Raw genomic sequence first — 57,671 nt, 5'->3', positions numbered from 1 at the left:
GATGTGCCAAGTATTATCGTTCATTTCCATTTGGATCAATACGTATCCTGGAAAGAACTTACGCTCACTCTTACGCTTTTTGCCGTCTTTCATTTCAACGACTTCTTCGGTAGGAACCAACACATCACCGAACGACTCAGCGAAGTCACTACGGTTAATACGATCAGTTAATGAACGTTGTACTTGTTTTTCATATCCTGAAAACGCTTGGACAATATACCAACGCATATCACGCTCCTGATCTTTATAAATAAGTCGTTATAAGTAAAATTTGAGTTAAATGCTAGCAATTGAGACAGCTTGCAATGTGCAACCTTGGACTCAATACTTGCTGTTTAACCAATAAATAAGCCAACAAACCAATTAAAAAAGTTATCCAATAACCAAATAAAAAACCCAGCAATAGCGATCACGACAAGTGTTTGCCATGTGTATTGAAAGGTTTCGTCTTTACCAGGCCATGTAACGCGGCGTAGTTCTACGGCAGCGTCTTTTAATAAGGTTTTAAATGCACGGCCCTGGTTAGTTAATGCAAGACATACCAGTGCAAATACAAAAAGGGCGACGATAATGCCAATCCGTACCCAGACATCATTGGCAGGCTGCCAGTAACCCGGTAAGTATTGATTGGCTAAAGTCGCACCGATTAAGACTGCGATGGCCAGTAGCCATAACATAGCATCTTTTGCTGAGCCAGTTTTAGCAACTTCAACCGCAGAGGTATTGGTCGCTGATATGTGCTTATTTTTAGTCAGCGTTCCACCATCGGCTGCCTTAGCATCAGATAACTTATTTTCGAGGTTATCTTGATCATTGCTCATAAAGGACTCACTTCGGAGATGGTGGTATGCAGCTAAAATATAATAAAAAGATGGCAGGCGATGTAGGACTCGAACCTACAACCCTCGGTTTTGGAGACCGATGCTCTACCAATTGAGCCAATCGCCTATGGGTGTTGAGGCTGACAATTATACAAGCTTTTAGTTAGAATGCAAGTTTTAAGGCAGTATTTAACCATATTAATCCATTCACCGCTTTATTAATAACAACCCTCAAAAATATGGAGTACCAAACCGAGCTCGCTATCAATTGGCTTTCGTAGTATTTTGCTTCGTTAAATATAGTCAATGAAAAGGAATATCGATACATAACCTACTGCTGGCATACGTTTTTCTTGCTTGCTGTGCCTACGCAGACCGAGGCTGCAAAAAGCTTATAGCAGCAGTACCGTCGCGTTTTTGAGGTATTTTAACTATACCTATTACGTCTACTTGTTCAAAGCCATAAAAAAAGCCGCCCTCAATAAAGAGAGCGACTTTTTGACTAATGGTTTAAATACTACATTCAGTCTTAAACGTTAACGTTAGCAACCACACCAGCGCCTACCGTACGGCCGCCTTCACGAATAGCGAAGCGTAGACCTTTGTCCATAGCGATTGGGTGGATAAGCTCTACGCCCATCTCAACGTTATCACCAGGCATCACCATTTCAGTACCGTCTTGTAACTGGATTGCGCCAGTGACGTCGGTGGTACGGAAGTAGAACTGGGGACGATAGCCGTTTAGGAATGGGGTGTGACGACCGCCTTCTTCTTTGCTTAGTACGTATACTTCGGCATCAAATTTGGTATGCGGGGTGATTGAGCCTGGTTTGGCCAATACTTGTCCGCGCTGTACGTCTTCACGCTTGGTACCACGTAGCAATACGCCACAGTTTTCGCCTGCACGACCTTCGTCAAGCAGTTTACGGAACATCTCTACACCGGTACAGGTGGTTTTTTGGGTGGCACGGATGCCGACGATTTCAATTTCGTCACCGATTTTGACGATGCCTGATTCGACACGGCCAGTAACGACGGTACCACGACCTGAGATTGAGAAGACGTCTTCGATTGGCATTAAGAATGCTTTGTCGACGTCACGCTCAGGCTCTGGGATGTAGGTGTCTAGGATACCTAGTAGTTCTACAATAGCAGGTTGACCGTACGGACCTTCGTCGCCTTTTAGGGCTTGGGTCGCAGACCCTTTAACGATTGGGGTGTCGTCACCTGGGAAGTCATAGTCGCTAAGTAATTCGCGAACTTCCATTTCTACTAGCTCAAGCAACTCTTCGTCGTCTACGAGGTCGCATTTGTTCATGAATACGATGATGTACGGTACGCCAACCTGACGTGATAGCAAGATATGCTCACGGGTTTGTGGCATAGGGCCGTCAGTTGCTGATACGACTAAGATTGCGCCGTCCATTTGAGCGGCACCAGTGATCATGTTTTTAACATAATCGGCGTGACCTGGGCAGTCGACGTGTGCGTAATGACGGGCTTCGGTGTCATATTCTACGTGGCTGGTGTTGATGGTAATACCACGGGCTTTTTCTTCAGGGGCTGAGTCAATAGACGCGTAGTCTTTGGCTTCGCCGCCTGAAGTGATAGCGGCTACGGTTGCGATAGCGGCGGTAAGGGTGGTTTTACCATGGTCAACGTGTCCAATGGTGCCGACGTTGACGTGTGGCTTTTTGCGTTCAAACTTGGCCTTTGCCATGAGTGTTTCCTCTTTATTTGGGGTCAATGCTTCATTAGTGTTGATACAATAATTAAGGCAATTGTGACCGCATTAAGATAATTGTTAAAGGGTTGCACATATAGTGTGCAGATATTATAAGAAAATCACGACCAATAACAAGTCTTTTAACAAGTTATTGGCTTAATCAAAACTGACAATACAGAGTTAGGCTCTATATTGCCATTATTAAAGGGTTATTAATTACTCGTCGCCATCTTTAGAGTTGAACTTAGCGATAATAGCAGCGGATACTGATTTTGGAATCTCAGCGTACTTTTGGAATTCCATCGAGTAAGTTGCACGGCCCTGTGACATTGAACGCATCTGTGTGGCATAACCAAACATTTCTGCTAATGGCACTTCTGCACGGATCTGCTTGGTACCACCAGGCAGATCTTCCATACCTTGAACCATACCACGACGACGGTTTAAATCGCCCATAATATCGCCCATGTAATCTTCAGGGGTTTCCACTTCAACTTTCATGACTGGCTCAAGTAGTGCCGGATTAGCAGCTAAGAAGCCTTTTCTGAAAGCAATAGAACCGGCCATCTTAAATGACAACTCATCCGAGTCAACGTCATGGTAAGAACCGTCATACAAGGTCGCTTTTACGCCAACGATTGGGTAACCAGCAAGTACGCCATTTTTCATGCGTTCTCTGATACCCTTATCAACCGCACCATGGAATTCTTTTGGCACCGTACCACCAACCACTTCTTCAGCAAACTCATATAAAACGTCGCCAGCTGGATCAAGTGGCTCAAGACGTAACCACACATGACCGAATTTACCACGGCCACCGGTTTGACGGACGAATTTGCCTTCTTGTTCAATCGTCTCACGAATCGTTTCGCGATAAGCAACCTGCGGCGCACCAATGTTAGCTTCAACGCCAAACTCACGCTTCATACGATCGACAAGAATTTCTAAATGCAGCTCACCCATACCACTGATGATAGTCTGGCCAGATTCTTCATCAGTATGTACACGGAATGAAGGGTCTTCTTTCGCCAAACGACCTAGAGCAATCGACATTCTTTCTTGGTCAGCTTTGGTCTTAGGTTCGACCGCTAAACTGATCACTGGATCTGGGAACTCCATACGCTCAAGAGTAATCACGTTGCTCTCGTCGCAAAGAGTATCACCAGTAGTCACATCTTTCATGCCCACTAAAGCGGCGATATCACCAGTACGAATTTCAGCAAGCTCTTCTTGCGTGTTCGCCATCATCTGAACGATACGACCAACGCGCTCACGCTTCATTTTAACTGGGTTATAAACGCTGCTGCCCTGCTTTAAGACACCTGAATAAACACGAACAAAGGTTAAGTTACCGACGAACTTATCATTCATGATTTTGAAAGCAAGTGCTGAGAAAGGAGTGTCATCTGACGCTTCGCGGAAGCCTTCGCTTTCGTCTTTATCGTTAAGAATACCTTTAATAGCCGGTACATCTATTGGTGCTGGTAAATAACGAATAACCGCATCCAACATTTTTTGTACGCCTTTGTTCTTAAAGGCAGTACCACAAAGTAATGGAATAATTTCGTTATCAATCGTACGTTGACGAATGGCAGCATGAATTTGATCTTGAGACAATTCGCCATTGTCTAAGTATAAATTCATTAACTCTTCAGACGCTTCAGCAGCAGTTTCGACTAAGATTTCACGAAATTCTTCCGCTTTTTCTTGTAGTTCAGCTGGGATTTCGCGCTCTTCATATTCCATACCTTGAGACGCTTCGTCCCAATAGATGGCTTTCATAGACACTAGGTCAACCACGCCTTCAAAGTCTTCTTCTTTACCAATTGGAATAACAACGGCTACTGGGTTACCACCTAAACGAGTCTTAACTTGCTCAATAACGCGGTAAAAATCAGCACCAACCCGATCCATTTTATTTACGAATGCAAGACGCGGTACTTTATATTTGTTTGCCTGACGCCATACGGTCTCAGACTGTGGTTGTACGCCGCCTACTGCACAGTAAACCATGCACGCGCCATCAAGTACCCGCATAGAACGTTCAACTTCAATCGTGAAGTCAACGTGACCTGGGGTGTCAATGATATTGATACGATGTTCAGGGAATTGCTTGGCCATACCTGACCAAAAGCAGGTAGTCGCCGCTGACGTAATAGTAATACCGCGCTCTTGTTCTTGCTCCATCCAGTCCATGGTAGCTGCGCCATCATGTACTTCGCCAATTTTGTGACTGACACCGGTATAGAACAAAACGCGCTCGGTAGTAGTTGTCTTACCAGCATCAATGTGCGCTGAGATACCAATATTACGATAGCGCTTTAGGGGAGTTATACGAGCCATAGTGTTTTCCTAGGGGAAGTCATGTATGTATTAATGTATTGTATGTCTCTACTTTATACTCTTAGCAAAAAAATCTAGCTTGGCTATTTTACTGGCCACTTGATAAACCTAATACGGTTTGACAGCGTCAGTGATAAGAATATAAAAGCATTGAATCTAGGACAAAATTGTCATAACAGATATCCGCCATCGCAGCCGTTCAAGAACTTAAATTGTGTAGCATAAGTTATGTAACAACTGAACAAGTGATAGCGGCAATCAATAGAATAAATAAGCGATAAGGTTATAGAATAACCATATACGCTGATAAATCAGTAGCGCAAATGGTTGCGTCTGATTTACCAGCACTTACAGCTTTAAGCGAACTTAGAAGCGGTAATGTGAGAATGCTTTGTTAGCATCTGCCATGCGGTGAACTTCGTCACGCTTTTTCATAGCATTACCCTTGCCTTCTGATGCATCGCCCAATTCGCCTGCAAGACGTAGAGCCATTGATTTTTCAGAACGCTTAGCAGCTGCTTCGGCTATCCAACGCATAGCCAATGCAGTACGACGGGAGGGGCGTACTTCCATTGGTACTTGATAGGTAGCACCACCAACGCGGCGAGCTTTTACTTCTACCATTGGGCGAACATTTTCGAGAACGTCTTCGAAAAAAGATACAGGATCTTCAATGTTACGTTTTTGAGCTACAGTCTCAAGAGCACCGTAAACGATACGCTCAGCAGTAGATTTTTTACCATGGCTCATCACGTGGTTGATGAATTTAGCGATGGTTTGGCTACCAAACTTAGGATCCGGTAGGATCTCACGGGTAGCTACGACGCGACGTCTTGGCATAATAAATTTCCTTGTCTTCAGGAGAGTCTGACATTCATAATCTCATACTGGCAGCAATATATTGTGAGCGCAGTGAAGAGTTATCAGTCAGCCTTACTGCATGAGGGAGTGTTGAGGCAGCAGTTTAGTTAAATAAAATGCTCAAACCGATAACACTAATCCCATGCACAGTTAATGGGTCGTACGAATACACACTACGTTAATATTATCGCTAATATTAAACTTTAGGTTTCTTCGCACCATATTTAGAGCGACCTTGCTTACGGTCTTTTACGCCAGCGCAATCTAGTGCACCGCGAACGGTATGATAACGTACACCCGGTAGATCTTTTACACGACCACCACGGATAAGAACCACACTGTGCTCTTGTAAGTTATGACCTTCGCCGCCGATGTAGCTTGATACTTCATAGCCTGAAGTCAAACGTACACGACATACTTTACGCATGGCCGAGTTAGGTTTTTTAGGCGTGGTAGTATATACACGAGTACATACACCGCGACGTTGTGGGCACGCTTGCAACGCAGGAACTTTTGACTTTTCCTTGATTGTTTTGCGACCCTTACGAATCAATTGGTTAGTTGTTGCCATAAGGCATGCTTCTCCCGTTTGGTATAAAACAAAAAAATGGGCCAATCCACCAGCCATCTCACGCTATACGCGGATTTTTGGGGTACCCATTTTTAGGACAATGTATTATAAAGATATGTTGTTGTAATTTCAACCACTTATAGGTAGTTTTACTTTACAACGTTCAGCAGATATGCATTAAGTATACGCTACTATTGGCTAGCAATACAGCTAAGCCGTACCCGTGAAAATAAACATTTGACAAGACAAGCTTATAAAATTGTCAATTGTTAGGCACTAAGTGGTGGTATTGTCTTAACTTTCAAGACTCTATTTAACATTATTTGACATTATCTTTGTCATGCAAAAAAGTCTTAAGACACTACCACCTGTTTTTATTTCTCAATGACCAATAACTATTTTTTTACCTCTGATTTTTGCTCGCTGGTTTCTGTTTGCTTCTCATCGGCAGATTTGTTGCTATCTGATGCTTCTTCTACACGCTTCCCTGTGTCTTTTTTCTGACTGTCTGTATTTTTACTAACCTCAGCTTCGCTACTGCTGTCATCAGTGATCGCGCGATTGGCAAGCTTGGGTTCTGGTGCAAAAGTCGCTTGTGCCACGCCAATGACTTGATCGATCAAGCGGCTATTGTAACGCATGCCTACAGCGACAGCGGTTACTGGTAAGAAGCGGCGGACCCATGACAAGTCAATTTGATCCAGATCGATACCTACCTGCCCAGCAATTTTATCGACTTGTTCTGCATAGAAATTCACATTCTGATTTTTAAGGCCTAAATTTTTGAGCTCACTATGCAGACCACGGCTTTGGGCATTATCAAGTAGGCCCTTACCTACCCCAATACCTGCCAACAGCGCTTGTTTTTCTTGCATCTTACTCAAGTCAGCGTTAGCGAGTAATTCGTAAGCTGCTTTTATACCTTGTTTACCAGTCAGTGGTTTATCATAGACAGCAGCCAATTGATAAACCGTACGTAATGACACTAATAATAGCCATAAGGTATCCGCTAACAACCCTGGCAAACCGGCTAAACCCGTCAATCCACCCAGGGTTGCAAGCGCACGGTTTTGATTGGCAATAGCAGTTGCCAATGCATAACGTTGTCCGTCATCCAATGTCGCGACATTAGCGAAACGATGCTCACTTGGTAAGTCGAGCTGACTCCAACTTGAGGCCAGTTTCGCCAGCTGAGCAAAAGCACTATCCAGCGTAGATTGGAATAGCTTATCAGGGACTACTTTTTTAGCATATTTGCCATAGGTAGCAAAGCGAGTACCAAGGAGCTGTTGAGTGGTTTTTAAGGTTTGCTCACGGAATAGATCTTGTTGATAATCGTCGTTGCCTAAATCTACCGCTTTATAGTGACTTGACTTACCTGTTTTGGTGTTAACACTATCAATTAGTGAACCCATACGCTCAAGATTACTCCGTGTAAAATAACCGATAGTCTTAATACCTTGAGAAAGAGTGCTCTGCTTTGCCATCGTTGTATCCTTAATATGATGATTGGTGTGATTAAAATAATATGCCTAAAAAGCGTAGGTTCGAATAATTTTTAACCTTTTGTTGGGGTCTGCTACTTATTAATGGTTTGCTAGGTTTAGCACAAACCATTAATAAGCTCAACATTAATTCGCTTTTGTACTGATATCTATTCTATTAGTGTAGCTAATTTTTGATATTTATGTCAGTGAGAACAATGTTATTACTACCACGACATTTGTATCTAAAGTTATGACTTGTTCGTAACTTTAGACTGAATAATTGCCACCTCTATACCATCTGCTTGTGATCTGTCTCTTATGTTTTTGAATGTTATGATCGCTAATGTTGCCCTTATCAAAATTACTTCAGCAAGGCCTGTCAGCTTGCCTTTTAGAGTTCATGGTATTTTTACTATTATTTTGCAATTGAGCAACGTTTTTGAATCGTCGATACGTTATCATACCGTGAATTAAGGTATGATTGACCTAGTGCTTAGACAATTTTCGGTATTATTATAAAACTAAAAGAATCAAAAAATACTTGAAGTAAAGAAATTAAGCTTTGAGAAACGCCTAACAGCAAACGTCGATACATAAGCATTAAATATAGAAAGACATTAAGCATAGAAAGGCATTAAACATAGAAAGGCATTAAATGTAGATAAGCATTAAATGTAAAGAGGCATCAAAGCCATCATTAAAGAATCGCTATTATAAGGAATACGGTATGCGCCGAGTTGTTATTACTGGAGCAGGGATTGTCTCTTGTATCGGAAATGATTTAGCCACTGTCACCACTGCTTTAAAACAAGGGCAGTCTGGCATTAGATTTAATGAATCTTACGCTGAGCACGGCTTTAAATCGCAAGTCAGCGGTAGTATTGATAAAGGGTTACTTGACACTTCTGGTATAGATCGCAAATTGAAGCGTTTTTTTAGTGATGCCAGCCTTTATGCTTATGTGAGCGCATTGGCCGCTATTGAGCAAGCAGGGTTAGCACTTGAAACCATTAATAATAACCCACGTGTGGGAGTTATAGCAGGATCGGGTGGCGCATCAACAGAGGGGGTGGTCATCGCAGTAGATGCTATGCGCGAAAAAGGTCTGCGCGGAGTCGGTGCTATGGCAGTGCCAAAGACTATGAGCAGTTCAGTGTCTGCGGCTCTAGCGACCGGTCTCAAAATTCAAGGGGTCTCCTATTCTATTTCCTCAGCTTGCGCGACTTCAACTCACTGTATCGGCCACGCCGCTGAACTGATTCAGCTGGGCAAAGCAGACGTGGTGTTAGCCGGTGGCAGTGAAGCGGAGGACTGGACCCAGTCTTGTATGTTTGATGCTATGGGCGCAATGAGCACGCAATATAATGACACGCCAAAACAATCCTCACGTGCTTATGATAAAGATCGCGACGGTTTTGTGATTGCCGGTGGTGGGGCGATGGTGGTGGTTGAAAGCTTGGAACATGCCCAAGCGCGCGGCGCCAATATTTTAGCCGAAATTGTCGGGTATGGCGCTAGCTCTGATGGTGCTGAGATGGTTGCCCCCAGTGGCGAGGGTGCGGTACGTTGTATGCAGCAAGCTTTAGATCAGGCTGGCTTACAGAGTGTGGATTATATTAATAGCCACGGTACCAGTACGCCATTAGGCGATATCACCGAACTGAAAGCTATTGTTGAAGTATTCGCTTCCGACAACGATGCTAAAAATACGGTCCCGCCTATTAGCTCAACCAAATCAATGACCGGTCATAGCTTAGGGGCGGTCGGTGCTCAAGAGTTGATTTACTGTTTACTTATGCTACAAGAAGAATTTATCGCCCCGAGTATCAATATTGAAAATCTTGATTCAGCTGCCGAAGGCTTTGATATCGTCACTGAAATGCGACCGGCTAAGCTTAAGACTCTTATGAGCAATAGCTTCGGCTTTGGTGGTACTAATGCCACCTTAATCATCAAAAAATTCGACGCCTAACGTATGGCGAACCCAATAGCCCGCCACGACAGCATCAATCCTGCTAACGTTAAAAGCAACCAGCCTGTTGACCAAGCCCCGCTAAAGCGCCCACTTCAGTGGGGCTTTGGTGGTTTGTCAGCCGCAGAACTATTACCGTTGTTGCAGCAGCATTTGGCAACTCAAGATCCTAGCGCGCAGTGGCAGCTAGTATGGCTAAATAATGATGGGCAGTCAGTGGTTGGCTTACTACCTAAAGTAAGCTGGGCTGTTTATTTTCATGGCAACAATCACCATACCTCTGACTTATCTTCTATGACTACCCAAAGATCTAACGATCAAATACCTAACTATAAAGTTATTAAAAATTGTCGTGATGATGGTAATGCTATAACGACAGCCTATATGAGTTACCTAGACTGGCAAAATGAGTTAATCAATTATAGCCAAGCTCATGAGATTGGTAACAGCGATGCAAATTTGATAAACGACCAGGATGAAAATCCCAGCTATCATCACGGTCTGATTGGCTTTATTGGTTATGATATTGCGGCTCATGAGCTCAGTCCTGCATCTCAGGTCCAACAAACATCACAACCTTGTGCCACTATGGGTCATTATGACCTTTACCTGACACCGATTAACGACCCTACTAATAGCACCACCCGTTGGATTTTAAAGGTTGAAACTGGCCATACTGACCTTAGAAATACAGCAGAAAATAAGTTTATAACAGCGCTTATATCATATTTAGATACTCTGGATAACACACTGTCTACTAGTGACAGTGACAGTGACAGTGACAATGCTAATCAAGCCGCACTCAAAATCAGATCAACACTTAGACCACTAGTATTGAGCGCGCAGTGGAGTAAGCTCGACTATCAGCAGGCCTTTGAGCAAACCCAAAACTATTTACAGCAAGGCGACTGTTATCAGATTAACCTGACGCAGGCATGGGGTGGCCAGTTTGTTAACTCGCGTAGCAGTAATCACGCAACAGTGACCTCCCTCATTGATTACTTACCTGCCCTCCACCACAACACCCAAGCCCCATTTGCGGGTTATTTAGGAGTTAATCGTTTAGAGAACAGCCTATCGAAACACAGCCCAGCAGAAAATAGTAATTTGGCAGCTGATCATGCAAGAATTCACAACCGCTCAGATCAACCGTCATTAGACTTTGAGTTATTGAGCTGTTCACCCGAGCTGTTCTTCACCTTTATCAAAGACGTTAAGACCGGTAGGCATCATATTCGTACCAAGCCGATCAAGGGTACTATACCGCGTGGTATCAATGCCGAACAGGACTTAGTACTCAAACAGCAACTGACTGATAGTGATAAAGATCGTGCTGAGAATGTCATGATTGTTGACTTACTACGTAATGATTTGGGTAAATACGCCAAGACGGGTAGCGTAAAAGTACCACAGCTATTCACCATTGAGAGCTTTAGTAATGTCCATCATATGGTTAGCACTATTACCGCTGAGTTAAAAGAAGACACTCATCCGCTAGCAGTATTGTTCGGTAGTTTACCAGCCGGCTCGATTACGGGTACACCCAAGAAGCGCGCGGTTGAGATTATCTCTGAATTAGAAGCCGCACCGCGGGGCGCCTATTGTGGCACGATGGGTTATATGAATTTTGATGGTAGCGGCCAATGGAATGTCCTGATTCGTACGCTGCAGGCCGATACTTCATCGAGCCCAACAGGACAAGTCAATTTATGGGCAGGTGGCGGTATCACTATTGCCTCTGATAGTGAGGCTGAATACCAAGAATGTCTCGATAAAGTAGGTAACTTACTTAACGTACTGACTCAAGATAATTGGGTCAAAAAAGTATAGTTAAGAAAAGACAGCTAAATAAGACGACCTATAAATATAATCCACCTAGCAGTTCAGGGCAGATGGACGCAACCCTGAACCTATCGCTATCTTAAGTCAACAAACTACTGTCTACCAGATACGTATGATTACTATTGTAGCGTGCCGGCTGACCTAGCTGACCAGCATTGACTAGGATAGTTTTATGTATTCGATAGACATTTTTCAGCTGCTAATTAGTAACAGCATCGTCCTGGGTTTGCAGTGCTTTTAGCGCACTAATGAGACGCTCATGTTGTGCGGCGGTACCAACAGTAATACGCAAATACTCCTGAGTACGTGGTCTATCAAAGTGGCGCACCATAATACCCTGCTCACGTAACACACGGGCTATTTCACTGGCATTACCATCCTTAGGACGCGCAAATATGAAATTGGCATGCGATGGCAATACCTTATAGTCCAGTGCGGTCAGCTGAGCGGTCAATGAGTCGCGTAACGCTATAACCTGCTGAAGAGTTTGCTCAAAGTACGCTGTATCTAACACACTAGCCGTGGCGCCTGCTTGTGCCAACTTATCTAATGGATAGCTATTAAAGCTATTTTTCATACGGGTCAGCGCTTCGATTAATGATACATTACCAAAAGCCATTCCCACTCGCAGTCCAGCAAGCGAACGAGATTTTGAAAAGGTTTGTGTGACTAAGATGTTATCAAACTCGTTAATCAAACTAACCGCTGATACCGCAGTGTCTGAACCGCCCTCATCCGTGTACGCAAAATCAATATAAGCCTCATCAATGACAATCACCGAATTAGAATGCTCACTAGCAAGCTTACGAATATCGCTTAGCGATAATAATAGCCCCGTTGGTGCATTTGGATTGGCGATGATAATACCGCTACAAGGCTGACGATAGGCATCAGGGTCGATACTAAAATCAGCCTCAAGTGCAATCTGCAATAGCTCAACCCCAAAAGTTTGGGCATAGACAGGGTAAAAACTGTAGCTAATATCCGGCGCTAACACTGGACGCTCTTTGAGGAAGAAACTGGCAAATACTAGGGCTAAAACCTCATCCGAGCCATTACCCACAAATACTTGGTTGATATCTAAACCATGTAATTGTGCTAATGCAGCACGCAAATCGTCAGATTCAGGCGCAGGATACAGGCGTAACTCGTCAGCTTGATGCGCCAAAACAGCGGTGACGGCCTCACCTACTTTTGGTGAAGGAGGAAATGGGTTTTCGTTAGTATTTAGTTTGCATAAATTATCATGCTCAGACTGTTCGCCAGGTACATAAGGTGACAAGTTACGTGCTTTGGTTGACCAAAGTCTACTATCAATCTTTTGTTCGCTCATAAGTTATCCTACTATTAGCCGCATAGATGATCATAAAATAAATTTGAAATTAGCTGAAATACATTACTGATAACGATAGCGAGCTGAACGCGCATGCGCTTCTAGGTCTTCATGCTGCGCTAAAATATCTGCGGTCTCAGCAAGTGGCTTACTACCACTTTCACTGCAATAAATAATCGATGACTTCTTTTGAAAGTCATAAACACCAAGCGGCGAGGAAAATCTTGCAGTACCTGAGGTCGGCAACACATGATTCGGTCCTGCACAGTAATCACCAATCGCCTCTGGCGTATGACGACCCATAAAGATAGCGCCAGCATGACGAATGTCGTCAAGCAGCGCATCAGGGTCATCAACAGACAGCTCTAAATGTTCAGGTGCTATCCGATTAATGACTGCCATGCCCTCCTCTCGGTCTTTAACCAAGATAAGCGCCCCTCGATTTTGTAATGAATCACAGGCAATGTCTGCTTTTGGCAGCTCTGTTAACGCTTTTTCAATCTCTGCTGCTACTGCTGCCAGCTGCTCTGCACTAGTAGTTACAAAAATTGCTTGGGCGATACGATCATGCTCGGCTTGGGATAATAAATCCATCGCCAGCCAATCGGCACGGTCATCTGCCTCACCTTCAGCATACACCAGCACTTCAGAGGGACCTGCAATCATGTCAATGCCCACTTGCCCAAACACTGCCCGTTTGGCCGCAGCAACATACTTATTACCTGGGCCAGTAATTTTATCCACTGCTGGTATCGTTTCGGTACCATACGCCAATGCGGCTACCGCTTGGGCGCCACCAATCGTAAAGACTCGATCAACTTGCGCCAAATGTGCTGCTGCCAGTACCAGTGGATTGAGTACGCCTTTTGGTGCTGGCACGACCATGATAATTTCAGCAACCCCAGCAACTTTAGCAGGAATAGCATTCATCAGCACTGAAGAGGGATAAGAAGCCAAGCCGCCCGGTACATAAATACCCACCCGATCAAGTGCGGTGACTTTCTGACCTAAGCGATTACCCAGTTCATCATTATAATACCAGGTTTCTTGAACTTGACGTTCGTGAAAGGTTTGTACCCGTGATGCAGCAGTCGTTAATGCCGCTCTTACCTCATCATCAAGAGACGAAAAAGCTTCAGCGAGCGCCTCTTTTGATAGCTCTAACTCGCTCATAGCCGTTGCTGGATGCTGATCAAATTGCTGAGTTAACGCTAATACCACGCCATCACCGTCAGCACGTACCTGAGCGATGATGTCATCAACCGTTTTTAACAAGTTGGCATCGTTAACCGTTTCAAAAGCAAGCAGCGCTGTTAACTGCTGCTCAAAATCGACATCTTGGGTACTTAACTGGCGCATAACGTAATCCTATGTTTGAGCTAAAATGCGGTTCTAAAAATAAAGGGGCTGTCGCTGATTGGTAGTCATAAAGCACATCATGTCTGTTTATTCATTGCTATGATATTAAGAGGTTGCTGATATTTTATTTTTTAGCAAGCAGAGACCACAAAACCAGTTTAGCACGCAATATCTATCTTACAGCGCTAAACTGGTTTGAAAATACGTATGACCATGCTTTGTATTACCAATGATTGCGTTTTTTGCGGTCGTAATCAGTCATAACAGTTGCTTTAGGGTTACGAAGCGGTAGCGATGCTGTCTTTAAAACTATCAAGAATTGGCTCAAGCAGCGCAAATTTGCGCTTATAACTGACTTGATTGACAATGAGGCGTGAGGACACATCGCAAATATGGTCACGTGCCTCAAGACCGTTAGCACGTAGCGTATTACCGGTATCGACCACATCGACGATTAAATCCCCTAAACCTACCAGTGGCGCAAGTTCCATTGAGCCGTAGAGCTTAATGACATCGACTTGCTGACCTTGACTGGCAAAGTAAGCACGCGCGACATTAACGTATTTAGTCGCGATGCGCAGACGGCGATTGGGTAGCGGCGCCCCTTTAACGCCAGCAGTCATTAACTTACATTGAGCGATTTGCAAATCTAATAACTCATAGACATGATTGGCACCATGCTCAAGCAATACGTCTTTACCAGCGACTCCAAAGTCGGCAGCACCATGTTCCACATAAGTGGGGACATCACTGGCCCGTAAAATCAGTACACGGACATTAGGGTTTGAAGTCGGAAAGATAAGTTTGCGTGACGCTTCAGGATCTTCGAGTAAATCAACGCCTGCTGCCTTTAATAGTGGCATGGTTTCTTCTAAAATACGCCCTTTAGATAAGGCCAGCGTCAATCCAGTAAACTCATCATTCACTTCATTCACTAAAACACTGGTTGGTAGGTGTTCGATTTGCTCAGTCTCAGTTTTTTCAGTCATAGGGGCATCATGTCCGTGTACGGTTGGGGACCCTCTATAGTCTGTCTACTATAAGATAGGGATTGTTAATCTGTCATTATGAAAAACGTTAGCTCACGTAAAACTCGTCTAGTTGCGAGTTGTTAGCTGCTACCTATTGGTGTTAATCCGCTCGATATTGACACCCAATGCGCGCAGCTTGTTTTCCACATCCTCATAGCCCCGATCGATATGATAAATGCGATCTATTAAGCTCTCACCTTCAGCGGCGGCAGCGGCCATTACTAGGGACATGGAAGCGCGCAAATCGGTCGCCATCACAGGAGCAGCGGTAAAGCGCTCAACACCTTTAACGATAGCAGTATTGCCATCTACTTGGATAGAAGCGCCCAAGCGATTTAGTTCTGGCACGTGCATATAACGGTTTTCAAATATATTTTCAGTAATAGTACTCGTGCCATCAGCGAGGCAACAAATGGCCATCAGCTGCGCTTGCATATCTGTCGGAAAACCAGGATGCGGCTGGGTACGAATATCGACCGGCTTTGGTCGTCCTGTCATCTGTGCGCGAATCCAATCGTCACCTGTAGTAATGATAGCACCCATCGATTCAAATTTTTCTAACACAGGATGCAATAAGCTCGCGGTAGTGTTTTTGGTTAATACATCACCACAAGTCATTAGTGCACCGGCCAAATATGAGCCAGTTTCAATACGATCAGGCACTACTGAATATTCGCACCCGTGCAGACGCTCGACGCCTTCAATAGTCATAACTGCGGTACCAATACCATTAATTTTGGCCCCCATAGCCACTAGCATATTGGCTAAGTCGACCACTTCTGGCTCAAGGGCACAATTGCCCAAAACCGTTGTACCTTTTGCTAGAGCGGCGGCCATAATGACGTTTTCAGTACCACCAACCGTGATCATATCAAAGGTAAAATGACAGCCAAGTAGTCTACCGCCTTTAGGGGTCTGCGCTTTCACGTAGCCGTTTTCGACACTAATGTTGGCACCCATGGCTTCAAAAGCCTTCAGATGCTGATCAACTGGACGGGAGCCAATAGCGCAGCCACCAGGTAGCGACACTTCTGCTTCACCAAAACGTGCGAGTAGCGGGCCTAGCACCAAAATTGAGGCGCGCATAGTCTTAACCAAGTCGTACGGCGCGTAGAAATTATCGATATTTTTAGTGTCGCAAGTGACGGTATCGTCTTGTTTCTGGATAGTGATACCCATGCCACCGATCAACTCGATCAACGTTCGCACATCTAGTAATGATGGGACATTATGCAATGTCGTTGGTGTCTCCGCCAATATCATGGCTGCCAATAAAGGCAAAGCGGCATTCTTGGCGCCCGAGATAGTGACTTCCCCAGCAATACGACTGCTTCCGGTGATTAAAAATTGATCCATAAAAGTAACTGCCTAACTGTTAATGTAAATAAGGAGTGTGGAAATGAATAACTATGACACTCAAGCAATGAGCTAGCCTTGTGATTGAATTTCCCATTCAGCTGGTGTTAGTGCCTGAATGTTAAGCGCATGAATATCGCCACTAGCAATTTTATCGTTTACTAGTGCATAAATAGCCTGTTGACGCTGAACCGAACGTTTACCTTCAAAGCTGACATCAACCACTCGCACATCAAACTTATTGCCTTGGTTGGCAGCTTGAATAAAAGCTTCTGGGAAATGCTGCTGTAAAAATGCGATTAAATCGTCAGCGTTCATGCTCATAGGATATCCTGTTTTGTCTTTAAAATAGATTTTGAATTCAATAGTGGGTCATTATAACAAGAGTTTGACTGTCTTACAGTACTCTCTACTAATATACGTTCGAGCTTTGGCCCGTTGAAGTCGCTGATAGTGACTGGTAATACTGGTAGGGTGTTAATTGAGCTCTTTATCTAAATAAGTTAATACTTGCGCGCGCACATCATTAACCCAGCGCAGTGGCGAGGCCATCGCGCCGATGCTAGTGGCGTGACTTGCACCTTCAATTTCACCATTTTCAACGTCCGCACCGTACGCTTTTAACGCTTTAGTCATTTTTATGGTATTGGATTCATAGACAATTTCATCATTTTCAGCCGTGAGCAATAAGTACGGAGGCTGCGAGCCTTTAATATGTCTATCAGGCATGACCTCATCGGGCGTTGCCTCTGCTGGAAAGGCGGTAGCGCTACTAAACTTGCGGAAATCATAGCTATAAGGGCCCGCGATACCGACTACCGCGCTAATATCTTTAGGGCTAATACCATAAGGGGCTAAAAAATCCTCATTAGATACCGCTGCCATCATATTAAACGCCCCAGCTGAGTGCCCGACTACGGCTAAACGCTGCGGATCGGCATAAAATCTGGCCGCATTATTATAACTCCAAGCAATAGCTTGGGCGGTATCTTTGACATAAGCAGGATAAACGTACTCAGGCGCTTTACGGTAATTAATCACCGCTGTAACATAGCCCGCTTGTGCAAAACTTTGTCCAACAAAGGCATACTCTTCTTTGGTCCCGCTCTCCCATGAGCCACCGTGAACGAACACTACCATAGGATAGCTATTGCTAATGGTATTCTGTGCTTTCATTGCCTGTGTTAACGGCTTAGGATAATAGATGTCTAAATCTTGTAGCGGTTCGCTACCATATGCTATATTTTTACTTACCCCAACGCCGCCACTTGGAGAGATGCCATTTAACACACCTAGTACCGATATTGCTTGAGCTTGCTGTGCCGCCAGAGCGATACCGCCCATGGCTACTATGGCGCTCACACCAGTGCTTGCCAGCTTAAGCCTGCGCGATTTAGATACTTTTGACTTTGCAGGAGCAGGTTCACGTGCGGTTAGATTATTAATTTCAGTACCGTTAATTTCAGTATCTTGCAGCGGCTTATTTGAGTCCTTCATGTCCAGTACCCTTATTGTTTTTCAGTCCACAGTCAATAATATACCGACCGCACTATTCATTTCCATTACTGCACTATTTATTTTCATTACCGCACTATTTATTTTCATATGAGCTTCTCTATTACTGTCATTTTAACGGATCACTGTTATTTTACTGGCTGTTTGGGCATTTACCGTATTTTTACGGTTACGACTGCTTAGATTAATTGTCAGCGTCATTTAAATAGAAAGATAGAATATGAGATAAAACGCAACACCTAATAAAAATGCAGTACCGACCAGCAAGCAGCAGCTTATATAGGCTACTTAGTGCTTATTATTAGCGATATCCGTAGCCACCATATTTATATTCATGTCTGTATTGGCTATTTTACTGATTTTGATATAAATCAATATAAGGACTGGAGGATCCTTCAAGCTCGTCATCTTCTGTTCCAGCAGCGGCTGGTGCGCTATTTCCCGCTGCGCTTGCCGAGTTAGTATTTCTAACGATTGGCGTTGCAAATGCGGGTGAAGCCGCGGCACTGGCTAAACTCTGCTCAAACATAATATCCTCATCACTAATCGGCGCACCACTATCATTAACGACAGTGGTTAGCAGGACCAACTCAGTGATACCCACCGTACCGGTGGCGATATCGATCACATGACTTTGCTGAGTGGGCGTCATCCTTCCCATGATGTAAACCACACCATTATTAGTCACCGCTCTAATTTGCGCGGCCTTTACGTTGTTATTAGCGATTACTTTCGCCAGTAGCTTTGAGGTGATGTAGCCATCTTGAATGGTAGAGCTGTAGCCTCGAGCCACACTAACCTCCAGTTCATTATAGACCTGCCGTACATCTGGCATAGACCTAACCACCTTTTCAATTTGCACTTTGAACGCCTCAGTAGGTACCTCACCACTAAGTAGTACCTCACTATTAAAGCTATCTATACTCATACGGCTATTTTGCTGTAAATTCTCTTGTAAACTATAAATATTAATCTTGACGGTATGTTCAATACTGCGATCCAGCAGACGCTGCGGAATGGTACGTTCAGTCATCGGCACACCATATGTACCAGTGGTACTGTTAGTCAGATAATTGGTTGTACAACCGGTGAGTACGATACTAGTCATTAGCATAATACCTATGGTGGTGCGGAGCGGCCATTTGAAAGTAGCGTTGAACAAATGCATCCTTGTCATTATTTACCTCATAGAGCATGGTTTAAAGCAGGGTTGTTTCGATTATTTAAATTACTTTATAGTAGTCATATAACAGTCAAATAGTAGTCATTTTATTTCAGCTACTTTACTTAATTTTTGTCATCAGCGGTTAGGTATTTGGTAACGGCAGCTTGTTACTCTGCTTTATTGACTACTTGAATGGACGGTTCATCGCTATCTACTACCAGGCCTTGGCCATAAATGCCCCTATCAGCCATTCCGGCTGGCTATTTATTGGGCTGTCCTTTATTAGTTGATCTTCTACTAGCGGTTGTTCTACTAAACCGTTTGCTTGCTTAGAATCCGCTGAAATATCAAGTGAATAATCTCTATGACTATCAATTGTTGTGGTATGACCTTTATCACTATCCATATTCTTAGCAAGCCGTGTGACGTTATAGGCAATCACATCAAACCGGCAGTCATAATGGGCATATTTAGGATGCTGACTTAAAAAGTATTTGGCTGTTTTAATGATCTTACGTTGTTTGGCTTTGGTAACGCTGAGCGCCGCATCGCCGTAACCTGAACGCAGCCGCTGACGCACTTCAATAAACACTAAAGTCGACCAGGCCGGTCCTGATTCTACCATTACCAGATCTAGCTCACCCACTTTGGGCTGCTGCCAATTTTGTGCAACTAATAACAATCCTTGCGCTTGTAGAAACTCACATGCCTGGCGCTCAAAATAACTACCTTGGCGCTGCTTCGGTGACGTCAACGCCAACGGGCGGTGAGAGTTGCCTTTATGAGTACTTTTACTAGTACTTTTATTGGTACTTTTATTGGCGTTTTTGTCAGCATTGTTATTAGCATTACCATTAGCCATAGCACTGCCTACCCTAGATTAACATTTCAAAGTTATCATAGCATATCATGCTAAACTAGCTACTTTTGCGCCTTTACTACCTATTAGTGACCACTTGTATGAGTGGCGTTTGGTTGGTAGTGGCTCAGCATTATCTATTTTTCACATCTTCGAGGTTTTCATGGCTATCCCTACTACGATGCCAGCTTGTCTGTATATCGTTGCAACCCCCATTGGTAATCTAAGCGATATGACTCCGCGCGCCATCGATACCTTAAAGCAGGTGGCGATCATTGCTTGTGAAGACACACGTACCTCAGGTAGGCTATTGGCGCATTTCGGCATTCATACTAAAGGCGATAGCAGCGATAACGATGGATCTAATACTGGCCACAATTCCGAAAAAAACAGTTCTGATAAAACCAGTTCTGATAAAAACAATTCTGATAAAAATAAGCCTAATGATAAAGATGACAGCACTACCGACCATAAAACCAAAGGTCATAACAAGCTATGGGCGTACCATGAACATAACAGCGCGGTTCAAACACCCAAAATTATTGAGATGATTCAACAAGGTCATTCGGTCGCATTAATTAGTGATGCGGGTACGCCATTGGTCAGTGATCCTGGCTATCAGCTGGTACAAGCCGCTCATGCTGCTGGGGTAGCCGTCTCTCCTATTGTTGGTGCCTCAGCGGCGATTGCGGCGTTGTCGGTAGCAGGTCTACCCTCAGACCGTTTTAGCTTTATTGGTTTTTTGCCAGCTAAGACTCATGGACGCCAAAAACAATTGACTGATTTAAAATCGCGCCCTGAAACCCTAATATTTTATGAAGCGCCGCATCGTATTATAAAAAGTCTAGAAGATATGGCCGCAGTATTCGGGCCAGAGCGCGGCGTCACTTTTTGTCGCGAGCTAACCAAAACTTTTGAGACTGTGCATAAAAGCACGCTTAGCGCTCTAATTGAGTTTGTCAAAGCTGATGACAATCAGCAGCGCGGTGAGATGGTGGTGGTAATAGCTGGCGATAACGCTACACAGGATGACAACGACCTTAGTGTTCATGATGAGCTATTGCAGCGTTTATTAGAAGATTTGTCAGTCAAAAAGGCGGCTGCATTGGCCGCAGGTATTACTGGCGTAAAGAAAAATGCACTCTACCAACGGTTACTTGAGCTACAAGCTTAGGTCGTCGCTATTTTTATTATTCTTGAGGTGTAGTATTAATGAGATTTCAAATAAGACAAATTGACGCTCAATACAAAATACTTCGCCATAAATACATTGATCAGAAGTTTGACGCGGTTTAACTTAAATTTAACCCTGTTAAGACCATAAAATGAATTCATGTGCTCATTGATGACACACTCTAATACTCAAGTAGGAGAAACATATAATGTACGATGTAATGGCGATAGGTAATGCGTTGGTTGACCATGAGTATGTGTTGACAGACGCAGCGCTAGAAGATACTGGACTGGTTAAGGGTAATATGACCTTGGCAGAGCTTGAAGAACAGCAGCAGCTGTTGGCTTTTTTTACCCTGGCAGAAATTGAGCCTTCCAAACAAGCCGGTGGTGGCTCAGCGGCTAATGCTATGTTTACTTTTGCCAGCTTAGGCGGTAAACCATTTTATGCCTGCCGCGTGGGTGATGATAAACAGGGGCAGTTTTACTTACAAGACTTGCATCAAGCGGGTGTTGCCACCTCAGCACAGTCTATACATGCTGGCGGCGTGACTGGCTCATGCGTGGTTGCGGTGACCGATGATGGCGAACGCACCATGCAAACTTACCTTGGCACCTCAAGCGATATTACCGCTGACAATGTCGACTTCGACGCGTTGACGCAGGCAGATTGGCTCTATCTAGAAGGCTATTTGGCGATGTCTGAGAGTATCCAGCCAGCGATGACCCAACTGCGTCAACAAGCGGGTATTCACGGCGCTAAAATTGCAGTGAGCTTTGCTGATCCAGCAGTGGTTAAGTTTGCTAAAGACGGTCTGCTCAATATGCTAGGCAACAAGGTAGCCGTGATATTTTGTAATAGTGAAGAAGCTCGGTTGTTCACTGATAAAAAACAAACCAAAGCAGCAGCGCGTGCCCTACTTGAGCATTGCCAGATTGCCGTAGTGACTGATGGTGCAAAGGGTGCCGTTATCGCCCAAAAATCTGAAAATGATACCGACGATATTGTTATTCACGACATTGCGACACCAACGGTTGCTAGTGTTATTGATACCAATGGCGCAGGTGATAACTATGCGGGTGCCTTCTTATATGCGTTGTCACAACAGTATAGCTTGCCAGAATGTGGTCGACTTGCCAGCGAAGTCTCAGCCCAAGTCATTCAGCAGTTTGGCCCACGTTTAGAGTCGCAAGATTATCAAGAAATTGCAAAGCGCGTGCTGTCTGCTTAAGTATAGCCAATGAACAGTAATATCGATACACAACCTACTACTGGCATAAGTTTTTCTTGCTTGCTGTGCCTACGCAGACAGAGGCTGCAAAAAGCTTATACCAGTAGTACCGTCGCGTTTTTAAGGTATTTTAACTATATTTAATTTGACGTTTAAATTTTTGAGCAAGCAATTGAATATAAAAAAAGCCCATATCAAACCGATATGGGCTTTTTACTATCAACTTTTAACCAAAGCGCTTAACTATTTATACATAAATCTTTGAATTACGCAGAAGCTAAGGCTTGTGCCAAATCTGCTTTGATATCTTCAATATGCTCAATACCAATAGACAAACGTACCATATCTGTACTAACACCTGCCTTTTCTAACTCTTGTTCATTCAGCTGGCGATGGGTGGTGGTTGCTGGATGACAAGCTAATGATTTGGCATCACCAATATTGACCAAGCGAGTAATCAGCTGCAAGGCATCGATAAAGCGCGCCCCTGCTTCGAGACCGCCTTTTACCCCAAAGGTCAAAATAGCCGATGGCGTGCCTTTCATATAACGCTGGGCCAGCTCGTGATCAGGATGATCTGGTAAACCGGCATATTTCACCCAAGCTACTTTGTCATGGTCGCGCAGATATTCAGCAACGGCCTGCGCGTTCTGGACATGACGCTCCATCCGTAAGCTTAAGGTCTCCATGCCTTGCATGATACTAAAGGCATTTAGCGGACTTAACGCTGCACCAGTATTGCGCAGAGGCGCAACGCGAGCACGAGCAATGAATGCAGCAGCGCCCACGTCTTTGACGAAGTTTACGCCATGATAGCTGGCATCAGGGGTATTAAGTAGCGGGAAGCGCTCAGGATAATCACCCCAAGGGAAGGTACCACTGTCAACAATCGCACCGCCAATGGAAGTGCCAGTACCGCTCATATACTTAGTCAATGAATGCACGACAATATCAGCACCAAATTCAAACGGACGGCAGAGTGCTGGCGTGGCAACCGTATTATCAATGACTACGGGCACACCGTATTCATGAGCAATATCACTTAGCGTTTGGATATCAACAATATTACCCAACGGATTACCGATACTTTCTGCAAAAATCATCTTGGTCTTATCATCGATTAAATCGCGGATAGACTCAGGATTGGTATGATCAAAGAAGCGTACTTCGATACCTTGGCGCGGTAAGGCATGAGCAAATAAATTATAAGTACCACCATATAACGTTGAGGTGGTCACAATATTGTCGCCCATTTCACAAATAGTCTGTACGGCATAGGTGATGGCAGCCATTCCTGATGCCACTGCCAACCCACCTATTCCGCCTTCAAGCGCGGCAACACGTTCCTCTAACACTGCATTGGTTGGATTCATGATGCGCGTATAGATATTGCCTGCGACTTTTAGATCAAATAAATCCGCACCATGCTGAGTGTCATCAAACGCATACGAACTGGTGTGATATATCGGCACAGCCACCGCTTTAGTGGTCGGCTCAACAGTGTAGCCAGCATGAATTGCCAGTGTTTCTAGGTGGTGGGTATTTTTTGGGCTATTGTCTGTATTAGTATCTGATTGTCCATCACTCATAACATATTCCTTAGCATTAATGAAAAGTTATCTCTAAAAAGCTAGCGCCTAAACGGTATAGTGAGTCAAATATAACACTGATATTAGGAAGATGGGAGCAGGCAGTACCCTAAGTACTATAGTTACCCTAAGCAAGTCTGACACCATAACCAGATCATAGTGATTTCACTACAGCTATAAAAAAAGCTGAGTTAATCATAACTCAGCTTCTTGGTAAAAGAATAGCAAACTTTTATGCGTTCAATAACTAGCGCTTATAGATAGTAATAGTGACCAGTTTTTTTCAAAACCCTTCTATTTTTATTTAGCGGTTATTTGTAATAAGCATTTTCAGTACGAGTGTGGTCAGTCTCATCAATTACTTGTGTTAATTCTGGTATTTGCTGCTTAAGTTGTACTTCAACACCTTGACGCAACGTCATATCAACTGCTGAACACCCTTGGCAACCACCACCGAATTTTAAGACTGCAGTGAGACCAATGCCGTCTTCTTCAATCAGCTCAAGCAGTTGTACGTCACCACCATGCGCGGCTAAACCTGGGTTAATCTCTGATTGTAAAATGTAGTTAATCCGCTCTTCCACACTAGCATCTGCACCAACTTTGGGTACTTTAGAGTTTGGGGCACGGAAGGTCAACTGCCCACCGAAGCGGTCTTTATTATAATCAATCACCGCATCTTCTAAATACGGTACTGAAGCGGCATCGATAAAGGCTGAAAAATCTTCGTAGCTAAATTTTAGATCAGCGCTGTCTTCTTCGCCCGGCTGATTGTATGCCATACAGCATTCAGCGCGCGGCGTGCCAGGGTGCTCAACAAAGATACGCACCCCAATACCATCAGTATCTTGCTTGGATAATAGGTCAGCTAAGTAGCCTTGTGCCGCTTCGGTAATAGTAATGCTATTTTTGGTCTCGGTTTGCTCAGTATCTAGTGCTGATTCATAATCCGCAGGGGCGGTATCAGTTGGTTTATTTTCACTCATAATCATTCCTATGCTTTATGACACAAATGACACACCTAATAGGGGCTACTGTGTCGTGTATTCGGGGAAATATATAAATTATTATGCAGGTTGTCAATTATCGCGGTTTGTGGTCTTAGTCTAGCCGAGATAACTAACAAGTTATGTCGTCCATTATACCGTACTTAGACGATAATTCCGACCGTGCTACTGTGATTTAAATATAACTTCTACTTATTGATAAGTTTGGTTTTTTTTATGACCCTATTCAAAATATAAGCATCCCTTGTATAAACACGCTATCCTGAACAACAGGTCTGCTAGTGACTATATTAAGGCTGCTGCATTAATTATCAAGTGCAAGGTTTATTAGAGATAAATGAGACATAGCGTGAACCTAGCAAGAGCCTAGCCCCTAGTTTTGACCTATGATTACAATACGTCAATGCCGTCTGCTGCTCATTTTTATAATAAGAAGGTCTGCTCTATTAAATCGATAGCAATCGAGCAAATACTCTAATTTGAACGACAACACTTTTATGATTGAGTCCGTATTATGATTAAAGAATGCCTAAATTTGGTGGACACTAAAGACGATGAACAGATTGCTATTTGGAAAGTATTTGATAGTATAAAAGACAGTCCTGCGGCTAATAGTCCTATGGTTAAAGGTCAGAATATATTGTTGACCCACGGTACATTTTCGGACAAAAGAGTCTGCTTGGGAATGGCAAAATATCTGGCTAAGCTTGGCCATACTTGCTATATCATGGAATGGCGTGGGCACGGTAATAGCCCGATACCAAAGCATAAATTCAACTTCGAGACCGTGGCTATTTATGATCTCGATGCCACTTTTGGTTATTTATTTGATGACTTAAAACTGGATAATCTGCATTGCGTCACCCATAGTGGCGGTGGCCTTTGTTTAACTATGTTTTTGATCCAAAACAATTTGACCCAAGACTCACAATATATGGATAAAATAAACAGCATTAGTATGTTTGCCTGCCAAGCTTATGGCGCAGTATTGAACCGCAAGAGCTATGCTAAAATTTTATTTTTGAAATCAATGACGCGGCTACTAGGCCACTTACCCGCAAAAAAACTTAACTTAGGTAGCGTTAATGAAAGTTACCATACCATGAGCCAGTGGTATGATTGGAATCTAACCAAAAATTTTAAAAGTAGTTTTACTAAGCAAGACGGCGACCGTCAAAATATAAACTATAAAGATACTGGTTGTAACAGCAGCTTTGACTATCGACAATATCTGCCCAAAATTACCACACCTATTTATGCTATCAGTGCCAAAGGCGATAATTTTATTGCCCCATCTAGTGGCTGTCAGCTACTTTTAAATGACTTTAACAACCCTACTAACGTATTCCGTGAATTCTCAACCAGCAACGGTGATTTGGATGATTACACCCATAGCCGCATAATGGCCAGTCGCAACGCTGCGACAGAAATTTGGCCCACAGTTGTGGCATGGATTGAACGGCACGCCAAATAACGATTTGTCAGCTTTGTGGCAAGCTATCATTCTAAATGTGGGCAGCTATTAGTATTTTAATAACCTACGTTGTCATCCTTATTATTTTTATAGCGACGATAATCGTAGGTAATACCTTGCTATGTCTCAATACTAATTGGCAGTTGAACCTTACAAAACATCTTTATACTTGTCATCAAGTTACGTGCTGTGTCAGTATTAGCGCCATTGAAAAACTATAGACAAATAAATAATTAATAAACCTGTCACAGGGAGTTGGCGTTTATGAGTGTGTTACCAAAACCAGATCTAATAGTAGATACAATAGAAAGTTCAGTTATTCCAGAAAGGCCAAACGATCCTAAACATTACCATTATCTAGTATTTATCGGTCGTTTTCAGCCGTTCCATAGTGGCCACAAAGCAGTTATTGACGAAGCACTAAAACGCGCTGGTCACGTCATTATGCTGATTGGGTCAGCCAATCTACCACGTAGCTTGCGTAACCCATTTACAGTAGCTGAGCGCTCAGCGATGATTAAGGGCGCATATTCAGCAGCTGATGCCGCTCGTATTCACTGCGTGGCGCTCGATGATGCACTATACAATGACACGCGCTGGCTAAAATACGTTCAGGCTGGCGTGAAATCTGTCACCGGTGACTTGCAAACCGATATTGGCCTCATTGGGCATTCAAAAGACAGCTCGTCATATTATTTGTCATTATTTCCTAGCTGGGCATCGGTTTCAGTACCTAATTATCATAACTTATCAGCTACCCCTATTCGTGACAGCTACTTGATGGGTGCCATACCAACCCACGAGCGCACCCCTGAATCAACACGCAAGGTCTTAAATGACTTCAAACAAACAGACAGCTACCAGCTTCTACATGAAGAAGCGGGCTTTATTGATAAATATAAAAAACGCTGGGAGTCTGCCCCTTACCCTCCGACCTTTATGACCGTCGACGCCCTAGTGGTGCAGTCAGGGCATATATTATTAGTGGAGCGCCGTGCTATGCCAGGTCGCGGGCTATGGGCGTTGCCAGGTGGATTTATTAATCCAAAAGAGACCTTATTTGATGCCTGCGTCCGCGAGCTACGTGAAGAAACTCTGTTGAAAGTCCCTGAACCAGCACTGCGTGGCTCATGTCATAGTCAACATACCTTCGATGATCCCTATCGTTCAGCGCGTGGTCGTACTATTACCCAAGCATTTTATTTTCAGCTAAAAAACGATATCAAAGGGCTGCCCAAAGTGAAAGGTGGTGATGATGCTGCTAAGGCATTTTGGTTGCCGCTGGCTGAGCTCGATGCCAAGATGATGTTTGAAGATCACTACGCCATTATCACTAAAATGGTAGGATTGTAAGGCGCTTTTTTACTAGCCTTTCGCTCAAAAAAGTTTAGTACAGCTTGTTACCAGCGTTTTATGTCGATGCCCATATCGATAACTCATGTCGATAACTCATATCAACGCCCCTTTCAATAAAACGCCCCTTTCAATAAATAGTATAGACCGACAACTGCAGAGGAGTTCTGAGATGTACACCAGTAATCTTAATAACCTCATTCTTAATAGCGACAGCTATAAGACCTCACATTGGGTACAATATCCTGCTGGTAGCGAGTACCTGTCTAGCTATGTTGAAGCACGCGGCGGCGATTATGATGTGGTTTTTTTTGGGCTACAAGCCTTTATTAAGGAATACCTAAGCACGCCCATTACCCATCAAGATATTGATGAGGCTGAAAAGATTATTCATGCGCATGGTTTGACTTTTAACCGTGTAGATTGGGAACGCTTAGTCGATAAGCATGGTGGTTATCTTCCACTACGCATTGAAGCAATTCCTGAGGGCACTATTGCACCAGTATCCAATGTGGTTTGCCAAATAGTGAATACCGATCCAGAGTTTTATTGGTTACCCAGTTACATTGAAACCGCGCTACTACGCGCGATTTGGTATCCTTGCACCGTGGCTAGTGTGTCGCGTTATTGCAAAAGCATCATTCGGAGCGCGTTAGATAAGTCTGCCGACAATACAGAATCACTGATATTTCGTCTGCATGATTTTGGTTCTCGTGGGGCCTCGAGTCATGAATCAGTAGCGATTGGTAGCTTGGCACATTTGGTTAACTTTGCGGGTACGGATTCTATGACTGCTTTGGTTGCTGCCAGTCGTTGGTATCAAATGGGCGATGACATGCCAGCGTTCTCAATTCCTGCGGCTGAGCACAGTACTATGACCGCATGGGGACCTGAAGGCGAAGTTGCTGCATTTGCTAATATGATTGAACAGTTTGGTGGTGAAGGCAAAACTTTTTCGGTGGTTTCTGATAGCTACGACTTATGGAACGCCATCGATAACATATGGGGTGACACCTTAAAAGAAGAGGTTAAGAATATGGGCGGCACCTTAGTCATTAGACCAGACAGTGGGGAGCCGACTAAAGTAGTACGTGAAGCATTAGCGCGCTTAGCGTTGAAATTTGGTACCACTCTTAATAGTAAAGGTTATAAAGTCCTTCCTGATTATGTGCGTATTATCCAAGGTGATGGCATCGGTCCACACAGCTTGAGCAAAATTCTTGATGTAGTCATGAAGGCTGGTTTTAGCGCTGACAATATCACTTTTGGCATGGGAGGCGGCCTGTTACAACAGGTCAATCGCGACACTATGAGCTGGGCAATGAAAGCCAGTGCTATTTCTATCAATGGCACATGGAAAGATATCTACAAAGATCCGGTAACCAGCCACGCTAAACGCTCTAAAAAAGGTCGCTTGGCGTTGATAAAAGACAGTGATGGACGGTTGAAAACCATCAAAGCAGAAGACCTGTCTGCCAGTACTGACAACCTGCTGCGTGACGTTTATGTCGATGGCAAACTATTAGTGGAAGACAGTCTCACTACTATTAGGGAGCGCGCTGGATGGTAGCCGCTACTAAAATAAAAGCCAACGCAAAAGACTTACTTTTTGCGCCTATATATCTGTACCAAGGTCGCAAGGTTAGACGTAATACTTTACGGCTACCTGAACCTAAAGGTGTACGCTATGGTCGAGTAAAATTAGACGCATCTATCGACAATAGCAGCGATAATCGGCAAACACTTAACATTATCATTGTTGGTGATTCCTCAGCAGCTGGTGTCGGCAGTCAGACCCAGCAACAGGCATTGGCGGGTAAACTGATACTAGCTCTACAGCAGCAAGCGTTAGTCAATAAAGTATTTGGTGCTCAATTTAATGCGCTTACTTGGTCGGTACAAGCAACGACAGGACATACTAGTTTCGATATTCTGCGTCGTCTGTATATACTATCCAGACCCAGTCAGCCTCTAGATGTAATGGTGATAAGCGTTGGCACCAACGACACCACAGCTAATGTTTCAGCGCATGAATGGCAACAGCGGCTTGAGGATATTATTGCTATTGCGAAACGCAAATTTGGTGTGCGTACATTAATTTTTTCAAGATTACCACAAATGGCGCAGATGCCTGCACTACCTGCCCCGCTAAATGGTTTTATGGGGGCAAAAGCGAATAGACTGGATAAGATATTACAACAAGTTTGTGCTGATCATGATGGCGTAACCTACATGGCTACTGACTTTGCACGGATGCTAGAGGAGCATTCTAATGGTAGCCCTATTGATATCGCAGTGATGTTTGCCAGTGACGGTTTTCATCCTAGCAGCCTAATGTACGGCTATTGGGCGCAACAATTAGCGGTATTAATTACTCAGTTACTAAATCCAACCTCTAAAGATTATTGATAGAGTTAACTCTTAAGAATTTAATTACCAAAAATAATGTCGCAAAAAAAACCGCTGAATCGTCAGCGGTTTTTTTATAATGTTTATTATATAACAATGCATCGGCAAAGTAAGGTCACATAATACGTGAATCTTATTCAGCAGAGTCAGTGTCAACTTTCTTACTGCGGCCGCCAAATGCACCAAAGCGCTTGTTAAAGCTAGCCACACGGCCTTCGGTAGACGTTTTACGTTGCTCGCCGGTATAGAAGGGATGCGACGCACTTGAAATATCAAGTGGGTAATATGGATATTCTGACCCTTCGTATTCACGAGTGGTTTTGGTTTTAACAGTTGAACGGGTCAAAAAGAACACGTCAGCGTTAGTATCATGGAACAAAACGTCATGGTAATCAGGATGGATATCTTTACGCATAATAAACTCTCTATGTCCGATGTATGCTCAATATTATGGACTAGTTGTCCATCTATGACATACGTAACTGAGGCACTAAGGACCTCTACTAGTCTGGCAGCTGCGTCACTGGCTTATTCCAGCACCCAACACCACACTTCTGCTCACTTAGCCTTTCCCCAGCGGGAAAATTAAACGACGATTTTAACGGTTTTTACTAGTTGATGCAAGCATGTCAGGGTCAAGACAGTGATAGAATTCATTCGCAGTTGTATAATCATATTGAATAGGGTGCTTCAAGCTCATAACTCACGGTCTAATGGCTTATACTTGACCAGCGTTGTTAAGATTTTATTAATAAAGCTACTGACTTTCAAGCACTTATAAGTTATAAATGATGAGTAATATCTACGATACAGCAACTTATAATAATACTCTACATAGGACAACATATAATGGGAAACTCTTTACTTACCCAAACAGCAAAAGCCTTACTTATCACATCAGCTCTTGCGATGACCACTTTTGCAGGCGCCGCCTTACCTACCCAGTGGCAACTGGACAACTCTCACACTCGTGTTGGATTTTCTGTAGAGCATTTAGGGTTTTCAACCACTATGGGTCGCTTTGACGACGTTGATGGCACTCTCAATTACGACATTAAGACCCCCAATAAGACTCAAATGAATTTTGTTATTGGTACTGACAGTATCAATACCGCGTGGGCTGCTCGTGACAAGCATTTAAAGACGGACGATTTTTTTGATGTTGCCAAATATCCAACTATGACCTTTAAGTCGACCCAAGTGAACTTTATCAATCCGCAGCAAGCTAAAGTAACCGGTGACTTCACCTTATTGGGTAAGACTATGCCACTCACCTTGAACGTAACACTAAAGAAAATCGCTAACAGTCCTATGAACAACAAACCCGTCATTGGCTTTCGTGCGACCGGTAACATTGATCGTGCGGCTTACGGTATGACAACTTTTGCAGATGGTATTACCACTAATGTCCCTATTCAGATCGATGGCGAGCTGATAGAAAAGAGTACTAAGTAATAAGTAATAAATAACTTTGAGCTGTTATTAATAACCTGGCTATAGACGCTTTTCTGACAACTATTTCTAACCAGCACTTCTAAATAGCACTTCTAAATAGCACTTCTGGTAACAGAGTAAATAAAAAAGCAGCCATAATGGCTGCTTTTTTTGGTCTTAGTATTCGGTACTAACCTGTTGTTATTAACTGAACATCATCAATAATAGGATTTATTTGGTTGTCACTATGTGCCAAACATCGCCTTTCTTATCGCCATCTTTATCACCCACTTTCGTGTCATTAGCATAGAAATACAGAGGCTTACCATTCATTGCCCATTGAGATTTACCATCTTCGCGTTGGAAGGCAGCGAATTGGCCAGAGGCTTTAGCATTGTTTGGTGCCATGAAGGCTGGCCAAACTACCATACAGGCTGAACCACATTCTGACTTATTCATTGAATCTTTATCAAAGGTATACAAGGTCATATTATTAGCCGAATCGACTAACATGCCATTTTTACTGGCTACTGGCGCTGTATTATTGCTGGTCGCTTGGACCTCATGAGTGCCTGATTTATCGATGCCGACCACGTTCTTTAATGTTGAACATCCTGTAAGAGCTAAAACGCCTGTTAGTGCAGACAACATAATAATACGTTTCATAGTAATTTCCTTATAAATTAATCATTAACAATATTGTTTATTTAAATTGTTTCTTAAACCTTCTTTTTGTTAAGATTTCCTAAGCCTTAGATAAATTCGAATTAACCAGTCTACCTCTATTCATTATGACTAAAACATAAACGAGTAAACCAAAGATAGCGATTGGTAACCATTACCTCTATTTGTTTGGCCACAGGAAACTTTTTTAATATAGCACGTGCTCTAAAACCGATGATTCTAGTGTTATATAGATTTACAAAAGTGTGTAAAAATTACAAATTGAATAAACTAAAACGCTTGTTTTATCACATAAGTGGTAATTGATTAGTCTTGTCCCTACATAGCCAGCTCTGTAAATTAATCGTTTTTATTAACATTTGTTTATCTGGTATAGCCTATAGCTGTTTACTGACAAAACTCATGTATCTGCTTACGTATCTATTAAGATATCTATCATAAAGTTTCGTACACTGGTCACATGCATGATAAGAACATCTACACAATTTGAAACATAAAATTAGTATTACTAAACCATCATATTATTAACTTACCTATTGAAGTTAGAGAAGAGAGCACGCATATCAGCTTTATCGATATAAAAACATAAAAATATCTGTCTCATAAACTATTAAACTAAAACCTTACAACCACATTTATTTCTTATTTTGCTTACGCTAACGCTTACTTTGCTTACAATAGAAAGGATATGACCACGATAATGAACCAATCTTCTATAAAAGCTCAATCCCAAGCCGTCAAACACGAGGCAACTATGCTTAATAATATACCCAAAGACATGACTGTAAATAATCAGCACCCATCAACACAGGGTGATGTCTCGAAGCGCGTTGGTATTCTTGGTGGTGGTACAGCAGGTGCCACTATTGCTATTCGTCTGGCCGCATTAGGGCTTGAGACGTATTTATTTGAAAAGAAAACCTCGCTGATTGATGGCCCACCAATGTGTCATTTACACGCTGGGGGTAACCTATACCGCGAAATCCCTGATGAGGACTGCGTGGCCCTACTTGAACAATGTATCGATATTCTACGCCTTTATCCCTATACCATCGATGTACGCCCCACTGTATTCGCAGTGCCGACGCGTGATGACGGTATACCGGAGGACTTACTCCCACGTCTGGATATTTTAACAGACGCTTATCGTGATCTTATTGCACAAGATCCTAGTAATAAAGTTTTAGGTGACCCTGAAGATTATTACCAGCTATATAGTCACGAACGGTTGATTGAGCTGTCTGAGTTTGAGCAAGTCGCTGCGCCCAGCACGGTCGATGAGTGGATGATACCGGTTGCTAAGTACTTAGATTTGAACAAGGTTAAGTTTCCACTGATTGTCGTGCAAGAATATGGCTGGAATATTTTCCGCTTGGCGGCTTCTGCGCAATTGGCTTTAGAAGGTTATGATCACGCCCATGTCTTTACTGATACTCAGGTGAAGCAAGTGGTGGCTGTTGATTGTACTGACTGTTCAAACGCTAATCATCACGTCACTAAATGGCGTATTGATTATCAACAGAATAATGAAGCGAGCGCTGGCACTATTGAAGTCGATTACTTAGTCAATGCTTGCGGCTTTCGCACTGGCGTAATTGACGATATGGTCGGCGTTGAAGTGACTCGTATGGTTGAGTTTAAATCCTCTTATATTACTCATTGGGGCGAGGCTGGTGGACAGATACCAGAAATTATTATTTACGGCCAACGCGGTACGCCTCAAGGTATGGCACAGCTTACCCCCTATCCGGGCGGCTACTATCAGATCCATGGTATGAGTAAGTCGGTTACTTTATTTGATGATGGTCTGGTGGCCTCTAGTAAAGATAGTGCTCAACCTAAATTACCCGAGCAATATGTACATTATATTGAAGATGGCTGGGATGAAACACCGCTACAAGTGCGCAGTCAGCAATCCATCGAATACGTGGCAGAGTTTGTACCTACATTCAACAGTGCACATACTGTTGGTAATGCCTTATATGGTGGTCAGCAAATTCCTGGCAATGATGATACCTTGCGGGTTGCCGATGTTAGTTTATACCCCAATATACGTTATGCGCGCGCTGAAAACGTTAAGGCATCATCGACGCTGATTGCTGCAGATGAAATTGTTGATCAGTTAATCGAGCTTGGATTAATAGACAATGATTTGCCAGCCAATCTCAGCCGTTACACTCATGAATGGGAGTACTTAGCCCATAATGATAGTGCCACTATCGATGCCGTGGCGCGTGTATTAGCTGAAGAGCGTGGATTCCCAGTTGCTATGGCTGAGGTCAACAACAGTATTTGCGGCGCCGCTATCGACAGTTGGACCTGTGACTTGACCCCAGCTTAATGGTAGCGCTTCAAACCAGTATTTAACCCTAATGCTGCTTGGTTGTAAAAACTTGGCAGTAGCGCATACTTTCAGAGCAATGGGTACTTTCAAGTAGATAAAATTAAAAAGATAACAATAAAAAGGCGGGTGCCAAGCTAACGATTAGCTTGGCACCCGCCTTTTTATTGCGTGGTCATTTGAATAACTACTTAAGTAAAGGGACAGCTCGATATTATTCAGTTCCTGATTACTAGCCTAACTTCTGGCCTAACTTCTGACTTAATTACCAACCATAGTATCGGTATCCACTTTATCATCAATTTTAACGATAACTTGTAATAGTTCAATAGCCTCGCCAATAGTGTTACAGATAACTAAGCGTTCAAGATCTTGCTGCTTCATAAACCCTTGGTCGGCAGTATATTTCAAATGCTCAATTAGACAATCATAGAAACCATTAATATTCAGAATGATCATCGGTTTTTCGTGTTGATATAACTGTCGCCATGTCGCGATTTCCATAATCTCTTCTAGCGTTCCTAGACCACCTGGTAAAGTGATAAACGCATCAGCATATTCTGCCATCACCGTTTTACGGGTATGCATGGTATCGGTTAAATGTAGGCGTGTTAGTTTCTGATGCGCGATCTCATGTTTGAGCATAAAGGTTGGAATCACACCAACTGCCTGTGCGCCATTCTTAATCACCCCATCTGCTACTGCGCCCATCAGACCAATGCTGGCACCGCCATATACCAAACCCATACCATTTTCGGCTAATGCTTGACCCAAGTCACGGGCCGCTTGCTCATAGATATCGCTATTACCCAAACGTGAGCCACAATAAACCGCGACTAAAGGCATAGCCAGGGTTGATTTATCCACTGCTTTTTCAATATTAGTGATATCTTGACTGGTTATGACTTCATAAGTGTCATTGTTAATTTTCATTTGCATATAATGCCCTTAATTTTTACTTAAATGATCATTTTTGTGTGGTTTTTCAGATTACTTTTAATGGTTTGTTGGCTTAAACGAATATTTAATTGCCCCATTTATCCAACTTTCTATACCCACACTATACATTTTTTAGCGTTTTGAGATGTGGGTCAACGATATACTGATTAAGCATAACAGCCATAAATATGATTAAATTTTATTAGCAGTCTGGTATATTTAATGGCTGAAATGTAAGGAGCGAACATAGCAATAAGGTGGACATCGCCCATTATCAAAAAATCTATAAATTATATATCCATACCTTTTCTACCAGCATTTATCTTACCATAAGCTGCGTAGGCTCGCGGCAGCGGCGATTCAACAATACGCAATTACTACATTTTTGCGCTGCGATAACCATTAAACAAGAGTACTCAGAGTGACTACCCCGCCACCCCTAGCGTCAAATAAGTGCCAGACTCGTAAGCTGGTTACAATAAGTACCGACACTACTAATGATGATATCGGTAATAAAGCTGATGAGCAAATAATTACTATTCCAGTGTTTGACTACTGGTTATAGGCAATAGTTATAGGCAATAATAGAGTTTTTTAAAGCCGCCTGATAGCTAACTATTAATTACTGCAAGAAACTACAAACAGCTTACAGCATGAGATGCTTATTACCACATCAGATACTTAAGCCTCCGAACACTGAACGACTCAATGCTGAGATGCTGAGATGCTGAGATGCTGAGATCGAGACTGGTATAAAACCTGCCATCAAGAGTGTAACACTGCTGTCGGTCCTCGTCGCCAGCGGGCCACCAGTAATGGTATAAAAAAGCCTAACGTACACAGTACAAAGCCCCAAGCGTTTACTCCTAACAACAGTCCATATTTGCCTTCGCCAATCGCCCAACTGGCTGGGATAACACCTACTGCCAATGCAATACCTAGCGTCAGACCAGTCCAAAAACTGAGATGAAAGCTCCACGGCGACCAGCGGGTAAGACGATAAAACAAAAATACTGGCGCCAATCCCATCACCATGGTGCCAGAGATGGTGGTTGCGGCCAAAATGTCAGTACCAGCAAACATAGGTATATTGCCCAGTAACGCAAAAACTACCATTACCGTAGCACCCACTCGCATGCTAGGAAGACGAGTGGTCGCTCGGTGCGCAAGGCGCGGCAGATCCACAGCCAATGATTTGGCCAGGGAACTGAACGTGGAGTCCAGTGTCGAACCAGCAGACGTCATCATGATCACGCTCATAAAAAACAATGCCGCCAGTCCTAACGAACGACCCACTGCCACCGGCGCATTACCCATGGCATCGATACCGTTCAGCCGAGCATGAACGCCCACTAAACTAAAGATAAACACCGCTACAAAACCTAATAATCCTGCCACCACAAAGCTCTTAAGCATCTTTTTTTCATTATTAACAAATGCTCGGTCGGTTAATACTGGATCGTGGAAAGGATAACTAAACAACTGCAGCAATGCTACCAGTAGCAAATCCATTCCTGAATCCAGTTGAAAACTACCCTCCCGCAATAGCGTGCCAGGCTCGTTAGCGGGTAAAATCATAAACAGCACCGCACCCAAAAAGAACACGAACACAAAGGTTTGAATCACATCAGTAAAGATCGAAGAGCGTAGCCCACCTTTCAGACTATAGGCCAGGGTAAACGCGGTAAATATCATGGCGGCAGTATAATACTGCCACTGCCCAGGCAGACCAAAATAACCACCTACTACCGCGGTATTGCTCCAGATTTCGTTGTACAACCGAATCAGGATAGCTGCTGCAAACGCCAGAGATGCCATCCGGCCAAAACGCGACGTTAGAAACTCCTGCAAGCTGCGGGCACCAGTCTGTTTGCGAATCAGGTAGATTACATAGCCAGCCACTGGAATCGACAGCCAATAACTGGCATAAGCCAAACCACCCACTGCCCCATAAGAAACGCCTAAGTTAGCGGCATTGGTCACTGACTTAGCGAAGATCCAACTAATAAAAATACTGGCCGTCAGCGACCATTGCCCTACTGGTTTGCCTTGATCATCCGTACCTTTATAGAATGACTCCGAACTTTTACTTTTTGGTGACAAGACGTACATGATCACGCCGTAAGCCAGCAAAAACCCCCAAAATAGCGTGGCTTCAGTAATGCCCATGGGCAGTTATTTCCCTTTGGTTTTTTATAATTGCAATATGGCGCGGCAAATGCCTACCATGGAAACCATCGGATTAATTTTTATTAAAAAAAACTATTTATATCGGATAAGCCCAAAACACCTATGAATTACGTAGGGAAACCTACTGCCAATGGGCTTCATACCGTTGATTGTTTTACCATAGACCGTTAATTCACTTTCAAAGGCATCATATTTTTTGCGATTATTTTCTAAACTTACAACTCAATACCTTAGAACAACCGATACTCAATGTCTAAAAGCTTACGTTTACCTGTCTGTCCAGGCCGTTAACTCCAGGGTTGGAATTTCCCAGTCGATAATGCCAAAGTGAATGTCCCTGGCCAACCCACCAAAAGCTGAACTAAGCAGGAGCCGAACAGCTAGCGCCATAGCGATAACAAGAGAAACACCGATGATGACGCAGCATAACTCGCTCCTTCATACTCTCGGCCAGCGACTCACCTAAATCATATTGAGGGTCATCATCCACCAGCGTACAAGCATATACCTTCACTGAATCACCCTTCTTCACCAACATCCGCGTATACGTGCACATAAAATGTGCCCGACTCTCAACGCTAGGGTATTTCTGCATACAGTTTTCAGTAATTTCTGGACTGCCATCTTCCGAGCCTGGTATACCTAAGTCAGGAAATACGGTAAACGCCAGATTCTGGGGAATACCCCACGCCTCGAATATCTCTCGAAACCTAGCTTCGACCTTAGCCGGTACTTCGTCGTCGTCGGTCTGACGCGCTATGGATACCTTGAAGCCCTGATCCACTAGCCAGCGTATACCCTCTAGCGCTTGCTCAAAGCTACCATCGCCTCGATCTTTATCGTGGCGGGCGCGGTCAGGGAAATCTAGACTGACGCGGAAATGTATGGGATAAGGGTTATTCAGTAGGGGTAATACCTGATGCCGACGCTTCAGTAGCGGCTCGGTGGCGTTAGTAAGCACAAAGCAGGGTCGATGTTGGCTGGCATAATTGAGGATATTGACAAAATCACGAATCACAAAAGGCTCGCCGCCAGTGAAAGAAAACTGCTCCACATCCATGTCTAGAGCTTCATGAATAAACGGCTTAACATCACTCAGTTTCATCCCAGGAATGCGCCCATCACCAGGGTGACTGCCTTCCAAGCAGAACGGACAGGCCAGATTGCAAGCAGTACCAGTATGGATCCACAATTCTTGTAGCTTGTTTGCATCAATATAACCGCGTGGTTGGTCGTTGCGGGTATGGGTCCAACTATCGGCCGCACGGGCTTCTAGAACTTCTACCAATGGAATATGCTTGCGAGCCTTCGTAATGGGCGGTTTTTCTACAATCGTTGGCATAAGAGTTCCTTGTTTATCAAAATTCAACAGACGTTGGCGCAATAGTGTGGCCGGTGTTAGCGCCAGAAGTGTCTCAACCGCGACACTAGCGATATGTTTTTCCACCTGTACCAACATACGCCGAAATACATTAGCTTACTTTCATTAGCCGCCATCGCTTTTTCGACTTCGTTACAGGTGAGATAGGGATGAATGGTCTCGAGAGCTTTGTCTTAGCCTAGCATCATCAGCAGTGGCATAACTGGTCCGAGTTTCTAATAGCAAGCAATGCGCTCAGCAAGTACCGCGGCGAACACCTTGCAGGCCTGCTCGAAACTTAGGTTAACCAAATCTATGGATATACACAGAGCATTTCTGGGCGTTCTAAGTTAGTTGTCAATCCGCTACTAATTACGCATAATAAATATAAAAATGGTTAATTCTTATTATCAATTTCTATTTACCTTCGCTGTAATTTAAATCTGGGAACCAGTAATAAAATAAGCTTAATTGATTAGTAAGTAATCCATAGATTGTACATTTGTTCCTTATTTACTAGCATTTACTCTATCATAATCCACGCAATGGCTGCATTTTTTATGCTGCGGTAGTAATTAAAACGCAATACTTGAGATCATTATTATGCCGCCACCAATATTAAGTAAGCGCCAGACTCCTAAACGTACTCATAAATATGTATCGGCGCTAACCATGCTGATGATAATAGCGACAGTTATAAAAACCATTGCCAAAGCGGCTGTCTTGATTTTATTCTTATTTATACTACAACTGGTTATGATAAGCATTGCAGAGCGATCATGGTCTATTGTGCAAGTGACCTCGCAGCGGCTCACTCTCATGCAACAAGAATTACCTCAAGAGAACAGTCTACCAAGCCCACTACCAGAACAGCATCTTACTGATACTTGGGGTGGTGCTCGTAGCGAAGGACGCTCGCATGAAGGCATTGATATCTTTGCACCGCGTGGTACCCCAATCAAGGCCACAACAGCAGGGATAGTCAGCAAGGTTGGAGACGATAGACTTGGCGGACGTGTTGTGGTCATTGTTGGTCCTGGGGGTGCGGGGCATTATTACGCACATTTAGAAGACTTCGCGGATATCAGTCCGAAAGACTGGGTAGACGCCGGTGATATTATCGGCTATGTCGGTAACAGTGGTAATGCTAAAGGCACACCACCACATGTTCATTACGGTATTTATATTAATGGCCGCGCGGTCAATCCTTATCCGCTACTACTCAAAGATAAATAATGACTTTAAGTTTTTTCTGAATTTTTTAGGTCATTGCTACTTATATTATTTATGCTATCTACGTTATTTGTGCTATCTGTACTAACTCTAGTGTCTGCGCTATCTGAATTTTTTGTTGTTATGGTGGCCACGTCAGTATCGGGGGCACAGATACTGGCAGGCATAAACAAGATGCTAAAGATCGAACCCTGTCCTTCGTTGGACTCGATATTTAAGCTAGCTTGGTGTTGATAAAGAACATGCTTCACAATCGCTAAACCTAAGCCAGTACCCCCTGTAGCGCGGCTACGTCCACTGTCGACCCGATAAAAACGCTCGGTTAAACGGGCGATGTGCTGTGGTGCAATACCGATACCGTCATCAGTGACTGCAAACGAGCAACCCTGTGCAGTCGCAGTCCAACTGATAATAATGTTACCGCCTTTTGGGGTATATTTGATGGCATTAACCACCAAGTTTGACAAGGCGCTATTTAAATACAACTCCGCACCATATAGATTGCTGTCAGTATTTACCTGCAAGCTAATCTGATGCTCGTATTCCTTGTTATAGACCTTAGCGTCATCGAATAGCTGGGTGAGCAACCGGCTCATATCTATCATGCTGAGCGCAGGCTTTTCTTCGTTTTCTAATCGGGATAATAATAATAAATCGTTGACAATGCTGTTCATCCGCGCAGTTTGTTGGGTCATAAGTTTAAAACCGCGTTGCCACTGTGGCGCAATATCTGCCTGATCAGAAAAGGTCTCAAGATAGCCCATTAGTACCGTTAATGGCGTCCGCAGTTCATGCGATACATTGGCGACAAAATCACGGCGCATTTGCTCTAGATGTTGTAAACGCGTGACGTCATAAATGATCAGCAACTTTTCACCACCGAAATGGGTCACTTCACATTTTAAATAGCGCTCGGGGTTTTTCCACGATACCAAATGAATACCATTATTTGGCGCGGCCGTTGTTTGATAATACTGTCGAAACTCCGGCACAGTAATCAAATTAAAAATGCTATTACCTTGGTCACTAGACTGTAGTACTAGTAGGTCTTCTGCTGCCTGGTTCCACCACTCTAAGCCGTCAGTATCGTTGAGCAAAATAACCGCATCTTGTAGGGCTAATAAAGAACTTCTGATTTTCTTAACCAGTCCCATCAATTTTTGTTGGGTAAACTTTTCTTGTTTGCGTTTTTGATACAGCTGAGAGGCTATTACACTAAGCCCGCCAAGCATTTCTGGGGACGGCGTATTCACTGGTTTGTTAATCCAAGCATTAAAGCGATGTAAGCTGTACATTCGCCATAAACTGTACAACAACAGCGCCACAATCACGCTTTCTAGCAGGTATGAAGTATATAAACCCAGCGCCACCCCACTACTTAGCCAAAATAGTAGCCAGCATATATCGGCCCACAACAGCGCATAACGCGGTGCTGGCTGTGTCTTATTATCCGCAGGCGTCATCATAAACGTGCACTACCTTTAGAAATGTCAGAAAAATATCCTAGGAGCCATTAATATATACTCTTATTTATGAATAACCCTATTAATAAGCAGTAATCAGAATAATAAAATTATAGAAATCACTCCTTATTCCTGCGTAATCACTCTTGTTCAACTAAGCTAGAAAACCGATAACCAGTGCCGCGTACGGTTTGAATTAAGGTGGCACAATCGTAAGGCTGTAATAGTTTGCGTAGACGGCGAATATGCACATCAATGGTGCGGTCTTCGATATATACATTACCGCCCCAAACTTGGTCAAGCAGCTGAGTACGGGTATAAGCGCGCTCTGGATGACTCATAAAAAACGCCAACAATCGATATTCAGTCGGCCCAATATCGATCACCTTGCCCTCCGCACTGACCCGCTGACTTTTGGGATCAAGGCTCAATCCTGCCACTTCAATGGGCTTATCCGTACTTAGCAAACTGCTCCGGCGCAGCACCGCCTTAATACGCGAGACCAACTCACGGGTTGAGAATGGCTTGGTAATATAGTCGTCCGCCCCAGCATCTAGACCTTGCACCTTATGGTCTTCTTCACCTTTAGCCGTGAGCATAATGACCGGAATCTCAGACAGTAGCGCATCTTTTTTGAGCATTCGGCAAAAATCAACGCCGCTTTTATCACCCGGCAGCATCCAATCTAGCAAAATGAGCGCGGGACGATGGTCCACCACTTGTTGGTGCGCTTCGGGTATATCAACGGCTTGCAAACAGTCAAATCCTGCCATCTCTAAGGTCATGACAATCATTTCACGAATTGCCGGCTCATCTTCGACAATCAAAATTTGCTCATTTTGCATACGACAGCCTTAGTCAGAAGGGAGATGTTAAGTGGCTCATCTTCTAAAGAAATTAAATTCATATATGACTTCGTATAGCCAATAAAATTTTTCTAGCTTGCTGTGTGACTGCATCACTCCAGAGGCTTCGAAAGCTTCTCCCAACCATACTGTGTCTATTTTAAGGTAGCGTCACTATAAAAACTCGCCACACTACTGTTATTAAACAGTATTATTATGACGACTTGATGACAATTTAGCCTTAAATTTACTTTTGGCTCTATTGAGCCATATATTCTAGAGCCTCTATACTTCTAATAAAAAATTAAGCGGCCCATCATTAATACTCTCGACTTGCATATTAGCCCCGAACTGCCCGCTGGCAGTTATATGATACTGAGTTTCTGCATAAGCTATCAGCTCAGCGAATAATGATTGCGCGGCATCGGGCTTCATCGCGCCACCAAAATCCGGCCGACGACCATTATTGGTGTTGGCCATTAAAGTAAATTGTGAAATCAGTAACAGTCCACCACCAACTTGCTGCACATTCAGGTCTAATTTACCACGCTTAGCAGGGTCGCTATCACTTTCAACATGGTTTTCGAAAATACGATAAGTAAGGATTTTATCTACTAACCGCTGCGCACTTTGCAAACTATCGTCATGTCCCAGCCCAATATAAGCTAATATTCCATGCTCAATTTTGCCAACATAATTGCCATCAACCGCGACGCTGGCACGGCTTACTCGCTGAATAAGTGCTTTCACTGAATGACTCCTTAGCAGATTATGAGTATGCGCTAATACGCTGTTCATGGTAAAATATAGTCATTCATTTACCTGTTATCTATTCTTATTTTAAACCCTATTTCGGTAGCCTTGTTATGACTTTATTCACCACTCTACAGCAATTTGTCCCGCAGCAGCAGCTGAGCAAGGTTGCTGGACGCTTGGCCGCAAGCCGTCACCCTGTCGTCAAGCGCGTCTTTATTCGCAGCTTTGCCAAAGCCTATAATGTACATTTAGATGACTGTGAGCGCCAGAGCTTTAAGGCGTATGAGAGCTTTAACGACTTCTTTACTCGCGAGCTTAAGGATGATGCACGCACCATTGATAACACCATTAATGGTATCGTCAGCCCTGCCGATGGGGTGATATCACAGCTAGGACAGATACAAGATCATAAGCTGCTACAAGCCAAAGGGCGGCACTACGATGTGGGTCAGCTGCTTGCCAATAGTGAAGATGGCAGTTATTTCGCGGATGGTAGCTTCGCTACTGTCTATCTAGCGCCCAGCAACTATCACCGCGTCCATATGCCATTTTCTGGCACCTTAACCAAGACTCGTTATGTTCCTGGCACCTTGTTTTCAGTCAATACTACCACTGCTGCCAACGTTCCTGACTTATTTGCCCGTAACGAGCGCTTGGTATGTATGTTCGATACTGAATATGGTAAAGCCGCAGTAGTAATGGTTGGCGCTATGATTGTCGCTGGTATCGAAACAGTCGCTACTGGCAAAATTACTCGCACAGACGATATGCAAGAAATGGATCATGATATGAGCTTGGCACAGGGTGATGAGCTCGGACGCTTTTATTTGGGCTCAACCGCTATTGTGATATTACCAAAGACTGCAAACGCGGACTGGCAAGACCACATGACCGCTAATGCTAGCGTACAAATGGGCCAGTTATTAGGTAAGTCTCATATGAAGGTCAACGCTAACACTGATGAGAGAAATGATAGCCCTACCAATGACGGTAAAGAGATATAAACCATCATTTTTTAAATTATGAGATAAAGGGTTTGTCATCGCTGGCAAACCCTTTTTTTATGTCATAAGTCAGTAGCTGTTTGATTCAGTAGCTGCTTAGTTAAGTAGCTCTCTAATTTAAGCACTGCAATCAAAACACTATTTAATCAGATTACTAATCGTTTTAAATGCAGGATCCTTGCTACTGCGGCATAGCTCAAAAAGAATGGTTTCTACTGTGGTAATCACCCCGCCAGCACGGCGAATACGACGAATGGCTTGCTTCTTATCGTAAGGAAAGCGCGAGCCTACCGCATCACCAATAATGACCGGTTGCATACCATTATCTAGTAAATCAAGTGCCGTTTGTAAGACACAAACATGCGTTTCGACGCCGAATAGCAACACAATACTACGGTTCTGCTGCGCCAAATAATTCCATGAGTCATCGTTATCACAAGCACTAAAGGTGACTTTTTCAAAGCCTTTGGCATTATCACCTGTTAATATCTCACGAATTTCAGGCAAGGTCTCACCTAAGCCTTTTTTATATTGTTCATTGAGCATAATGGGAATGTCTAGTGCTTGCAGACCTTTTATTAGAATGACAATCTTTTTGACGATATTTTCGTGGTCGTTAATATGTGGTGTCAGACGTTCTTGGACATCAATTACCATTGCTTGGGTATTTTCGCGGGCGATACGGTAGGTGCGGTTGGTAATCATGGTGGACATAGTACACTCCTTGTACGCTGATAGCTTATGGCTACAGACTGTTTTATATTTAGGCTATTTGGCTTTATATTTAGTAACAAGATTATAATGATTAATTATACCCTTATTTAGTCATAGTTTGCCTAGTCCGTCAATGGAGATAGTCTTTAATAGCAACTTATGGCCCTTTAATTTGATAATGATACTATAGTTAAAATACCTTAAAAACGCTACGGTACTGCTGGTATAAGATTTTTGCAGCCTCTGTCTGCGTAGGCACAGCAAGCAAGAAAAACTTATGACAGCAGTATGTTATGTATCGATATTACTTTTTATTGACTATATACAGCCAGTTAATAACCAGTGAACGCTATGACCTGCTAATCCTATGACCCAGTAACACAAAAACCCCCAGCCGTGACGACCGAGGGTTTTTATTAGAGCATATAATTACTTTAAAATTATTGAGACATAAACGGCTTAAACACGCTCAATGATAGTAGCGATACCTTGGCCAAGACCAATACACATGGTAGCAAGACCAACTTCAGTATCCATCTGTTCCATAGCGTTCAATAGCGTGACGGTGATACGCGCACCTGAACAACCGAGTGGATGACCTAGAGCAATCGCACCGCCGTTGATATTGACGATGTCTTGCTTGTCTTGTAGGTTCAATGACTTGAGTACTGCTAAGCTTTGCGCAGCAAAGGCTTCGTTGAGCTCAATAGTCTGGATGTCATCCATACTCATGCCAGCACGTTTAAGCGCTTTTTGAGTGGCAGGTACCGGACCGTAGCCCATGATAGCAGCATCACAGCCAGCAATAGCCATACTGCGAATACGGGCGCGAGGCTTAAGACCTAAGTCTTTGGCTTTTTGCGCGCTCATCACTAGCATCGCTGACGCACCGTCAGACAGTGCTGACGAGGTCGCTGCCGTTACCGTACCCCCTTTAGGATCAAAGGCTGGACGTAACTTTTGCATTTGCTCCATAGTCGCATCAGGACGAATTACTTCATCAACGGTACACAGTTGCAAGCGACCAGTGGCATCATGACCTTCGATACCGACAATTTCATTTTTAAAACGACCTTCAGTAGTCGCTTCCCATGCGCGGCGATGGGACTCAAGACCAAAGGCATCTTGTTCTTCACGGCTAACGTTATTCATACGGCCCAGCATTTCAGCAGTCAAGCCCATCATATTAGAGGCTTTGGCATAATGCTTAGAGGCAGCAAGGTTGAGGTCGACGCCATGCATCATACCCACGTGGCCCATGTGCTCAACCCCACCAATGATGAAAGTATTACCTTGATTGGTCATAATTTGCGCGGCAGCAGTATGTAGCGCCTGCATAGAAGAACCACACAGACGGTTAACGGTCTGACCACCAGCAGTTTTTGGAATATCAGCCAATAAACCAATGTTACGGCCGATATTCAAGCCTTGTTCTAGGGTCTGGTTGACACAGCCCCAGATGATATCTTCAACATCACGAGGGTCAAAATCGTTACGTTCTACTAAGGCGCGAACCAATTCAGCAGATAGGCTATCGGCACGGACATGGCGGAACATACCGTTCTTAGATTTCCCCATTGCTGAGCGTACGCCGTCTACGATGACCACATCTTTTGGACTTAAAGTTGTCATATACATTCCTTTCAATTTTTATTGTCGGTAGCAGTACCGCTATGCTCGCATCATTTAACCAACTATTATGATTTGACCAATAATAAATTATCATTAACCATTATCGAGCAAGTGTACTGCACTTTATCCTAGTAATGACTGCCTATTACACCGTGGCGTAAAAGGTCTCGCCTGCTGCTGCCATATCACGAATCTTTTGCGGGGCGGCGTAGGCTTTGCCAAGATCTGCGTATTTTTCACACAGTGCCAAATAGTTATCAAGACCCATCTGGTCGATATAACGGCAAGGTCCACCACGAAAAGGTGGGAAACCAACGCCCATAATCATCGCCATGTCAGCCTCAGCTGGGGTATCAACGATATTATCTTCTAGGCAACGTACAGTCTCATTACAAAAAGCCAGCATAGTACGGTCGATGATGGCTTGCTCATCAAACTCTTGCTTATTGCTATCGCTGGTTTCTTTGAGCAATTCATAGGTAGCGTCGTCGGCCACTTTTTTCGGCTTGCCGCGCTTGTCCATCTCATACTTATAAAAACCAACACCATTTTTCTGACCCAGACGTTCGTTGTCGTAAAGATGCTCAATCGCACCTTTATAATCCGCCTTCATACGATCAGGATAGCCTTCTGCCATCACTTCTGCGCCATGTACACCCGTATCTAGACCAACCACGTCGATTAGATAAGCCGGACCCATTGGCCAGCCGAATTTTTCCATCACTTTATCGACATGGACAAAATCTGCACCTTGCTTAAGTAGCAAGTCAAAAGCGCCAAAGTATGGGAACAGTACGCGGTTTACAAGGAAACCTGGGCAATCATTAACCACAACCGGCACTTTGCCCATTTTAGTAGCTAAAGCAACGGTAGTAGAAACGGCTTGTTCAGAAGACTTTGCACCACGAATGATTTCAACCAATGGCATACGACTTACTGGGTTGAAGAAATGCATACCGACGAAGTTTTCTGGACGTTTTAACGCTTCAGCTAAATAAGTAATAGAGATGGTTGAGGTATTTGAAGCTAAGATACAGTCGTCTTTAACCAAACCCTCTACTTCTTTTAATACCGCACGCTTAACGTTTGGATTTTCAACCACGGCTTCGATAACGATGTCCGTCTCAGCAAAATCGCCATAGTTTAGGGTTGGACGGATGCGGCTTAAGGTTTCACCCATTTTGGTTGGGGTTATTTTGCCACGATCAACCATTTTACCCAGGAGCTTGCTGGCTTCGCCCATACCAAGATCTAATTGCTCAGACTTGATGTCTTTCATGATGATTGGCAAGCCTTTGCTGGCTGCTTGATAGGCGATACCGCCACCCATGATACCAGCGCCCAGTACAGCGGCTTCATTGATGTCATGTGCTTGTTTGCTATGTTGTTTGGCTAGTTTTTTAACCAATTGGTCATTTAAGAATAGACCAACCAAGCTTTCAGCTTGGGGGGTTTTGGCCGCTTTAGCAAAACCAGCAGCTTCTACTGCAATAGCCTTATCACGGGGTAAATTAACGTGCTTTTCAATCGCAGCAATAGCAAGTGCTGGCGCAGGATATTGCTTAGGGTTGGCCTTGGCAAAAATCATGGCTTTGGCACTACTAAAGGCCATCGTTTGCTCAAGCGGGTTTAATTTAACTGGATTAAGCTTTTCGTCACGACGGGCTTGCCAATCAAGCTCACCTGAGATGCACTTTTTAACCAAATCAATCGCGGCATCTTGTAAGTCATCAGCAGGAACCGTGGCATCAACTAGGCCTAACTTTAAGGCGTCTAATGCTTTTTTGGGCGTACCAGTAGCGATCAGCTCAAGCGCATTATCAATACCTATGATACGCGTACTACGAACCGTACCACCAAAGCCTGGGAAAATACCCAGTTGGGTTTCTGGCAAGCCGATAATTGCTTTTTCGCTCATGACACGATATTCGCAAACCAAGGTCATCTCACAACCGCCACCCAATGCGGCACCATTAATAGCGGCAACTTTAGGGAATGGTAAGTCTTCAAAGCGGTTAAAGTCGTTATTAATACCAATAACCCAGTCTTTAATACTGTCTTCTGACTGTTTAAATGAGGCCACAAACTCTGTGATATCAGCACCAGCGATAAACACACCCTTGCTTGAAGTAACGATAAGGCCTTTGACGTCAGTGGCTTTTTCAAGTGCGCTAACGGCTTCACCAAACTGCTTGTTGGTTTCGGTATCAAACTTATTCACGCTCTCATTTTCGGCGTTGTACTGCATGTTGGCGATGCCGTCTGCTAGCATTGTCACCGTGATGCGATTTCCTTGGTATACCATTTGAGACTCCTTGCTATGTGATAAAATTGCTATGTGATAAAAGTTACTTAATACAAGCTACCTAATAAAAGCTATATTTTAAAATTGAAATAAATAGCCAGTTATTGTTAGTAAAAATAATAATACTGAGAATTTGCAAGCTTACTTATTACCATAAATGGCCTGCAAAATTATGCAGCGACGAGGTCTTTATTATCCAGCACTCATTGCTTTGTCTAGCGTACATTAGTATGACGCTTAATTTTTATGCTATTGCTTGCTCATATAGACTAAAAACATACCGCTATATTTGGCATGCTGATTCATTCTATAGCCTTAAATCATAGCCTTAAAACGGTTAAATCTTAGTAAAGCATCAGAATCAAACTTCAACGAAAGCGCTGTCGTTATATTGATATTCACTGCAAATTCTTCTTTATCTGACATCAATATTCAGTATCAATTTATCTCGTTTTAAGCGTCATGATTTAATATATAACAAGCGCTAGGTTTAGCCTAATAAAGCGCTTTATCGCATAAATAATTTGTTTAGATAGTCAGTATTTAAATCGTTAGGCAGTTTTTACGTCAATTAGTGTAGGGGATTATGCCCCTAACTGTCACAAGCTAATACCGGACTCGTAAGTCACTATCAAGCATTTACCTTATAGCCAGCGTGCTTTACGCGCATAGATATTCGTTTGTTCAGACCCAACACTTCATCAAACCATATCCAGACCATAAGTTAAATCAGTAATACGTAACCAAAATAAATAGCGCTTAGCGTGTGTGAGTCCGCCTTATCAGCTATCATGCTACCTTAATAATACTTTTATTATTCACCTTTTAATTGGTTTAGTTATGACTGTTTCTTCTGCGCCGCGCTTTGTTCCTTTTGATAACTTTGAGCAGTTTCATAGCGCGTTACGCGCGCAATTAGCACAAGATATTGACGCATTATTTGACTATGCTCAATTGCCAAACCCATTGGTTGATGCTTGCCGCTATGTAATGACTGGCCAAGGTAAGGGAGTGCGCCCATTACTGGTAGCCAGTGCTTTTGCTAGTATAAGAGCCGTTAGTATCAATGCTACCAATAACTCCTCCATTGAAGCAGGCGGTATTAATAACAACGATGAGCTAGCAAACCTAGATAGCGTTTTGCATGACCAAGTGCAATACGATATGTGCCGCCGTGCGGCATTGGCAGTGGAATTACTACATACCTACTCGCTGGTACACGATGACCTCCCCTGTATGGATGACGATGAACTGCGCCGTGGTCAGCCGACCGCTCATATTGTATTTAATGAAGCGACGGCCTTGCTGGCCGGTGATGTTTTGCAAACTCTCGCCTTTGAAGTATTGACCGCAGAAATACCTACCTTTGCCCCTTTTGATTCACTAATCGCCAGTCAGCTATTGGCTATATTTGCACCGCGGGCACGGCGGATGGTGGCAGGACAAATGCTTGATATCAACGCTGAAGCCAACAGCAACATATCGCAAGCTGATTTAGAATCCATACACCGTGATAAAACTGGTGCATTGATTGAAGCTGCAGTATTAATGGGCGGTATTTGTGCGCAAGCAACTGCCCCGCAACGTATCGCGCTACAAGATTGTGCGCAGCATATTGGCCTCGCCTTTCAGGTTCAAGACGATATTTTAGATGTGACTACCAGTACCGATGCCCTAGGCAAGCCTGCCGGTAGTGATGAAAAGCTAGATAAATCGACCTATGTCAAACTAATGGGCGTTGATGCCGCTCAACATTACGCGCAGTCGTTATTTGATGGTGGACGTGCGGCAATTACTCGTGAGCTAGGTGATGGCACTAATGATAGTATGGGTGAGGGTATTAATGAAAACACCGAAAGTTATGCGTTACTTGAGCTTATTGAATGGCTCTGGGCACGTAAGAAATAGTCTTATAATTGATAATAAATAAAGTAGGTACGTTAATAACTATGTGCGCTTGAAAACATACCTGTAAAAAAGGGCTGAAATATAGAGGGCGGCAATGACTAATAGCAATACCCAACGTATTTATCTAGGTACTGGCGGCTATAGCGATACTGACCTCCTAGGCACGCTGTACCCGACTGGTACCAAAAAAACTGACTTCTTACGTGAGTACGCCAAGCAATACGGCGCAGTGGAGATTAATAGCACTTTTTATGCGCCTATTGGCCAAAAAGCCTTTGCCGGTATGATTAATAAAGCCTACGTCCAAGCCGAGAGTGAGTTGCAATTCGCGGTCAAACTACATCAAGATTTCACTCATGTTCGTAAAGGTGGCCCTGAACATGCGCAAGCTTTTCTTACTGCCCTGACTCCACTAATCGAAGCCAACTGTTTAGCACCATTGTTATTACAGTTCCCACATGGCTTTGACCGTACCCGAGATAATAGGCTGTATCTAGCAAATTTAGTCAGCTGGTTTAAAGACTATCCATTAGCAGTTGAATTCCGTCATGCCAGCTGGCACACGCCGCAAGTGGTCAATAGTTTTGGTGAGCAGGGTCTTATTTGGTGTAGTGTTGATTACCCTAAGGTTAAGGGTCTACCACCGTCACGACTGATATTTACTCAACGCACTGGCTATTTAAGGATGCATGGCAATAATCTAAACTGGTGGGATGCCATGAGTGCTAGCGACCGTCATGATTATCGTTATAGCGAAGCGGAGATGCAGGATTGGGCGCAAGCGATTGCTAATCAACGTCAGCACTTTGATACGCTCTATATCTTCTTTCAAAATACTGTTAATGCGCATGCGTTTTATAATATTGCGATGTTGCGGGAGGCTTTGGGTAGATTTAATTTTGAGGTTTTGTAATTTGTCAAAACTTCAAATAATGATGTCACGTAGGGTGCTAAACGCGAAATATTAATACTAAATAAAAGACAACTTACCCTTAAATCCTATTAAAAGTAAGCTAAAACCCTATGGATTCACTCAGTCAAATCGTCTTAGGTGCTAGCGTCCAAGGGGCGATACTCGGTAAATACCAAGGTCGCAAAGCGTACATATATGGTGCGATACTCGGCACTATTCCCGATTTAGACGTGATTTTGAATTACGGTGATCCAGTCAGTAATATGACTTATCATCGTGGCTTTAGTCACTCGCTATTTGTTCTAACAGCTCTAGGCTTAGGAGGTGCTTGGCTGATTAGTCGCTATCATCAATGGCGCGGCATACCGCTACCCTACTCGGATCAACGTTTGGCGCTAGCCATGACCTTAGCGCTAACGACTCATCCGATCTTAGATAGCTTTACGGTCTACGGCACGCAACTGTTTTGGCCGCTGCAAGAACCTTTGCAAATTACCCCTATCAGTATTGCTTCAGTATTTATTATCGATCCGCTTTATACTTTGCCACTGCTTATCGCTATGATTATCGGACTTATAAAGGGTCGTAAACTGCCAATATTTAAGAAAGGTTGGTTTGCTAATTGCCAACGCCTAGCCGTAGGAATGCTAGTGGTTAGTAGTGGTTATCTGCTACTGTCATTAGGGTTGAAATATTATGCGCAAGGTCAAGCTGAGCAAACTCTAGCAGCGGCAGGCATTGAAGATATCGTTCGGATTAAAACTATGCCTGTGCTACCAACTACTCTATTGTGGCGCACGCTCGCTGAAGATAAGCAGCATCGAATTATTGAGTTGAGAGGCAGTGTGTTAGATAAGCGACTACCTGAATATCGTTACTTAACTAAGTATAAGAACTCAAAAGCACTTAGCACCAATTTGCCTCAGTCTAGCCAGCCTTATGCTACAAGGCTCGATTGGTTCTCTGGTGATTGGACAGGATATAGAACACAGACGCTAATCGCTACAAATACTATTCCAAAGCAATCAAACACACCCTCCACTGAGCAGCTAGTCGTCGATGACTTACGTATGGTCGCAGGCGATACTTCGTTTTTTAGCTTTGTATTAGCGACTAGTGAAAACCAGAAAAATATCTCAGCTAAGAAAAACTCATCAAGTCCAAGCGATAATCCACAATGGCAAGCAATTATCCCGATAGAAACGCCATTCGTCTCTATTGATGACAAGCCTAAGCCTTCGCGCTTTAATTTAATTAAACAAGGCTTTCATCGGGTGATTGATGAATCGGCAATGGATGCGGATGGTGGTTGGGAATTGGTTGATTGAGAGCCCATCCCAAATTCTGTGTAACTACTATTTAGATTAAGTGAGCCCATCCCGAATTCTGTGTAACTGCGATTTAGATTAAGTGCCTGCCTACACGGTCATCAAACATAATCATAAAGCGATTCAGAGCAGCCGTCCAGTTATGAATTAGCATCCACACTATGACTTGAATCTTACAACGTCACATAAACTGTTACTATTGCCCATCTAATAGACCTCTTGCATAAGTCATCGCTAAGCGTTGAAGCTTCGTTAATACAGCTCAATAGATTGGTACTTTCGCAAGAGGTCTAATGATTTATAGGTGAAACAGTTAGGACATCTTCTTCTAATTTTTTCTGCAACTTATCTTCCAGAAAATTCTTAAATTTTATTTGAATTAAAATGCGAGCTTTGGAAATATTATTATCATTGAGACTTGATATATATTCATCCAAAGTTGTTTCAAGAAATTCTATGGCAGGCTGAATTCTTAACTTACCCTTCAAAGTGATATGTACTATGTAAAATATCTTTTGATCAGTTGGATCGTATTTAATATGCCTTTTATAAGCCTCTCTAATTTTTTGAAACAATTCAATCTGCTTTACTGAATCATCTATAAGGCTGTCATTATTTACAAATAGCAAGTCGTAATATTTATCGAATATTTTCTTTTTCTGGTTTACAGACTTCTCTGGCATACCATACTGAGCCATTAAAATCTGACCAAACTTTTCCATGCTTATTTGTAGTCTGTAAGATTTATTTTGCTTAATGCCCGTGTCTCCAGTTTTCCTAGAATATAGGATATCGTGGAGTTGTAAATATTTCTCTAAGTCCATTTGTTCTTTTCTAAGAGATCTCAAATCAACATTAGAAATAGCATTCTGACTGTTTGTAAACTCAGCAATCTTACTATTCAGTTCAGAGTCTTTCTGAGTTTTAAATACTCTAACTAAAACCTCTGAATCACATAGATAATCTGTAATATTATTACTATCATCTCTATTAAAATCATGCGCAGTTCTAAGGGTTTGACCTCCATTCAATACTTGAAAATCAGAAAGCGTAATTTTTATTTTCTTCCCCCCATTTGTGTACTCTGCAATCACATCGTTAGCTATTAGAGTTAAACCATTGTTGTACATGAAAAACTTAGTGGGGTTTACTTTTACTGTATTGGCAATATTTTTATTAAATTTTGATTTCAAAACGAATCCACGAACATTATCGAACAATACAGAAGTATCTAAAGTAGTCTCGGACAACCTAGATAAATCTTCAATATTATATTCGTTACGTAAGCCTGAATCTTTAGAAGTTATTCTTATCAATTCTGCTAAGGATAGTCTAAAAATATATGATTTGGATGACGATAATGAATCTTCTGTAAACGACATCACAGCATCACGATCTAACAGTATAGTTGAACTAACAGGAGTTGGTCGCAAAGATATTAAATCAGCTATTTGACTAAGTCCTATCTCAATAATATCCATATCATAGGCTGTCTTAAACTGTCTAAGATGACTGTCAATTTCTTCACTAGGAGAATTTTCATTACTTACAACATATAATGTAATCTTCCAAACTTCGTTACTTGAATATTTTTCACATATTTTCTTTGCAAAATCTAATGGTTTACCAGTCATACCTGTAAAATCATTATTGTGGATAGCATTAAGAAATTTAACTGACAATAAGGTTTCATTAACACCTTTTTTACCTTCTTTGAGATTTTCTCTATATTTGAAATTAAAAAGCTTAATATGCTTTTCATCATCTTCGTCTTCAAAGACTACTGCATCGACTCCAAAGTCATCAGAAATTTGACCATATAAAACCTTGTTGAACTCAGTATCTATAATACAATCAGCTATATCAATATAATCAGAAAGCTCAGTAAGCTGCTCTACTACTAAGATATTAAAACCTAATCTAGACTTCTGTAGATCAGTCAAGCTACTGAGGTTTGCACCTTCGCCTTCGTTAAAGGACTCATGAACGAGTGTTTCAAAGTAGTTTAATGAGATCTTATTAAGAACTTTAAAATCATTTATATTAACCATCTCTCATTCTCTAATACCATAAATATTGCTGTCTATAATACTTGAAAAAACTATCTTATATAAGTTGTTTAAAATAAAAAAAGATTAACTGAATGAATATGACTTTCAACAAAAAAAGGACACCTCGCGGCGTCCTTTTTTCTTACTTAAAAAGCTAAAACAATCTAGTTGCTAAAAAGCTATTTATAAAAAGCTATTTACGCTTCAACACCAGCATCTTAACCTTTATATTTTGCATTCGCGTAGTCCCAGTTCACTAGTTTGTCTAGGAAGGTATCAACATAATCAGGACGACGGTTACGATAATCGACGTAATAAGCGTGTTCCCACACATCACAAGTCAATACCGCTATTTGACCATGTGCTAATGGGTTGTCAGCGTTACCTGTTTTAGCGATAAATAATCTGCCACTGGCTTTCGATTTCAGCACACCACCTGTTTCCACTTCAAAATAATAATCGAGCGTTTATCAGGCCTTCTTTAAATATCATATTTTTCACGTACTAAATGCCCAATTCCCATTTTATCAAGAATCTTCATAGGACACAGGAAAGTAACGCGAATAGCGCCAGGTAATCGGCTAATTTCAATGGATCCCGTTATCGTGGCACGATTTAGAATTTCTCCATAGGAAAGGCCTGTTGCCTTCTCTGCTCTTCGAAGGCCGATTTCCGTAGCTTCATTCAGGTTCTCAGCCGTGGCTATAAATGTTATTGGGCCACTCTCCTCTACATCCGGCTGCCCCCACTTCTTTGCCAATGCCGCAACGCTTTCTTTTTGCTGCTTCGTCATAGGAATAGCCATATGCGGAAGATCTTCTAAATTCTGAAGAAGTATTGGTCCATCAATATTCAGCCCCTTAATAACCTCAACAGTTAGTTCAGTCTCTCCAGATACATCTGTTGCATGGCCTGCTATCTCTCCATTACCCTGCTGGGCATGCATGTCACCCATATAGACGCCAGCACCTTTCACTTTTACAGGGCAAATAAGAACAGAGCCCTCTCTGACCGAGTTAGTGTCCATATGGCCATCAGTTTTAGCTTCATCGAGCTCAAGTTTTGATAGCCCATATTTATGAGGAGCGTCGATTAAATACTGTCCAAAATCTGCGCAGTTATGTGAGTCTGGTAAATCTCTGGAAGGCGTTGTACCAATATTTCCTAAGAAAGGTCGCATGTGGGCTGCGACACCTGCCATATCCGATCGGGCAAGCGAAAGGATTGAATGCTGTGCAGAAAGTTCTGGAAGGTTCGACATCTCGATAGCATTACCAGCAAGCTTGTCGGCAACAGATTTATCGACGGTCAGGCTAACTTGATTTTTTTCATCAAAAACTATGACATAACCGTGGCTAAAGCGAAAAGCGCTGACTTCTGAATCGCAGACATTACATCGAATTGCATCATCGCCTATACCTTCAACATAACTAGCAGGCTGTTCTGTACCACAGCTGGAACAATATTTTGCAACAAACGGATCCCCATGATACCGACCCTCAACAAACTCCATTACCCCTGAAGATGTTGCAAACGACGTTACCCGCATTTTCGTGATCTTTAACGCAACGGCATCACCGACCTCTGCGCCCTCGACTGCAACGGGCATAGTGACTTCATGCCCACCTTCAAACGCTGGCGTAATCATCGGACCCCAACATCCAGGTGGTGTTCCACTTTGTATAGTTCCACCGTTTTTGATTGGTCCGAGCATTTTTTTACTGGGCCCAACGATGCCTCCCGAATATTCATTAACAGATATATAATCAAGCGCTTCAGATGTTTGAATCTCATCAACAGTTGAGTCGTTCATGTTCACTCTCCTTGTAATACCAAATCGAAGTTCAATCTAGAACTTTTATTAATAGACACAAGTAAAGATGTGCATAAAAATCCTACACATCTTCATGACGAAATTCATAACATTACTACGCGAATTTCTGATCACCCTATTTTGGGCTCGTGTCCCGTTTAGTTGATTAGCTGATTTATTATCAATAAAAAACTGTTTACGCTTCAACACCAGCATCTTGACCTTTATATTTTGCATTCGCGTAGTCCCAGTTCACTAGTTTGTCTAGGAAGGTATCGAC

The 57,671-nt window shown here is 43.1% G+C and carries 47 protein-coding genes and 1 tRNA gene (2 of these 48 only partly in view); 15 read left to right on the top strand and 33 right to left on the bottom strand.

From position 1 onward, the window contains the following. The 8 genes from nusG to H4W00_RS03950 all read right to left on the bottom strand — a co-directional run. Positions 1 to 228: the 5' portion of a transcription termination/antitermination protein NusG gene (gene nusG, locus H4W00_RS03985; protein WP_209956338.1), read on the bottom strand. 303 nt of this gene lie to the left of the window's left edge; 228 of the gene's 531 nt are visible here — the first part of the coding sequence; the start codon lies at positions 226 to 228; its stop codon lies beyond the left edge, outside the window. A gap of 107 nt (positions 229 to 335) precedes the next feature. Further along, the gene (secE, locus tag H4W00_RS03980; protein WP_209956337.1) at positions 336 to 821 is read right to left on the bottom strand and encodes a preprotein translocase subunit SecE; all 486 of its coding nucleotides are present in this window, start codon (positions 819 to 821) and stop codon (positions 336 to 338) included. Positions 822 to 872: 51 nt separating this feature from the next. Beyond that, positions 873 to 948, bottom strand: a tRNA-Trp gene (locus tag H4W00_RS03975). 402 nt (positions 949 to 1,350) lie between these two features. Continuing rightward, positions 1,351 to 2,541 carry an elongation factor Tu gene (gene tuf, locus H4W00_RS03970; RefSeq protein ID WP_209955299.1) on the bottom strand — a complete coding sequence of 397 codons (1,191 nt, stop codon included), beginning with the start codon at positions 2,539 to 2,541 and terminating at the stop codon, positions 1,351 to 1,353. Between the two features lie 222 nt (positions 2,542 to 2,763). Then, the gene (gene fusA / locus H4W00_RS03965) at positions 2,764 to 4,890 is read right to left on the bottom strand and encodes an elongation factor G (RefSeq protein WP_209956336.1); all 2,127 of its coding nucleotides are present in this window, start codon (positions 4,888 to 4,890) and stop codon (positions 2,764 to 2,766) included. Between the two features lie 366 nt (positions 4,891 to 5,256). Continuing rightward, complete coding sequence (gene rpsG / locus H4W00_RS03960) at positions 5,257 to 5,730, bottom strand: 30S ribosomal protein S7 (RefSeq protein ID WP_209956335.1); 474 nt, start codon at positions 5,728 to 5,730, stop codon at positions 5,257 to 5,259. A 217-nt stretch (positions 5,731 to 5,947) separates the two neighbouring features. Continuing rightward, positions 5,948 to 6,322: a 30S ribosomal protein S12 gene (gene rpsL / locus H4W00_RS03955; protein ID WP_201557636.1), complete on the bottom strand. Its 375-nt coding sequence runs from the start codon at positions 6,320 to 6,322 to the stop codon at positions 5,948 to 5,950. Positions 6,323 to 6,717: 395 nt separating this feature from the next. Continuing rightward, positions 6,718 to 7,809, bottom strand: coding sequence for an EcsC family protein (locus H4W00_RS03950; protein ID WP_209956334.1), 1,092 nt, complete (start codon positions 7,807 to 7,809; stop codon positions 6,718 to 6,720). A 727-nt stretch (positions 7,810 to 8,536) separates the two neighbouring features. Here H4W00_RS03950 and H4W00_RS03945 point away from each other — a divergent pair. Further along, a complete protein-coding gene (locus tag H4W00_RS03945) occupies positions 8,537 to 9,781 on the top strand; it encodes a beta-ketoacyl synthase N-terminal-like domain-containing protein (RefSeq protein ID WP_209956333.1) in 1,245 nt (414 codons plus the stop codon). A gap of 3 nt (positions 9,782 to 9,784) precedes the next feature. Beyond that, positions 9,785 to 11,611: an anthranilate synthase component I family protein gene (locus tag H4W00_RS03940; protein ID WP_209956332.1), complete on the top strand. Its 1,827-nt coding sequence runs from the start codon at positions 9,785 to 9,787 to the stop codon at positions 11,609 to 11,611. A gap of 211 nt (positions 11,612 to 11,822) precedes the next feature. Here H4W00_RS03940 and hisC read toward each other — a convergent pair whose 3' ends face one another. The 8 genes from hisC to H4W00_RS03900 all read right to left on the bottom strand — a co-directional run bounded on the left by hisC (position 11,823) and on the right by H4W00_RS03900 (position 20,244). Next, positions 11,823 to 12,956 carry a histidinol-phosphate transaminase gene (hisC, locus tag H4W00_RS03935; RefSeq protein ID WP_209956331.1) on the bottom strand — a complete coding sequence of 378 codons (1,134 nt, stop codon included), beginning with the start codon at positions 12,954 to 12,956 and terminating at the stop codon, positions 11,823 to 11,825. A gap of 63 nt (positions 12,957 to 13,019) precedes the next feature. Then, positions 13,020 to 14,315, bottom strand: coding sequence for a histidinol dehydrogenase (hisD, locus tag H4W00_RS03930; RefSeq protein ID WP_209956330.1), 1,296 nt, complete (start codon positions 14,313 to 14,315; stop codon positions 13,020 to 13,022). Positions 14,316 to 14,593: 278 nt separating this feature from the next. Continuing rightward, positions 14,594 to 15,304, bottom strand: a complete 711-nt coding sequence (gene hisG / locus H4W00_RS03925) for an ATP phosphoribosyltransferase (protein ID WP_209956329.1) — start codon at positions 15,302 to 15,304, stop codon at positions 14,594 to 14,596. A 129-nt stretch (positions 15,305 to 15,433) separates the two neighbouring features. Next, the gene (gene murA / locus H4W00_RS03920) at positions 15,434 to 16,702 is read right to left on the bottom strand and encodes a UDP-N-acetylglucosamine 1-carboxyvinyltransferase (protein ID WP_209956328.1); all 1,269 of its coding nucleotides are present in this window, start codon (positions 16,700 to 16,702) and stop codon (positions 15,434 to 15,436) included. Positions 16,703 to 16,774: 72 nt separating this feature from the next. Continuing rightward, a complete protein-coding gene (locus H4W00_RS03915) occupies positions 16,775 to 17,026 on the bottom strand; it encodes a BolA family protein (protein ID WP_334684863.1) in 252 nt (83 codons plus the stop codon). A gap of 153 nt (positions 17,027 to 17,179) precedes the next feature. Next, a complete protein-coding gene (locus H4W00_RS03910; RefSeq protein WP_209956327.1) occupies positions 17,180 to 18,199 on the bottom strand; it encodes an alpha/beta hydrolase in 1,020 nt (339 codons plus the stop codon). A gap of 370 nt (positions 18,200 to 18,569) precedes the next feature. Further along, positions 18,570 to 19,325, bottom strand: coding sequence for a BON domain-containing protein (locus H4W00_RS03905; protein WP_334684862.1), 756 nt, complete (start codon positions 19,323 to 19,325; stop codon positions 18,570 to 18,572). A gap of 271 nt (positions 19,326 to 19,596) precedes the next feature. Then, positions 19,597 to 20,244: a YraN family protein gene (locus tag H4W00_RS03900; RefSeq protein ID WP_209956325.1), complete on the bottom strand. Its 648-nt coding sequence runs from the start codon at positions 20,242 to 20,244 to the stop codon at positions 19,597 to 19,599. Between the two features lie 160 nt (positions 20,245 to 20,404). Here H4W00_RS03900 and rsmI point away from each other — a divergent pair, with 160 nt between their 5' ends. After that, a complete protein-coding gene (gene rsmI / locus H4W00_RS03895) occupies positions 20,405 to 21,415 on the top strand; it encodes a 16S rRNA (cytidine(1402)-2'-O)-methyltransferase (RefSeq protein WP_209956324.1) in 1,011 nt (336 codons plus the stop codon). A 208-nt stretch (positions 21,416 to 21,623) separates the two neighbouring features. Continuing rightward, positions 21,624 to 22,646 carry an adenosine kinase gene (locus tag H4W00_RS03890; protein WP_209956323.1) on the top strand — a complete coding sequence of 341 codons (1,023 nt, stop codon included), beginning with the start codon at positions 21,624 to 21,626 and terminating at the stop codon, positions 22,644 to 22,646. Between the two features lie 266 nt (positions 22,647 to 22,912). On the opposite strand, the gene H4W00_RS03885 is transcribed toward H4W00_RS03890, so the two are convergent. Then, positions 22,913 to 24,235 carry an O-acetylhomoserine aminocarboxypropyltransferase/cysteine synthase family protein gene (locus H4W00_RS03885; RefSeq protein WP_209956322.1) on the bottom strand — a complete coding sequence of 441 codons (1,323 nt, stop codon included), beginning with the start codon at positions 24,233 to 24,235 and terminating at the stop codon, positions 22,913 to 22,915. Positions 24,236 to 24,546: 311 nt separating this feature from the next. Then, positions 24,547 to 25,221, bottom strand: a complete 675-nt coding sequence (nfuA, locus tag H4W00_RS03880; protein WP_209956321.1) for a Fe-S biogenesis protein NfuA — start codon at positions 25,219 to 25,221, stop codon at positions 24,547 to 24,549. A gap of 535 nt (positions 25,222 to 25,756) precedes the next feature. Here nfuA and H4W00_RS03875 point away from each other — a divergent pair. From H4W00_RS03875 to H4W00_RS03860, 4 genes are all read left to right on the top strand, one after another. After that, on the top strand, positions 25,757 to 26,716 hold the full coding sequence (locus tag H4W00_RS03875) for an alpha/beta fold hydrolase (protein WP_209956320.1): 960 nt from the start codon (positions 25,757 to 25,759) through the stop codon (positions 26,714 to 26,716). 264 nt (positions 26,717 to 26,980) lie between these two features. Then, on the top strand, positions 26,981 to 28,069 hold the full coding sequence (locus tag H4W00_RS03870; protein ID WP_209956319.1) for a bifunctional nicotinamide-nucleotide adenylyltransferase/Nudix hydroxylase: 1,089 nt from the start codon (positions 26,981 to 26,983) through the stop codon (positions 28,067 to 28,069). 172 nt (positions 28,070 to 28,241) lie between these two features. Then, on the top strand, positions 28,242 to 29,639 hold the full coding sequence (locus H4W00_RS03865; RefSeq protein WP_209956318.1) for a nicotinate phosphoribosyltransferase: 1,398 nt from the start codon (positions 28,242 to 28,244) through the stop codon (positions 29,637 to 29,639). Next, positions 29,633 to 30,478, top strand: coding sequence for an SGNH/GDSL hydrolase family protein (locus H4W00_RS03860; RefSeq protein WP_209956317.1), 846 nt, complete (start codon positions 29,633 to 29,635; stop codon positions 30,476 to 30,478). The genes H4W00_RS03865 and H4W00_RS03860 overlap by 7 nt, the downstream gene beginning before the upstream one ends. A gap of 133 nt (positions 30,479 to 30,611) precedes the next feature. Here the strand turns inward: H4W00_RS03860 and H4W00_RS03855 are convergent, their stop codons facing one another. Continuing rightward, positions 30,612 to 30,893, bottom strand: coding sequence for a type B 50S ribosomal protein L31 (locus H4W00_RS03855; protein ID WP_209956316.1), 282 nt, complete (start codon positions 30,891 to 30,893; stop codon positions 30,612 to 30,614). A gap of 434 nt (positions 30,894 to 31,327) precedes the next feature. Between H4W00_RS03855 and H4W00_RS03850 the strand changes: the two genes are divergently transcribed. Continuing rightward, on the top strand, positions 31,328 to 31,933 hold the full coding sequence (locus H4W00_RS03850) for a YceI family protein (protein ID WP_209956315.1): 606 nt from the start codon (positions 31,328 to 31,330) through the stop codon (positions 31,931 to 31,933). Positions 31,934 to 32,143: 210 nt separating this feature from the next. Here H4W00_RS03850 and H4W00_RS03845 read toward each other — a convergent pair whose 3' ends face one another. Next, entirely contained in the window at positions 32,144 to 32,578 is a 435-nt protein-coding gene (locus H4W00_RS03845) for a COG4315 family predicted lipoprotein (protein WP_209956314.1), read from the bottom strand. Positions 32,579 to 33,374: 796 nt separating this feature from the next. Here H4W00_RS03845 and H4W00_RS03840 point away from each other — a divergent pair. After that, positions 33,375 to 34,937: an FAD-dependent oxidoreductase gene (locus H4W00_RS03840; protein WP_209958869.1), complete on the top strand. Its 1,563-nt coding sequence runs from the start codon at positions 33,375 to 33,377 to the stop codon at positions 34,935 to 34,937. 261 nt (positions 34,938 to 35,198) lie between these two features. Here the strand turns inward: H4W00_RS03840 and H4W00_RS03835 are convergent, their stop codons facing one another. The 3 genes from H4W00_RS03835 to H4W00_RS03825 form a co-directional block, all read right to left on the bottom strand. Further along, the gene (locus H4W00_RS03835; protein ID WP_209956313.1) at positions 35,199 to 35,876 is read right to left on the bottom strand and encodes a TIGR00730 family Rossman fold protein; all 678 of its coding nucleotides are present in this window, start codon (positions 35,874 to 35,876) and stop codon (positions 35,199 to 35,201) included. Between the two features lie 765 nt (positions 35,877 to 36,641). After that, entirely contained in the window at positions 36,642 to 38,045 is a 1,404-nt protein-coding gene (locus H4W00_RS03830) for a sodium:solute symporter family transporter (RefSeq protein WP_209956312.1), read from the bottom strand. Positions 38,046 to 38,427: 382 nt separating this feature from the next. Continuing rightward, positions 38,428 to 39,408 (bottom strand): radical SAM protein, encoded by a 981-nt coding sequence (locus tag H4W00_RS03825; protein ID WP_209956311.1) that lies wholly within the window; start codon positions 39,406 to 39,408, stop codon positions 38,428 to 38,430. Between the two features lie 774 nt (positions 39,409 to 40,182). On the opposite strand from H4W00_RS03825, the gene H4W00_RS03820 reads away from it, so the two are divergent. Further along, complete coding sequence (locus tag H4W00_RS03820; RefSeq protein WP_209958868.1) at positions 40,183 to 40,662, top strand: M23 family metallopeptidase; 480 nt, start codon at positions 40,183 to 40,185, stop codon at positions 40,660 to 40,662. Positions 40,663 to 40,667: 5 nt separating this feature from the next. Here H4W00_RS03820 and phoR read toward each other — a convergent pair whose 3' ends face one another. The 3 genes from phoR to dtd form a co-directional block, all read right to left on the bottom strand. Then, positions 40,668 to 42,125, bottom strand: a complete 1,458-nt coding sequence (phoR, locus tag H4W00_RS03815; protein WP_334684861.1) for a phosphate regulon sensor histidine kinase PhoR — start codon at positions 42,123 to 42,125, stop codon at positions 40,668 to 40,670. A gap of 137 nt (positions 42,126 to 42,262) precedes the next feature. Beyond that, positions 42,263 to 42,967, bottom strand: a complete 705-nt coding sequence (gene phoB / locus H4W00_RS03810; RefSeq protein ID WP_209956310.1) for a phosphate regulon transcriptional regulator PhoB — start codon at positions 42,965 to 42,967, stop codon at positions 42,263 to 42,265. A 285-nt stretch (positions 42,968 to 43,252) separates the two neighbouring features. After that, entirely contained in the window at positions 43,253 to 43,717 is a 465-nt protein-coding gene (gene dtd / locus H4W00_RS03805; RefSeq protein ID WP_209956309.1) for a D-aminoacyl-tRNA deacylase, read from the bottom strand. 116 nt (positions 43,718 to 43,833) lie between these two features. Here dtd and asd point away from each other — a divergent pair, with 116 nt between their 5' ends. Further along, positions 43,834 to 44,727, top strand: coding sequence for an archaetidylserine decarboxylase (asd, locus tag H4W00_RS03800; RefSeq protein ID WP_209956308.1), 894 nt, complete (start codon positions 43,834 to 43,836; stop codon positions 44,725 to 44,727). A gap of 138 nt (positions 44,728 to 44,865) precedes the next feature. Here asd and H4W00_RS03795 read toward each other — a convergent pair whose 3' ends face one another. From H4W00_RS03795 to fadB, 3 genes are all read right to left on the bottom strand, one after another. After that, positions 44,866 to 45,441, bottom strand: coding sequence for an isochorismatase family protein (locus H4W00_RS03795; RefSeq protein WP_209956307.1), 576 nt, complete (start codon positions 45,439 to 45,441; stop codon positions 44,866 to 44,868). A 459-nt stretch (positions 45,442 to 45,900) separates the two neighbouring features. Then, a complete protein-coding gene (gene fadA, locus H4W00_RS03790) occupies positions 45,901 to 47,073 on the bottom strand; it encodes an acetyl-CoA C-acyltransferase FadA (protein ID WP_209956306.1) in 1,173 nt (390 codons plus the stop codon). Between the two features lie 145 nt (positions 47,074 to 47,218). Beyond that, a complete protein-coding gene (fadB, locus tag H4W00_RS03785) occupies positions 47,219 to 49,378 on the bottom strand; it encodes a fatty acid oxidation complex subunit alpha FadB (protein WP_209956305.1) in 2,160 nt (719 codons plus the stop codon). An 840-nt stretch (positions 49,379 to 50,218) separates the two neighbouring features. Here fadB and H4W00_RS03780 point away from each other — a divergent pair. From H4W00_RS03780 to H4W00_RS03770, 3 genes are all read left to right on the top strand, one after another. Then, positions 50,219 to 51,286 (top strand): polyprenyl synthetase family protein, encoded by a 1,068-nt coding sequence (locus H4W00_RS03780; RefSeq protein WP_209956304.1) that lies wholly within the window; start codon positions 50,219 to 50,221, stop codon positions 51,284 to 51,286. Positions 51,287 to 51,380: 94 nt separating this feature from the next. Then, on the top strand, positions 51,381 to 52,199 hold the full coding sequence (locus H4W00_RS03775; RefSeq protein ID WP_209956303.1) for a DUF72 domain-containing protein: 819 nt from the start codon (positions 51,381 to 51,383) through the stop codon (positions 52,197 to 52,199). A gap of 110 nt (positions 52,200 to 52,309) precedes the next feature. After that, entirely contained in the window at positions 52,310 to 53,527 is a 1,218-nt protein-coding gene (locus H4W00_RS03770) for a metal-dependent hydrolase (RefSeq protein ID WP_209956302.1), read from the top strand. A gap of 290 nt (positions 53,528 to 53,817) precedes the next feature. Here the strand turns inward: H4W00_RS03770 and H4W00_RS03765 are convergent, their stop codons facing one another. The 4 genes from H4W00_RS03765 to H4W00_RS03750 form a co-directional block, all read right to left on the bottom strand. Then, entirely contained in the window at positions 53,818 to 55,578 is a 1,761-nt protein-coding gene (locus tag H4W00_RS03765) for an AIPR family protein (protein WP_209956301.1), read from the bottom strand. A 218-nt stretch (positions 55,579 to 55,796) separates the two neighbouring features. Continuing rightward, on the bottom strand, positions 55,797 to 56,024 hold the full coding sequence (locus tag H4W00_RS03760) for a superoxide dismutase (RefSeq protein ID WP_442966429.1): 228 nt from the start codon (positions 56,022 to 56,024) through the stop codon (positions 55,797 to 55,799). Between the two features lie 35 nt (positions 56,025 to 56,059). Further along, positions 56,060 to 57,391: an acetamidase/formamidase family protein gene (locus H4W00_RS03755; RefSeq protein ID WP_209956300.1), complete on the bottom strand. Its 1,332-nt coding sequence runs from the start codon at positions 57,389 to 57,391 to the stop codon at positions 56,060 to 56,062. A gap of 196 nt (positions 57,392 to 57,587) precedes the next feature. Then, on the bottom strand, positions 57,588 to 57,671 hold the final stretch of the coding sequence (locus H4W00_RS03750) for a superoxide dismutase (RefSeq protein WP_209956299.1). The gene runs 546 nt beyond the window's last position; 84 of the gene's 630 nt are visible here — the last part of the coding sequence; the start codon falls outside the window, past its right edge — the gene reads right to left on this strand; its stop codon occupies positions 57,588 to 57,590.

Origin of the sequence: Psychrobacter sp. PL19 (genome assembly GCF_017875835.1) — a bacterium.
Classification (GTDB): domain Bacteria; phylum Pseudomonadota; class Gammaproteobacteria; order Pseudomonadales; family Moraxellaceae; genus Psychrobacter.
This window is presented reverse-complemented; position numbering and strand designations above follow the sequence as displayed.

Bases quoted from the DNA above. Each gene is read 5' to 3' on its own strand.
- secE (WP_209956337.1), bottom strand. From the start codon at position 821: ATGAGCAATGATCAAGATAACCTCGAAAATAAGTTATCTGATGCTAAG.
- tuf (WP_209955299.1), bottom strand. From the start codon at position 2,541: ATGGCAAAGGCCAAGTTTGAACGCAAAAAGCCACACGTCAACGTCGGC.
- fusA (WP_209956336.1), bottom strand. From the start codon at position 4,890: ATGGCTCGTATAACTCCCCTAAAGCGCTATCGTAATATTGGTATCTCA.
- rpsG (WP_209956335.1), bottom strand. From the start codon at position 5,730: ATGCCAAGACGTCGCGTCGTAGCTACCCGTGAGATCCTACCGGATCCT.
- rpsL (WP_201557636.1), bottom strand. From the start codon at position 6,322: ATGGCAACAACTAACCAATTGATTCGTAAGGGTCGCAAAACAATCAAG.
- H4W00_RS03950 (WP_209956334.1), bottom strand. From the start codon at position 7,809: ATGGCAAAGCAGAGCACTCTTTCTCAAGGTATTAAGACTATCGGTTAT.
- H4W00_RS03945 (WP_209956333.1), top strand. From the start codon at position 8,537: ATGCGCCGAGTTGTTATTACTGGAGCAGGGATTGTCTCTTGTATCGGA.
- H4W00_RS03940 (WP_209956332.1), top strand. From the start codon at position 9,785: ATGGCGAACCCAATAGCCCGCCACGACAGCATCAATCCTGCTAACGTT.
- hisC (WP_209956331.1), bottom strand. From the start codon at position 12,956: ATGAGCGAACAAAAGATTGATAGTAGACTTTGGTCAACCAAAGCACGT.
- hisD (WP_209956330.1), bottom strand. From the start codon at position 14,315: ATGCGCCAGTTAAGTACCCAAGATGTCGATTTTGAGCAGCAGTTAACA.
- hisG (WP_209956329.1), bottom strand. From the start codon at position 15,304: ATGACTGAAAAAACTGAGACTGAGCAAATCGAACACCTACCAACCAGT.
- murA (WP_209956328.1), bottom strand. From the start codon at position 16,702: ATGGATCAATTTTTAATCACCGGAAGCAGTCGTATTGCTGGGGAAGTC.
- H4W00_RS03915 (WP_334684863.1), bottom strand. From the start codon at position 17,026: ATGAGCATGAACGCTGACGATTTAATCGCATTTTTACAGCAGCATTTC.
- H4W00_RS03910 (WP_209956327.1), bottom strand. From the start codon at position 18,199: ATGAAGGACTCAAATAAGCCGCTGCAAGATACTGAAATTAACGGTACT.
- H4W00_RS03905 (WP_334684862.1), bottom strand. From the start codon at position 19,325: ATGACTAGTATCGTACTCACCGGTTGTACAACCAATTATCTGACTAAC.
- H4W00_RS03900 (WP_209956325.1), bottom strand. From the start codon at position 20,244: ATGGCTAATGGTAATGCTAATAACAATGCTGACAAAAACGCCAATAAA.
- rsmI (WP_209956324.1), top strand. From the start codon at position 20,405: ATGGCTATCCCTACTACGATGCCAGCTTGTCTGTATATCGTTGCAACC.
- H4W00_RS03890 (WP_209956323.1), top strand. From the start codon at position 21,624: ATGTACGATGTAATGGCGATAGGTAATGCGTTGGTTGACCATGAGTAT.
- H4W00_RS03885 (WP_209956322.1), bottom strand. From the start codon at position 24,235: ATGAGTGATGGACAATCAGATACTAATACAGACAATAGCCCAAAAAAT.
- nfuA (WP_209956321.1), bottom strand. From the start codon at position 25,221: ATGAGTGAAAATAAACCAACTGATACCGCCCCTGCGGATTATGAATCA.
- H4W00_RS03875 (WP_209956320.1), top strand. From the start codon at position 25,757: ATGATTAAAGAATGCCTAAATTTGGTGGACACTAAAGACGATGAACAG.
- H4W00_RS03870 (WP_209956319.1), top strand. From the start codon at position 26,981: ATGAGTGTGTTACCAAAACCAGATCTAATAGTAGATACAATAGAAAGT.
- H4W00_RS03865 (WP_209956318.1), top strand. From the start codon at position 28,242: ATGTACACCAGTAATCTTAATAACCTCATTCTTAATAGCGACAGCTAT.
- H4W00_RS03860 (WP_209956317.1), top strand. From the start codon at position 29,633: ATGGTAGCCGCTACTAAAATAAAAGCCAACGCAAAAGACTTACTTTTT.
- H4W00_RS03855 (WP_209956316.1), bottom strand. From the start codon at position 30,893: ATGCGTAAAGATATCCATCCTGATTACCATGACGTTTTGTTCCATGAT.
- H4W00_RS03850 (WP_209956315.1), top strand. From the start codon at position 31,328: ATGGGAAACTCTTTACTTACCCAAACAGCAAAAGCCTTACTTATCACA.
- H4W00_RS03845 (WP_209956314.1), bottom strand. From the start codon at position 32,578: ATGAAACGTATTATTATGTTGTCTGCACTAACAGGCGTTTTAGCTCTT.
- H4W00_RS03840 (WP_209958869.1), top strand. From the start codon at position 33,375: ATGACTGTAAATAATCAGCACCCATCAACACAGGGTGATGTCTCGAAG.
- H4W00_RS03835 (WP_209956313.1), bottom strand. From the start codon at position 35,876: ATGCAAATGAAAATTAACAATGACACTTATGAAGTCATAACCAGTCAA.
- H4W00_RS03830 (WP_209956312.1), bottom strand. From the start codon at position 38,045: ATGGGCATTACTGAAGCCACGCTATTTTGGGGGTTTTTGCTGGCTTAC.
- H4W00_RS03825 (WP_209956311.1), bottom strand. From the start codon at position 39,408: ATGCCAACGATTGTAGAAAAACCGCCCATTACGAAGGCTCGCAAGCAT.
- H4W00_RS03820 (WP_209958868.1), top strand. From the start codon at position 40,183: ATGATAAGCATTGCAGAGCGATCATGGTCTATTGTGCAAGTGACCTCG.
- phoR (WP_334684861.1), bottom strand. From the start codon at position 42,125: ATGATGACGCCTGCGGATAATAAGACACAGCCAGCACCGCGTTATGCG.
- phoB (WP_209956310.1), bottom strand. From the start codon at position 42,967: ATGCAAAATGAGCAAATTTTGATTGTCGAAGATGAGCCGGCAATTCGT.
- asd (WP_209956308.1), top strand. From the start codon at position 43,834: ATGACTTTATTCACCACTCTACAGCAATTTGTCCCGCAGCAGCAGCTG.
- H4W00_RS03795 (WP_209956307.1), bottom strand. From the start codon at position 45,441: ATGTCCACCATGATTACCAACCGCACCTACCGTATCGCCCGCGAAAAT.
- fadA (WP_209956306.1), bottom strand. From the start codon at position 47,073: ATGACAACTTTAAGTCCAAAAGATGTGGTCATCGTAGACGGCGTACGC.
- fadB (WP_209956305.1), bottom strand. From the start codon at position 49,378: ATGGTATACCAAGGAAATCGCATCACGGTGACAATGCTAGCAGACGGC.
- H4W00_RS03780 (WP_209956304.1), top strand. From the start codon at position 50,219: ATGACTGTTTCTTCTGCGCCGCGCTTTGTTCCTTTTGATAACTTTGAG.
- H4W00_RS03775 (WP_209956303.1), top strand. From the start codon at position 51,381: ATGACTAATAGCAATACCCAACGTATTTATCTAGGTACTGGCGGCTAT.
- H4W00_RS03770 (WP_209956302.1), top strand. From the start codon at position 52,310: ATGGATTCACTCAGTCAAATCGTCTTAGGTGCTAGCGTCCAAGGGGCG.
- H4W00_RS03765 (WP_209956301.1), bottom strand. From the start codon at position 55,578: ATGGTTAATATAAATGATTTTAAAGTTCTTAATAAGATCTCATTAAAC.
- H4W00_RS03755 (WP_209956300.1), bottom strand. From the start codon at position 57,391: ATGAACGACTCAACTGTTGATGAGATTCAAACATCTGAAGCGCTTGAT.